Source organism: Bacillus sp. PDNC022 (assembly GCF_016919285.1).
Taxonomy (GTDB): Bacteria; Bacillota; Bacilli; order Bacillales; family Bacillaceae; genus Bacillus; species Bacillus safensis.
The window spans coordinates 1,267,562-1,325,232 of sequence record NZ_CP070345.1 but is presented as its reverse complement, the minus strand read 5'-3'; the positions used below and the strand labels follow the sequence as shown (position 1 = coordinate 1,325,232).

Sequence of the window (57,671 nt, the reverse complement as noted above, 5' to 3'; positions counted from 1 at the left end):
AAGCGCTTGTGGCTCATGCAAAGGAAGGGAACGTTGTCGTTCGGCTGAAAGGCGGCGACCCCTTTGTCTTTGGCCGCGGCGGTGAAGAAATCGAATGCTTAGCTGAGCACGGAATTCCGTATGAGGTCGTCCCGGGAATTACTTCTGGTATTGCAGCGGCTGCTTATGCGGGCATCCCTGTGACACATCGTGAATTCAGCTCAAATGTTGCTTTTGTCACGGGTCACTATCAAAAGGATGAACATTTTGAAGAAAAGTGGGAGGCGCTGGCTACAGGGATTGATACTCTTGTGATTTACATGGGTGTCAAAAACGTGGAAAGAGTGCAGCGCCTGCTTTTAAAAAATGGACGGGACCCTGAAACACCCGCTGCATTTATACACTGGGGAACCACAACGAGGCAAAAGACAACTTGCTGTACGGTGGCGACACTGTCTGAAACCGTTGAAAAAGAAGGGATCGAGCATCCAAGTTTAATTGTTGTTGGAGATGTCGTTCATTTTCACCAAAAGCTGAACTGGTTTGAACCCGCATTAATCGAGAAATGAGAATGATAGAGAAAAGACACGTGCATACATCGTGTCTTTTCGTCTGATGAAAACAAGTGAGAGGGAGGAGCCGCATGAAACAAGCTGTCCTTTATGTTGGGCATGGAAGCAGGGTGAAAGAAGCACAAGATAAGGCCATTTCTTTTATGAAAAGCTGTATGCCGTTAGTGAAAGCAGATATACAAGAAATTTGTTTTTTAGAGCTGACGGACCCTTCTATAGAAGAAGGATTTGAGGCCTGTGTGAACAAAGGAGCGACACACATTGCCATCGTCCCGCTCCTCCTTTTAACTGCCATGCATGCCAAATCGGATATACCGGTCGAAATTGAGAAAGTGCGCGCGCGATTCCCGCAAGTGAAGGTCACATATGGAAAGCCAATCGGCGTGAATCAAGAAGTAACAAAAGCAGTTGCCGCAAGAATTGAAGAAGCAGGATATCAAGGCGAGCGCGCGCGGATTCTTTTAATTGGCCGAGGGAGTTCTGATCCAGATGTGAAGCGAGATGTGTTTGGCATTGCAGACGATGTCCGAAGCCTGCTTCCTCATGCAGAGGTTCTTCCGTGTTTTATTACAGCATGTGAGCCAAATTACCGAGATGTTCTCGCGCAGTTATCAGCAGATGACGATGGGCCTGTCTATCTTGTTCCTTACTTGCTGTTTACGGGGATTTTAATGAAAGAAATTGAAAGTGAAGCCGCTCAGGCGAGAAAGCGGCTGAAAGATGTCCGGGTATGCCGATATATTGGCTTTCATCCGCATGTCAAAGCGGCTTATATTGAACGCGTGCAAGAAACCATTTTAAACAAAGACGATGTGTTTCGTTTCCAAGGAGAAAGCCATGCTTCCAGTCCATCTTGATTTAATCAATAAACAAGTGGTCATCGCCGGCGGAGGATCTGTCGCGTTAAGAAGAGCAAAGGCATTGTGTACGGAATCTTGCCATATAACTGTTGTGAGTCCTGATCTTTCTGAAGAGATGGCGTGCCTCATTGATACATACGCATTGAATTGGAAGGAAAAGAAGGTGGGCGCTGAAGATTTGAAGGATGCATTTTTCATTGTAGCTGCTACAAACGATCCTTCGGTAAATGAATGGATTGCACAAACAGCGCAGCCTCACCAGCTCGTGAATTGTGTGAGCCAATCTGAGCTCGGCAATGTCATTATGCCGAAGGTTGTCAAAGCAGGAAAAGTGACGATTTCAGTCTCTACAAGCGGTGCTAGCCCCGCCCGGACAAAACAGCTGGCTGCGGCAATTGAATCCTTGCTTGAAGAAGAGGATATTGACGCACTTGATGCCCTTTACATCGAAAGAAAAAAACGACAAAGAAAAAGCCGATAAAATCCTTACAGGAGATTTTATCGGCATTTTTTATTTATTTATTTTCTCAGCTTGAGCACAAGATCTTCGTCAGGCGTGACAAATAATGTTTGCTGCTGATCATACGTGACAAAGCCAGGCTTTGCTCCGTTTGGTTTTTTCACATGACGGATTTTCGTATAATCGACAGGAACGGAGCCGGACTCTTTTGCCTTCGAGAAGTAGGCGGCAATTTGAGCCGCTTCAAGCAGCGTTTGTTCATCAGGTGCTTGGTGACGGATGACGACATGTGACCCAGGAATATCCTTTGTATGCAGCCAAATATCATCACGAGCAGCTGCCTTTGTAGTCAAATATTCGTTTTGTTTGTTGTTTTTTCCAACTAAAATTGGAATGCCTTGGGACGACTCATACGTTTCGAGCTGAATGGCCGCCGGTTTTTTCTTTTTGGCGTGACGCTTTTGTTTGGCGCGCAAATATTTTCCTTCAACAAGCTCTTCTCTCATTTCCTCTAAATCCTTCGGTGAAGCAGAGGACAGCTGCTGAATCAGCTCTTCAAAATAAGCAATCTCTTCATATGTCCGCTTAATTTGTTCATTTACAGCTTCTACAGCATTTTTTGCCTTTTGATATTTTGTAAAGTATGCTTGTGCATTTTCAGAAGGGGTTTTGTTTGTTTTGAGCGGAATCGTGATTTCTCCGCCGTCTTCATCGTAATAATTGATGACAGTCGCTTCTTTATCCCCTTTTTTAATCGCATATAAATTGGCTGTTAACAGCTCACCATAGAGCTGATATTTGTGTGCATCTTGAGATTCTTCAAGGGTTCTTTTCAGCTTTTTAAGCTTGTTTTCATTTTTCTTTTTTTCATTTACGACAAACCGTTCAAGGTCCGCTGCCTGCTGTTTGACTCTGTCTCTCTCAGCTTTTCCAAAATAAAAGCGGTCAAGCAGCTGGCTGAGTGAGTCGAATGTCTTCATTTCGCCATGGACATGCTGAAGCTCTAATAAATAGAAATACTCTTTCCCGTCTTTTCTTGTGAGCTGCGGCGTAAAAGAATGCATGCGAATGAGCTGGAACATGTCGAGCAGTGTATTTGGAATCGTTTCTTGATTGGCAAGACCAGCCCGGTGTACTGCTTCCTTTGCAAACAGCGGGGAAACCCCGGAGAAGGTATCGACAATTTGATTCGCGATCTTTCCTTCTTGAAAGCGTAAATGCTTCAAAATATCATCCTTTGTCACGTCAAAAGGATTCAATTTTTGCTGCGCAGGCGGCAGTAGGTATTCATGACCAGGGAGCACCGTTCGATAGCTGTTCACAGATGGAGAAAGATGTTTCAAACCATCAATAATCTGTTGCGTTCCATCCTCTACAAGAATGAAGTTACTATGACGTCCCATGATTTCAATGTAAAGCTTTCGCGTCTGCTCATCGCCGATTTCGTTTCGGCTTCGCACGTGAAGCACAATGACCCGGTCAAATCCAATCTGTTCAAAACGTTCAATGAAGCCGCCCTCAAGATGCTTTCTGAGGAGCATACAAAACATTGGCGGCTCGCTTGGATTGTCGTATTGATGCTCTGTGAGCTGCACTCTCGCATAGCTCGGATGAGCCGATAAAAGGAGCTTATGATTTTTCCCGTTTGATCGAATATGAAAAATCAACTCGTGCTTATATGGCTGATGGATTTTTGAAATTCTCCCGCCAGTTAATGTCTCTTGCAATTCATTTGTCATACCATATGTAAAAATGCCGTCAAATGACATGTTGGATACACCCTCTTCTTTCACACAAATCTACTGAAAGAACCTTCCATTTTCTCGTTCTTTAGGCAGTCTTATTATTATAGCATGATTTAGGACGAGTCTGAATAAACTGGCTTATAGAACACTGCATATGAGAGAGAACAAAAGAGGAGTGGACGAGGTCAAATGAATTGGCATGAACTGAACCAAACCGATTTATTAAAAACAATGAATACATCGATAGGTGACGGACTGTCAGAAAAAGATGTACAAAAGCGGCTTGAAAAACACGGGCCTAATGAATTACAGGAAGGAAAAAAGGCGTCGGCTCTGATCATTTTTTTAGCACAGTTTAAAGATTTTATGGTGTTAATCTTGCTTGCAGCAACAATCATTTCTGCCTTTTTAGGAGAATACATTGATGCTGTTGCGATTGTAGCCATTGTTTTGATTAATGGTGTACTCGGCTTTTATCAAGAACGCCGGGCAGAGAAATCCCTTCAAGCATTAAAAGAATTATCAACTCCGCACGTGTATGCAAGGAGAAATAATGAATGGATCAAGATCCCGTCTAAACATCTCGTGCCAGGGGATATTGTGAAGTTTTCAAGCGGAGACCGGATTGGGGCAGATATTAGATTACTAGAAACTAAGGGCTTAGAAATTGAGGAGTCTGCTCTCACTGGTGAGTCCATCCCCGCGGTCAAACACGCAAGTCCGATTTCAAGCAGCCATGTCTCGCTTGGAGATTTGACGAACATGGCCTTTATGGGGACGCTTGTTACTAGAGGCAGCGGCGTAGGGGTTGTCATTGGTACAGGGATGAATACGGCGATGGGACAAATTGCCGGTATGCTGGATGCAGCAGGTAATATGGAAACGCCGCTGCAAAGGCGTCTCGAGCAGCTTGGGAAAATTCTGATTGTGGCTGCTTTATTTTTAACAGTGCTCGTTGTGGTTCTCGGTGTTGTGCAAGGACATGAATTGTATCATATGTTCCTAGCGGGAGTATCTCTTGCTGTTGCGGCGATTCCAGAAGGACTGCCGGCGATTGTCACTGTCGCACTTTCCTTAGGGGTGCAGCGGATGATCAAACAAAAATCGATTGTCAGAAAGCTCCCGGCGGTGGAAACTCTCGGCTGCGCGTCAATCATTTGCTCAGATAAAACAGGAACAATGACGCAAAATAAAATGACCGTGACCCATGTATGGGCAGAGGGAAAAACGTGGAATATTTCTGGCACAGGCTACGAGCCATCCGGTGACTTTACCTTAAACGGAGAAATCGTCCATGCTGACAAGCACCCAAGCCTGCAAAAGGTGTTATTATACGGGGCGCTTTGTAATACATCGACCATCGTTGAAAAAGACGGGGAAATGAGGCTTGATGGCGATCCGACAGAGGGGGCGCTCCTTACCGCAGCACGTAAAGCGGGTTTTACAGAGCAATTCATTGAAGCTGGATTTCATGTCATTGAGGAGTTTCCTTTTGACTCAGAAAGAAAGATGATGTCGGTCGTCGTTGAAACGAATCAAAAAGAGCGGTATGTCATTGCAAAAGGTGCGCCGGATGTACTAATGAACCGTTCAAGTCATATCATGCACGGCGGGCGCACAGCTTCTTTTTCAGCCACTCACAGGCAAGAAACAGAAGCTGCGATTCAAGGCTTAGCAAGACAGGCGCTTAGAACCATTGCCATTGCGTATAAAAAAGTCGGTCTGACAGACAAAATCACCTCTGTACAGCAGGCTGAAACCGATTTAACATTTATCGGGTTAGAGGGCATGATCGATCCACCGCGTCCTGAAGTCAGACGAGCAATTAAAGAGTGCCGGGATGCCGGGATTAAAACGGTCATGATTACAGGCGACCACGTGGAAACGGCCAAAGCGATCGCAAAAGACTTAAGCCTTTTACCGAAGCAAGGACAGGTGCTCGACGGAAAAGCACTTGATCAGATGAGCGACAAAGAGCTTGAGCAAACGGCTGAAAATGTATACGTCTTTGCCCGGGTTTCCCCTGAGCATAAACTGAGAATTGTCAAAGCCTATCAAAAAAATGGTCATGTTGTGGCGATGACAGGTGACGGGGTCAATGATGCGCCTGCCATTAAACAAGCAGATATCGGCATCTCCATGGGCATCACTGGTACCGACGTAGCCAAAGAAGCGTCTTCTCTTATTTTACTTGACGACAACTTTGCGACCATTAAATCCGCCATTAAAGAAGGCCGGAATATTTATGAAAACATTCGTAAGTTTGTCCGCTATTTACTGGCATCAAATGTCGGGGAAATTTTGGTCATGCTGTTTGCGATGCTCCTCGCGCTGCCGCTGCCGCTCGTTCCTATACAAATCTTATGGGTAAACCTTGTCACAGATGGTCTCCCGGCTATGGCACTTGGCATGGATAAGCCAGAAGGCGATGTCATGAAGAGAAAGCCGCGGAATATGAAAGAGGGCATTTTTGCAAGAGGGCTTGGCTGGAAGGTCATCTCAAGAGGATTCCTCATCGGGCTTGCAACCCTTTTGGCGTTTATATTTGTGTATCACCGCGATCCAAACAACCTGCAATATGCACAGACTGTCGCATTTAGTACGCTTGTTTTGGCGCAGCTCATTCATGTATTTGACTGCCGCAGTGAACGGTCCATTTTTGAACGTAATCCATTTGGAAACCTTTATTTGATCGGTGCGGTTTTGTCATCACTTTTACTCATGTTTGTGGTCATTTATTACCCGCCGCTTCAGCCGATTTTCAAAACGGTCGCGATTTCACCAATTGATTGGCTGCTGATCATTGGGATGTCTGCACTGCCAACTTTTTTACTGGCAGGATCACTTTTGACAAGAAAAAAATAATTGATTATGGTATAATTTTGAGGTAATAGTGTCTGCTATTACCTTTTTCATTTTATTAATATGAAAGAATTGGGTGTTTTGACATGATACGCAGTATGACGGGATTCGGCCAAGCGAGTAAAACGGATGGAGAACTGACAGTGTCAGTTGAGCTAAAATCGGTCAATCACCGTTTTAAAGAGGTTCATGCCCGTTTGCCGAGGCCGCTTTTATATTTCGAAGATACATTAAAAAAAATCATTCTTCGTCACGTGCAGCGCGGTAGAATTGAGCTGTTTGTCACGATTGAAGGCGGTAAACTAGCAAGCCGGTCCTTACAGATCGACTGGCCGCTGCTTGATGAATACATGAAAGCCGCAAAAGACCTCGAGGAACGCTATCACATTTCAGGCATTCAGCATGCACATGACTTACTGGGGCTGGAGCTTGCCGTTCAGGTGGAAGAGTCATCCAGCCGAAATGAACAGTTAGAGCAGCTGCTGATGGACGCTTGCGAGGCTGCTGTCAAGGAGCTTTGCTTCATGAGAGAGCAAGAGGGAGCATCACTTCAAAAAGACTGTGAACTGAGGCTTTCTGAACTAGAGGCCTATACAGAAGAAATCAAAGTCTTTGCCCCAGAGGTTGTGAATCAGTACAAAGAACGATTGAACCAGCGATTGCAAGAATGGATCGGAGAGGCGCTTGACGAAAGCAGACTGACAACTGAGGCTGCTATCTTTGCTGACCGGTGTGACATTACAGAAGAGATTACGAGATTAAAAAGTCATTTTCAGCAGTTCCAGCAAATCTTGCTGCAAGGCGGTGCTGCCGGACGAAAACTTGACTTCCTTGTACAGGAGCTCAACCGTGAAGTGAACACTATTGGATCAAAAGCGAACCATCACCATTTAACAAAGCTGGTGGTTGAAATGAAAAGTGCTATTGAAAAAATAAAAGAACAAGTGCAAAATATAGAATAGTCATTGTGTATGCTGTTTACAGTGCGTCTCTTTCGGCGAGACTAGAGACGTTTATATTACAGGGGGACGAAAGAAGATGACCATAAAGTTGATCAATATCGGATTTGGAAACATCATTTCAGCGAATCGGATGATTTCTATCGTCAGTCCGGAATCAGCACCGATTAAACGAATGATACAAGACGCAAGAGATCGAGGCATGCTCATAGATGCTACATACGGAAGAAGAACCCGTGCTGTTGTCATTATGGACAGTGACCATGTCATCTTATCTGCCGTTCAGCCTGAGACTGTCGCGCAAAGACTTTCTGTAAAAGAAGAAATCATAGATGAAGGGCAGGGGTAATACGCCATTATGAAAGAAAGAGGACTTTTAATCGTTCTCTCTGGACCTTCGGGAGTTGGAAAAGGAACGGTCAGACAAGCCATTTTCTCCCAGGAAGATACGAAATTTGAATACTCTATTTCTGTGACAACGCGCAAACCGCGTGAAGGTGAAAGAAATGGTGTCGATTATTTCTTTAAAACCAGGGAAGAATTTGAACATATGATTGAAAACAAAAAACTGTTAGAATGGGCAGAGTACGTCGGGAATTACTACGGCACGCCTGTTGACTATGTAGAACAGACATTGAGCGAAGGAAAAGATGTTTTCCTTGAAATTGAAGTGCAAGGCGCACTTCAAGTAAGAGAAGCATTCCCAGAAGGTCTTTTTATTTTCCTTGCACCGCCTAGTCTTTCAGAACTTCAAAACCGCATCATTACTCGCGGTACAGAATCTGAGGAGCTCATTCGAAACCGAATGGCCGCTGCGAAAGAAGAAATTGAAATGATGGATGCTTACGACTATGTCGTTGAAAACGATGATGTCGAGCTTGCTTGTGAAAGAATCAAAGCGATCGTCCTTGCAGAACACCTGCGCAGAGACAGAGTCGCACCAAGATATAAAAAAATGCTGGGGGTAGAATAAACCATGTTAGATCCTTCAATTGACTCATTGATGAACAAACTTGATTCAAAATATACACTTGTAACAGTGTCTGCACGCCGTGCACGTGAAATGCAGATCCATCAAGATCAGCAGATTGAAAACACAAAGTCTTACAAATTCGTAGGCAAAGCACTAGAAGAAATCGACGCTGGTCTTTTGACATTTGAAAAAGAGGATCAAGAATAACACATCGCTTCTGCTATGCAGATACGATACGTTCAAAAAAGTCAAAACTATGATTGGTTTTGACTTTTTTGAATTGTAGACGAATTTGTGAAAAAGGCCGTTAAGGGGGACAAACAAATGTTACAGTCAAAAAATATTTTGCTCGGTGTCAGCGGAGGAATCGCCGTATATAAAGCAGCAGCACTTACTAGTAAACTCGTACAAGCAGGCGCAAACGTAAGAGTGATTATGACGGAATCTGCTCGTGAGTTTGTGTCTCCGCTTACCTTCCAAGCACTGTCTCGGCATGAGGTATATGTAGATACATTCAAAGAAAACAATCCAAGAGTCATTGCACATATTGACGTAGCTGACTGGGCCGATCTCATTCTTGTTGCCCCTGCAACAGCACATACGATTGGTAAAATGGCCGCTGGACTTGCAGATGATATGCTCACGACGACGTTGCTTGCTTCTACAGCGCCTGTCTGGGTCGCACCAGCGATGAATGTGCATATGTATGATCACCCGGCTGTGAAACGGAACATCCGCACATTATATGAAGACGGCTACCGGTTTATTGAGCCAAGTGAAGGTTATTTAGCCTGCGGGTACATTGGAAAAGGGCGATTAGAGGAACCAGAAAAAATTGTTGAACACATCCGTGCTTTTTTTGAAGAGCCAAAAAGCTTGCCGCTCTCAGGTAAAAAAGTCGTGGTGACAGCAGGTCCTACACGTGAAGTGATCGATCCTGTCCGGTTCTTTTCAAACCGTTCTAGTGGAAAAATGGGCTATGCGATTGCAGAGGCTGCTCAGCAAATGGGGGCTGATGTTACGCTGATTTCTGGACCTGTTTCTTTAACGGCACCTGACAATGTACATGTAGTGCACGTTGAATCAGCTGAAGAGATGTATCAAGCTGCGCTAGATGTATACGGGGAAGCTGACCTTGTTATAAAATCAGCAGCTGTCGCCGATTACACCCCTGTCACGACATATGCTCATAAAATGAAAAAACAGGACGGCGCTTTGGACATTGAATTCACCCGGACAAAAGATATTTTAAAAGAGCTGGGACAAAGAAAAGAGCATCAAGTGCTGGTCGGTTTTGCAGCTGAAACGCAGGATGTAGAATATTATGCGCAAAAGAAAATTGAATCCAAGCATCTAGATATGATTGTGGCCAATAACGTCACCAAAGAGGGTGCAGGCTTTGGCACAGATACAAATGTGGCAGAGATCATCAAAGCAGATGGAACGAAAAAAGAGCTGCCGATGATGAGCAAAAAAGACCTCGCTTTTGAAATTTTAAAGGAGGCAATACAGCTGCTTCCAGAAGAGCGTGATCGAGCATGATTGCTGAAGTCATCGTAGATGTCACAACGAAAGCCATTGACCGGCCATTTGATTACCGTGTGCCAGATCGATTCAAAGATCTCGTCAAAGCGGGAATGAGGGTGGTCGTTCCCTTTGGCCCGCGGAAGATTCAAGGGTTTGTGACAAAAGTCAAAGAGGATACAGACATCAAGACAGGAAGCATCAAAGAGATTGTCGATTTATTTGATTTATCACCTGTTCTGACAGATGAGCTATTGGAGCTTTCCCACTGGCTGACGGAAAAAACATTGTCCTATCATATTACGGCACTTCAATCGATGCTGCCCGCAGCCATGAAGGCAAAGTATGAAAAAGAAATACAGGTGCTATCAGAGGAAGAACTTCCGCAGTCATTGAAAGAGCTTTTCGGTCAGCGAGAAAGCATTCTTTATGCGGACATCCCTGCTGAACAATTAAAACAGATTCAAAAGCATGTCCAAAAAGGTCATCTAGAGGTGAGATACCATGTCTCGCAAAAATCTGGAAAGAAAAAGGTCCGCATGCTTCAGGTGGCTGTATCGAAAGAAAAACTTGAAGAAAAACAGCAGCAGCTAAAGAAAAATGCGGTGAAACAAAAGGCACTGATCTCCTATTTGCTTCAAGCGGGAGAGACGACCTTTTTAGCGAAAGACTTGCAGCAGCAAACAGGCGCGAGTTCTCAAACGCTTAAAACCTTTATTCAAGAAGGGCTGTTAACAGAAAGCTATGAAGAGGTCTACCGGGATCCTTATCGTGACCGGGAGTTTACACCATCTGCTTCACTTGATCTCACGCCTGAGCAAAGAGAGGCGGCAAAACATATTCATCAAGCAGTCAGTGAGGACCAGCACGAAACCTTTCTGCTGCACGGAGTGACAGGAAGCGGCAAAACGGAGATTTACTTGCAGACAATTGATCATGTTCTTCAAAAAGGGAAAGAAGCGATCGTTTTAGTTCCTGAAATTTCGTTAACCCCTCAAATGGTGCAGCGATTTAAAGAACGATTTGGCTCAAATGTGGCCGTTCTTCACAGCGGCTTATCGACAGGAGAAAAATATGATGAATGGCGGAAGATTCATCGCAAGGAAGTCAAGCTTGTCGTTGGCGCAAGATCTGCTGTTTTCGCTCCATTTGAAAATTTAGGCATGATTATTATAGATGAAGAGCACGAATCCTCTTATAAACAAGAAGAAATGCCTCGTTACCATGCCAAGGATGTCGCCATTGAACGAGCAGTGCGACATCAATGTCCAGTCGTATTAGGCAGTGCAACACCTTCTCTTGAAACCTATGCACGAGCGAAAAAAGGCGTCTATACATTGCTGTCGCTCAAGCACCGCGTCAACCACCAGCAGCTGCCGCACGTTTCGTTAATTGATATGAGAGAAGAACTAAGAAATGGCAACCGCTCCATGTTCTCAGAAGAATTAATGCTCAGGTTAAAAGAGGTGCTTGAAAGAAAAGAACAAGCCGTTTTATTTCTGAACAAAAGAGGCTATTCATCCTTTGTGATGTGCCGTGATTGCGGATATGTTGAGCAATGTCCTCATTGCGAAATTTCTCTTACCTATCACCGCTATCAAAAAAGGCTGAAGTGCCATTATTGTGGTCACGAAGCACCAGTACCTGCTGAATGTCCAGAATGCCACAGCGAGCATATTCGCTATTTTGGAACTGGCACGCAGCGAGTAGAAGAGGAACTGACAAAGGTATTGCCTGAGGCGCGTGTCATTCGAATGGATGTGGATACAACGTCTCGAAAAGGTGCTCACGAAAAGCTTCTCACATCTTTTGGTAATAAAGAAGCGGACATTTTGCTCGGGACGCAGATGATTGCAAAGGGGCTGGATTTTCCAGATGTCACACTTGTTGGTGTTCTCAGTGCGGATACATCTCTTCACATCCCTGATTTTCGTTCAAGTGAAAAAACATTTCAGCTTCTCACGCAGGTCAGCGGCAGGGCAGGGCGCCATGAAAAAGCGGGCTCGGTTATTATTCAATCGTATACGCCTTCTCACTATAGTATTGAATTAACGAAGCAGCATGACTACGAAGCCTTTTATGAACAGGAGATGCTGCATCGCCGCCACCAGTCCTATCCGCCGTATTACTTTTTGGCGATGGTGACAGTGTCACACGAAGAAGTGACGAAGGCAGCGCATGTCACTGACCAAATTGTCCAGTTCCTAAAAATGAACTGTGCACCAAATACTCGAATCCTTGGTCCGGCTGCATCGCCAATCGCTAAGATCAAAGATAGATATCGCTATCAATGCGTGATAAAATACAAAAGGGAAAATGAACTGGCAAGTTTACTACGGAAAATACAAGACCATTATCAAAAGGAAATGGAACAAAAACAATTGATGATTTCAATAGATATGAATCCATATATGATGATGTAAAACGGAGGGCTATAAGTGGCAGTAAAACCAATAGTCATACATCCGGCAGAAGTGCTCGAACAAAAGACAGAGCGTGTCGATACGTTCGATAAAAAGCTTAAAAAACTGCTGGATGATATGTATGATACAATGCTTGAGCTGGATGGAGTTGGTCTAGCAGCACCACAAATCGGTATTTCAAAAAGAATTGCTGTTGTAGATATCGGAGAAGAATCTGGCAGAATTGATTTAGTGAACCCCGAGGTGCTTGAAGTAGAAGGAAGCCAGACAGATATTGAAGGCTGCCTGAGCTTTCCATCTTTATACGGCACTGTAGATAGACCGAACTATGTGAAGGTAAAAGCCTTTGATAAGAAAGGCAAACCATTTACAATAGAAGCAGACGGATTTTTAGCAAGAGCTTTATTGCACGAAATTGATCATTTAGACGGCATTTTATTTACGTCAAAAATCATTGAAACGTATACAGAAAAAGAACTTGCGGAAATGGAAGGGTGAAGAAAATGGCACGTATCGTATTTATGGGAACCCCTGATTTCTCAGTACCTGTGCTGCAAACACTGATAACAGAAGGATACGAAGTGGTAGGGGTTGTCACGCAGCCAGACCGCCCGAAAGGAAGAAAACGAGTGCTCACACCGCCTCCTGTGAAAGTGGAAGCCTTAAAGCACGGCATTCCTGTGTTGCAGCCTGAAAAGGTACGCCTTGATGAGGAAATTGATAAGGTGCTTGCATTACAGCCGGATTTAATTGTCACAGCGGCATTTGGACAAATTCTACCTAAACGGTTACTCGATGAACCTAAGTTTGGCTGTATCAATGTTCATGCCTCGCTGCTGCCAGAACTAAGAGGCGGCGCGCCGATCCATTATGCGATCCTTCAAGGCAAAAAGAAAACAGGCGTTACCATCATGTACATGGTAGAAAGACTTGATGCAGGTGACATGATCAGTAAAGTAGAAGTAGAAATCGATGAATTAGACAATGTCGGAACATTGCATGACAAATTAAGTGCAGCTGGTGCCGCGCTGCTAAAAGATACGGTGCCAAATGTTCTGAGCGGTTCTATTTCTCCGATTCCGCAAAATGAAGAAGCGGCCACATACGCACCAAATATTAAGCGGGAGCAAGAAAGATTAGACTGGACAAAAACCGGCGAAGAGCTTTACAACCAAGTTCGCGGGCTAAATCCTTGGCCAGTTGCCTATACTGAATGGAACGGCGCTCATCTAAAAGTATGGGAAGCAAAAAAGGTTCCGCTTCAAGCGCAAGAAGAACCTGGGAAAGTGATTGAGCTTCAAAAAGAAGGTCCGGTCATTGGAACGGGGAATGAGCAAGGCCTTTTATTAACCGGTGTGCAGCCAGCTGGTAAGAAAAAAATGAGCGGCGAAGACTTCTTAAGAGGCGCAAATATCGAAATTGGACAGAAATTAGGGTTAATGAATGAAGAAAAGTAATGTAAGAGAAGTAGCGCTGGACGCTTTAATCAAACTCGAACAAAACCAAGCTTACAGTAATTTGCTTTTGCAGTCAGTCATGAAAGATAAAGACTTAGCTGATCAGGACAAACCGCTGTTAACAGAGCTTGTGTATGGTACACTGCAAAATAAGCTGGCATTGGATTATATGCTGGCGCCCTTTGTGAAAAAACCGCAAAAGGTTGCTCCGTGGGTGATGCAGCTTTTACGGATGTCCCTTTATCAAATGGTGTACCTTGAAAAAATCCCAGATCGTGCAGCGATTCATGAAGCTGTCGAGCTGACGAAAAAACGCGGGCACAAAGGGATTTCTTCACTTGTAAACGGTGTTCTTCGTTCTGTGCAAAGAGAAGGTGTTCCGGCATTTGATGCGATCAAGGATCCCGTAAAACGGCTTTCCATTGAGACAAGCCACCCATTATGGCTTGTGCAGGAATGGGTTCAGGCGTACGGATTTGAAGCGGCAGAAAGCATGTGCCGCATTCATTTAGTACCGCCAAAGCAAACCCTTCGCGTCAATCGAATGAAAACTGACCGTACGGCACTGCAGCAAAAACTAATGGATGCAGGCATCGAAACGGAGCTTGGCGACTTATCTCAAGATGCACTCAAGCTGATGAAAGGGTCTATCGTCTCAACTCCATCTTTTCAAGAAGGCTATGTTACGATACAAGATGAAAGCTCCATGCTTGTCGCAAGAGCGCTCGACCCTCGGCCGGGAGAAACGGTGCTTGACGCCTGTGCGGCTCCTGGCGGAAAATCAACACATATTGCAGAACGTATGAATGATGAGGGCAAAATTGTTTCACTTGATTTACATGAACACAAAGTGAAACTCATCAAACAAGCAGCAAAACGTCTGAACCTTACTCACATTGAGGCAAAAGCACTTGATGCAAGGAAAGCGGCAGATTATTACAGCGAAGCTTCGTTTGACCGAATTCTCATTGATGCGCCGTGTTCCGGTTTTGGCGTCATTAGACGAAAACCAGATATGAAATATACAAAGTCACAAGAAGACTCAGCAAGGCTTGCAGCTATCCAGCAGGCCATTTTGAAGGAAGCGGCCCCGCTTTTAAAACCGGGCGGAACCCTTGTATACAGTACGTGTACAATGGACCCAACAGAAAATCAACAAGTGATTCATGCGTTTTTACAAGAACACCAAGACTTCGAACCCGATCTATCTCTTAATGAACGGCTGCCTGACCAGGTTGCTCCGTTTGTTCAAAACGGAAGTGTACAAATTCTTCCTCATTATTTCGGAACAGATGGTTTCTTTATTTGCAGCATGAGAAAGAAGGGATAAAAAATGACAGAACAAAAAGTAAGAAAAGAACTGAAGACAGAAATGCCGTCGATCTACTCATTTGAGCTTCACGAAATGAAAGAATGGTTAAAAGAACAAGGCGAAAAGCCTTTCCGCGCAGCTCAAATTTTCGAGTGGCTTTATGAGAAACGTGTAACATCTTTTGACGATATGTCTAACCTTTCAAAGGATTTAAGAGAGAAATTAAAAGATCAATTTGCGATCACCACATTAAAAACCGTGATCAAACAAACGTCTCAAGACGGAACGATCAAGTTTTTATTTGAATTACATGATGGATATACGATTGAAACAGTGCTGATGCGTCACGAATACGGCAACTCTGTCTGTGTCACAACTCAGGTTGGCTGCCGAATTGGCTGTACATTCTGTGCATCTACACTTGGCGGGTTAAAACGAAACCTTGAAGCAGGAGAAATCGTTGCTCAAGTATTGAAAGTGCAGCAGGCACTTGACGAAACAGATGAGAGAGTCAGTTCGGTTGTCATCATGGGAATCGGTGAACCGTTTGATAACTTTGACGAAATGCTTGCTTTCCTTAAAATCATCAACCATGACAACGGCTTAAATATTGGCGCGCGTCATATTACAGTGTCGACAAGCGGAATCATTCCAAAGATCTATCAATTCGCTGATGAGCAACTGCAAATCAATTTTGCTGTCTCCCTGCATGCACCAAACACAGAGATCAGAAGCCGTCTGATGCCGATCAATAAGGCATATAAGCTTCCAAAATTAATGGAAGCCATTGAATACTACATTCAAAAAACAGGAAGACGTGTCAGCTTTGAATACGGCCTGTTTGGCGGAGTAAATGATCAAGTGCATCATGCAGAAGAGCTTGCAGACTTATTAAAAGGAATCAAGTGCCACGTGAACCTCATTCCGGTGAACTATGTACCGGAAAGGGATTATGTAAGAACACCGAGAGAACAAATCTTCCTATTTGAAAAAACGCTGAAAGAACGCGGCGTAAACGTAACGATTAGACGAGAGCAAGGCCATGACATTGATGCTGCTTGCGGTCAGCTAAGAGCGAAGGAGCGTCAGGAAGAGACGAGGTGACGAATGTTGATAAGGGCAGCCTTTCTAACAGATACAGGAAAAGTCCGTCAGCATAATGAAGATGATGCAGGTATTTTTGAAGCAAAAGAAGACACCCTTCTAGCTGTTGTAGCAGATGGAATGGGAGGTCATCTTGCTGGTGATGTCGCCAGCAGGATGGCCGTCTCTTCTTTAAAAGAATACTGGGAAGAAACATCTTCAATTCCAGCAAAACCAGCAGAGCAAGAAAGCTGGTTAATCTCAAAAATTAGTGACATTAATGATCAAGTATATGAACATGCGAAAAACAATGAGGAGTGCCAAGGAATGGGGACAACCATTGTTTGTGCGCTCGTTCATTTGCAAACGGTCACAATTGCCCATATTGGAGACAGCCGCTGCTACTTGCTAAGAGAAGGAGCACTGACCCAGCTAACAGATGACCATTCACTTGTAAATGAGCTTGTGAAAACAGGTGAAATTTCTAAAGAGGATGCAGAATATCATCCAAGAAAAAATGTGCTTACGAAAGCATTAGGAACAGATAAACACGTTCAAATTGATGCACATACCTTTGAAGTGGACCCAGGAGATCAAATCCTGCTCTGCTCAGATGGTTTATCAAATAAAGTAGAAGAAGAGAATTTGATTCATATTTTAACGCAAACGACCGCACCAGATGAAAAAGTAACAGCGTTAATCCAAACAGCGAATGACAACGGCGGTGAAGATAACATTACAGCAGTATTGTTAGAAATCTCCTCCCAACCAGAGGAGGGTGACAGCAAGTGTTGATCGGAAAACGGATCAGCGGCCGTTATCAGATTCTTCGCGTCATAGGCGGAGGCGGAATGGCAAACGTTTATTTGGCGGAGGATATGATTTTAGATCGCGAAGTTGCGATTAAAATTTTGCGCTTTGACTTTGCAAGCGATGATGATTTTATTAGACGTTTCCGGCGCGAGGCGCAATCAGCCGCAAGCTTAGATCATTCAAATATTGTCAGCATCTACGATGTAGGGGAAGAAGATGACATTTATTATATTGTCATGGAGTATGTCGAGGGGATGACGCTGAAAGAATACATACACGCCAATGGCCCGCTTCATCCGAAAGAAGCCGTTCGCATTATGGAGCAAGTCGTTGCGGCGATGGAAGAAGCCCATGCGAAACAGCTCGTCCACCGGGACATTAAGCCTCACAATATATTAATAGACAACATGGGGAATATTAAAGTCACTGATTTTGGGATTGCTATAGCACTCAGCTCAGCGACCATCACCCACACAAATTCTGTCCTAGGATCCGTGCATTATTTGTCTCCAGAACAAGCACGCGGAGGTCTTGCGACGAAAAAGTCAGACATCTATTCACTTGGAATTGTGCTCTACGAACTCATTTCTGGACGCATGCCATTTGAAGGAGAATCAGCTGTCAGTGTTGCGCTGAAGCATTTGCAATCAGAGCCGCCATCTGTAAGAAGGTGGAATCCTTCTGTTCCACAAAGCGTGGAAAACATCATTTTAAAGGCGATGGCCAAAGATCCATTTTATCGATATGAAGATGCATCTGAAATGCAAAAAGATCTGCAAACTGCTTTCGACCCTTCAAGACTAAAAGAAAAACGCTTTGTCATTGAAGAGGATCATGAAGCAACGAAAGCGATCCCAATCATTCAAGATCATCAAGTCGATCAAGACAATGAAAAAACAGCCGTCCATCCGGTCCAAAAACCGAAGAAAAAAGAGAAACAAAAACCGAAAAAGAAACGAAAAAAATGGCCTTGGGTTGTGGCATCCATTCTGTTTATTCTGACTGCTGCGACCATTTTAGCCATCACTGTGTTTCCGGGACTGCTCTTTCCAAAAGATGTTGAGGTCACTGATGTATCTGGCATGACGATTGAAAAAGCAGAGGACACCTTGAAGAAAGCCGGCTTTACTGTCGCCTCTGAACCAATAGAGATCGCTGATGAAAAAATTGAAAAAGGGCTTGTCGTCAAAACAGACCCGAAAATCGGCACAAAGGTAAAAGAAGGAACCGAGATTCAGCTTTACCAAAGTTCGGGCAAGGAAAAGACCGAATTACCTGATGTAACAGGTGAAAAGGTCGATAAAGCAAAAGAAATATTAGAGAAAAAAGGGTTTAAGCAAGTTGTTGTGGAGGAAGTAAATGATAATGACACCGAATCTGGAATTGTCATGGAACAGAAACCTTCAGCGAGTACTGAGCTTGTGGCAGCAGATGAAGAAGTGACGTTGACGGTCAGCATAGGTCCTGCCGATATTACTTTGCGGGATTTAACGACATATAGTAAACAGGCTGCATCGAATTATTTAGAGGATAACGGATTAAAGCTTGATGAAAAAGAAGCGTATTCTGACGATGTACCAAAAGGTGAGGTGATGAAGCAGGAACCAGGAGCTGGTACTGCTGTTAAACCAGGTGATACGGTTAAGATCACCTTCTCACTTGGACCGAAGGAAAAACCGGCTAAAACGGTGACTGAGAAGATTGCCATCCCGTATGAACCAGTAACAGAAGGGCAAGAGATGACCGTTCAGATTTCTATTGACGATGCTGAGCATAGCATTTCTGATTCATATGAAACCTTTAAAATCACTGCACCAACTGAACGAACCATTAAATTTAAGATTGAACCAGGTCAAAAAGGATACTATCAAGTGACAGTTGATGATAAGGTCGTAAGCTCTAAAACGATCGAATACCCTGACGATGAATAAAGGAGGGACTTTATGCCTGAGGGCAAAATTATTAAAGCATTAAGCGGATTTTATTATGTGCTCGATGAGTCTCTAGAAAGTGGAAAAGTGATTCAGTGCAGAGCGAGAGGCATTTTTCGAAAAAACAAAATCACACCTCTTGTTGGAGATTATGTCGTATATCAAGCGGACAACGATAAAGAAGGCTACTTATTAGAAGTAAAAGAGCGGACAAACGAACTTGTTCGTCCGCCTATTAGTAACGTCGATCAAGCGGTACTCGTTTTCTCAGCGACAGAACCAACCTTTAGCACATCGCTTTTAGACAGATTTCTAGTGCTTGTGGAAGCCAATCATATTGAGCCAATTATCTGTATCACAAAAATAGACTTATTGAAAACAGATCAAGAGCGTGAAAGTATTCAAGGCTATGCAGAGGACTACCGGCGAATTGGGTATGATGTTCATTTAACATCCACGATTGAGGGAGACGGAATAGAAAAGCTGACCCCGCATTTTCACAATAAAATCACTGTATTTGCCGGTCAGTCTGGTGTAGGAAAATCCTCTCTTTTAAATGCGATGAGTCCTGATTTAGCGCTGAAAACCAATGATATCTCCTCCCATCTTGGAAGAGGGAAACATACGACAAGACATGTTGAACTCATTCGTACAGCAGAAGGGCTCATTGCAGATACACCTGGCTTTAGCTCACTCGAATTTACCGGCATCGAAGCGGAAGATTTAGGTCTTTACTTTTTAGAAATCAAAGAGCGGAGTGCTGATTGTAAGTTTAGAGGCTGCCTGCATGTGAAAGAGCCTGGCTGTGCAGTAAAAGGTGCGGTCGAACAAGAGCAAATCAGAGAGTATCGTTATCAGCATTATTTAGAGTTTTTAACTGAAATCAAAGACAGAAAGCCGAGGTACTAAATCATGGTTTATATTGCCCCTTCCATTTTATCAGCAGATTTCGCCAATTTGGAGAAAGATATCCGTGATGTGGAACAAGGCGGAGCGGATTACATTCATATCGATGTGATGGACGGCCATTTTGTACCGAATATCACATTTGGGCCGAATGTTGTGGAAGCGATCAGACCGCATACAAAGCTGCCGCTCGATGTTCACTTAATGATTGAGCAGCCAGACCGGTATATTCCTGCATTCGCAAAAGCAGGTGCTGACATTATTTCTGTCCATGTAGAAGCTTGTCCGCACTTGCACAGAACGATACAGCACATAAAAGAACAAGGTGTAAAAGCAGGCGTCGTCTTGAACCCGCACACACCTGTTTCTCAGATTGAGCATGTATTAGAGGATGTAGACCTTGTCTTATTCATGACGGTGAATCCCGGTTTTGGCGGACAGGCGTTTATTCCATCTGTCCTCACGAAGGTAAAAGAAGTGAAGACACTTAGTGAACAAAAGGGCTTATCAGACTTACTCATAGAAATAGACGGCGGTGTCAATGTAGAGACTGCAAAGAGCTGTAAAGAGGCGGGCGCTAACTTACTTGTGGCCGGCTCAGCGGTATATGGTAAAGACAACCGCGCAGCAGCCATTCTGGCCATTCGAGAAGCGTAAAAAAAGGAACCAAAGTCACTCTGATCTTTGGTTCTTTTTACATGGAGAGGAGCGTATATCATGCACATACATATCGTAGCCGGCGGTCCTTTTGAATACATTCCGCCCCTTGAACATGAAGCATTACAGGGTGATATTCTCTGGGTTGGTGTAGACCGGGGAACGCTCTTTTTATTAGAGCACGGCATCATGCCTGCTAAGGCTTTTGGTGATTTTGACAGTGTGACAGAAGAAGAGCTTCGCGAACTGAAAAAGAAATTGCCTGCCCTGAATGTATTTCAGGCTGAAAAGGATGAAACTGATTTAGAGCTTGCGCTGAACTGGGCCATGCGTCAGCACCCAGCGCATATTTACATCTACGGCATTACAGGAGGAAGGGCTGATCACTTTCTAGGAAATATTCACCTTCTATATAAAGGTGTTCAGCACAAGCAGAACATCACTCTTGTAGATAAGCAAAATATCATTCAAATGTTTGGACCTGGTACATACGAAATAAAAGAAGACCCGGATAAAAAATATGTGTCGTTTCTGCCCTTTGGTACATCGGTTGAAAAGCTGACATTAAAAGGTTTCAAATATCCTCTGAAAAATTGTCATATTGAGCCTGGTTCCACACTATGTATTAGTAACGAACTCATCCACTCAAATGGTACTTTTTCTTTTCATGAAGGCATATTAATAATGGTAAGAAGCAAAGATTGACCAACCTATCAATGTGGATGGCTGATTAAGCTCAATTGTGCTGCAAGCGGTACTTTTAGGAGGGGGACAAAATGAAATTTTATACAATCAAACTGCCTAGATTTCTTGGCGGCATTGTCCGTGCGATGCTTGGTTCATTTAAAAAAGATTAATGAGTAATCTCCTTTATTTCCACATAAAAACGCCTGCTACAGTTTATTGTAGCAGGCGTTTACTCTTGCTTATACACGCTCAACTTTACCAGATTTCAAAGCTCGAGCTGATACATATACTCTTTTAGGCTTACCGTCCACTAGAATACGAACTTTTTGAAGGTTCGCGCCCCATGTACGTTTTGTAGAGTTCATTGCGTGAGAACGGTTGTTCCCAGCTTTTGTTTTTCTGCCTGTAATAACGCATTTACGTGCCATTTGTTTCCCTCCTAACTGCGAAAACATCATCATATTCTTCATATACGTACTTAGAGATGCCTCAAGATACTTTAATAATTTACCACAGCTTCAAGGGGTTTGCAAGGATTGTTTACTCCTCTTTCAAGAAAAATACCTTGACATCTTGATAAAAAATCAAGGCTATAGTATAAGTAGGATTGGGTCGGATTGAATGATTTCTTTTAAAAAGAAGGGTCTTATAGTAAAATAGTGATAACTCAGGGCAATTTCTCAAAAAGGGGGAACCAATGTGTCCATTGAACTTAGAACGAAATACGGACAAATTGATATATCAAATGAAGTCATTGCAATGGTGGCAGGAGGCGCTGCGATCGATTGCTATGGTATTGTTGGCATGGCGTCCAAAAATCAAATTAAGGACGGCTTGACGGATATTCTCCGCAAAGAGAACTTCAGCCGGGGTGTTCTTGTGCGTCAAAAAGAAGACCGAATTCATATTGATATGTACATCATCGTCAGCTACGGTACAAAAATATCAGAAGTCGCACATAATGTTCAAACGAAAGTCAAATACACGATTTCTCACACAATTGGACTTTCTGTTGACTCGGTCAACATCTATGTACAAGGAGTAAAAGTTACGAACCCGTAGTAAGGAGGAAATATATTGTCTATTAGAAATCTTGATGGCCGCTCATTTGCAAAAATGATTCTTGCAGGTGCTCACCATCTTTCTCAAAACGCACAAATTGTTGATGCGTTAAATGTTTTTCCAGTGCCAGACGGAGACACGGGGACAAATATGAATTTGTCGATGACTTCAGGGGCCAAAGCAGTTGAAGAAACAAACACCGATCATATTGGGAAGGTCGGCGTGGCCCTGTCAAAAGGGTTATTGATGGGCGCAAGAGGAAACTCAGGCGTGATCCTGTCACAGCTCTTCAGAGGTTTCAGTAAACATATTGAACAAAAAGAAACGATTGATGCAAAAGAATTTGCTCTTGCCTTACAGGCGGGTGTTGATACAGCATATAAAGCCGTGATGAAACCGATTGAAGGAACGATCTTAACAGTTGCAAAGGATGCAGCAAAGAAAGCGGTTGCTGTTTCAGCAGCAGAAGATCAAATTGACCGCGTACTTGAGTTAACGATTGAGGAAGCAAGAGCATCACTTGATCGAACGCCAGATCTGCTTCCTGTCTTAAAAGAAGTGGGTGTTGTCGATAGTGGAGGTAAAGGACTTCTATGTGTATATGAAGGTTTCCTTGCTTCATTAAGAGGAGAAGAGCTTCCTCCTAAATCGGCTTCTTTACCTACGCTAAAAGAACTCGTTAGTGCTGAGCATCATAAAAGTGCGCAAAGCCATATGAACACAGAAGATATCGAATTTGGCTACTGTACTGAATTTATGGTGAAATTTGAAGATGACAAACAGTCCTTTGATGAGAATGCCTTCAGAGAAGACTTAAGTGAATTCGGAGATTCACTTCTTGTGGTGTCTGACGATACACTGGCGAAAGTTCATATTCATGCAGAGCAGCCAGGAGATGTCTTATCCTATGCACAGCGCTACGGCAGCTTAATTAATATGAAAATTGAAAACATGAGAGAGCAGCATAGCTCAATCGTGAACGAAGAAAGAGAGCACGCACCTGCTGCACCAAAAGCACCTGCTGATGAAAAACAGCGCTTTGGCGTCGTCAGTGTCGCAATGGGAGAAGGAATTGCTGACTTGTTCAAAAGTATTGGAGCTTCTGTCGTCATTGAAGGCGGGCAGACGATGAATCCGAGCACAGAAGACATTGTCACAGCAATAGAAAGCGTACATGCCGAAACCGTCTTTATATTACCTAATAATTCTAATATTGTCATGGCAGCTAAACAGGCGGCAACTGTCTCAAGTCGTGAGGTCGTTGTCATTCCGACGAAGACCGTTCCCCAAGGAATGTCGGCTCTTCTTTCTCTCAATGAAGCAGCTTCAAATGAAGACAATGAAAGAGCGATGCTAGAAGCGATTGACCATGTGAAAAGCGGACAAATCACCTTTGCAGTGAGAGATACTCAAATCGATGGAATCGACATTGCGAAAGGTGACTATATGGGTCTGTTCAACGGGAAAATCACCTTAACAGCGAAAAATCAATTAGATGCAGCAAAAGAACTTCTTACCAAAATGGTGACAGAAGATGATGAGATTGTCACCATCATTAAAGGGGAAGATGCATCATCTGATGAGCTGGATGCACTGCAAGCCTTTATTGAAGAAACATTTGAAGATGTAGAAGTTGAAGTCCACGATGGAAAACAGCCGCTTTATTCATATATTTTGGCGGTTGAATAACGAAAGAAGGGCAAATAAAGCCCTTCTTCTTCTTTTGCAATTTTTTACTAGCCTTTCAACGGTGAAATGAGTTGCGGGAAACGATTGAATCCATTAGTCTAAAGAAAGAACCAAACCATACGCGAGTGGTTATGAGAGGGGAAGACCTATGAAATTTAGAAGTGTGTTTGATATTATTGGACCCGTCATGATTGGTCCATCAAGTTCGCACACAGCGGGTGCGGCTCGTATCGGGAGAGTAGCTCGCAGCTTATTTGGAAGAGAACCGAAACGAATTGTCGTTTCATTTTATGGTTCCTTTAAAGATACGTATAAAGGACACGGTACAGATGTCGCCATTATCGGCGGTGTTCTTGACTTTGATACATTTGATGAACGAATCAAAACAGCGATCGATATTGCAAAAAGCAAAGCGATCGATATTGAATTTAAAGAAGAAGAGGCAGTACCGGCACATCCGAATACAGCAAAAGTAGAGATTTCAGATGCGAACGGAAGCCTTGAATTAATCGGGATTTCCATCGGCGGAGGTAAAATTGAAATCACAGAATTAAATGGTTTTGAGCTCAGGCTTTCAGGGAATCATCCAGCCATTCTTGTGGTTCATAACGATCGCTACGGGACAATTGCGGCAGTTGCTAATGTCCTAGCGAAATTCGCCATCAACATCGGTCATATGGAAGTGGCGCGTAAAGATGTCGGGCAAGAGGCACTGATGACCATTGAAGTGGATCAAAATATTGACCCAGCTGTCCTATCAGAGCTTGAAACGCTGCCAAACATTATTCAAGTCACACAAATTGCAGAGTAACAACAAGGAGGTTATGAATGATGTTTAAAAACGTCAAAGAACTCGTGCAGCTAACAGAAGAACGAAATACCTCCATTTCAGAAATTATGATTGTGCAAGAAATGGAAGTGACAGGGAAGTCACGTGAAGATATTTTCTCTCAGATGTACCGCAACCTTGAAGTGATGGAGCAGGCCGTTGAAAACGGGCTGAAGGGTGTGAAATCATTATCAGGCTTAACAGGCGGAGATGCAGTCAAACTTCAAGCCTATATCGCATCAGGCAAAACGCTGTCTGGTCATACGATATTAGATGCTGTCAGTAAAGCAGTTGCAACAAATGAAGTCAATGCTGCAATGGGAACCATTTGTGCCACGCCTACAGCAGGCTCAGCAGGTGTTGTACCAGGTACGTTATTTGCAGTAAAAGAAACATTAAAGCCAACAAAGGAACAAATGGTCAGATTCCTATTTACTTCTGGCGCATTTGGTTTTGTTGTGGCGAATAACGCCAGCATTTCCGGTGCAGCAGGCGGCTGTCAGGCAGAGGTAGGTTCTGCATCAGGTATGGCGGCAGCAGCTATTGTCGAAATGGCAGGCGGGACACCGCAGCAATCTGCAGAAGCGATGGCGATTACACTGAAAAATATGCTTGGACTAGTTTGTGATCCAGTAGCGGGACTTGTCGAGGTACCTTGCGTGAAACGAAATGCAATGGGTGCATCAAACGCCATGATTGCAGCAGACATGGCTCTGGCCGGCATCACAAGCCGCATTCCATGTGATGAAGTCATTGATGCGATGTACAAAATCGGTCAAACGATGCCAACGGCTCTTCGCGAAACAGCACAAGGCGGACTCGCTGCGACACCGACAGCAAGAGAGCTTGAAAAGAAGATTTTCGGAGGTGTGACCTCATCTCGTGATACAGAAACTGCAAGATAATATCTCTGTCCTCAAGGGGATTGGAGAGGAAACCGAAAAAACACTCAATGAACTTGGAATCTACACAGTAGCCGATTTACTCGGCTACTTTCCTTATCGATATGACGACTATGAGCTTCGTAACTTAGAAGAAGTCAAGCATGACGAACGTGTTACAGTTGAAGGGAAAGTACATAGTGAGCCCGTTCTCACCTACTATGGAAAAAAACGAAGCAGGCTGACATTCAGGCTGCTTGTCGGGCGTTTTCTCATTACAGCGATTTGTTTCAATCGCCCGTATTTAAAACGAAGCCTTGTGTTAGGTGATACGGTTTCCGTTACAGGAAAATGGGATAAAAACCGTCAATCTATCATGGTGCAGGAATTCAAAAAAGGGACGCACGAGCAAGATGGCAGTATTGAGCCCGTTTATTCAGTAAAAGAAAATGTAACTGTAAAGATGATGAGGCGTTTTGTAAAACAAGCCTTGTCACTTTATGTAGACAAAGCTGAAGATCCATTGCCAACGCAGCTTGTCTCTGCCTATAAACTTATGTCCTATCAGGAAGCATTAAAAACCATTCATCTCCCAGAAACAAGAGACTCGCTCAAGCAAGCAAGACGCCGTTTTGTGTACGAGGAATTTCTCGTCTTTCAACTGAAGATGCAGGCGATTAGAAAGAAAGAACGAGAAAAAACATCAGGCATCCAGCATCCGTTTTCCAAAGAGGCAGTTTTTGAGTTTGTTAACAGCCTGCCATTTCCGCTGACAAAGGCACAATCAAGAGTACTTGATGAAATCATGTCGGACATGGCGTCTCCATATCGAATGAACCGGCTGCTTCAAGGAGATGTAGGTTCAGGGAAAACAGCTGTTGCAGCCATTGCGCTTTATGCCGCTCATTTATCAGGTTTTCAAGGTGCATTAATGGTCCCAACAGAAATTTTGGCAGAACAGCATGCCGATTCACTTTACCAGCTGTTTGAAAAATGGGGGCTGAATATCGCCCTTTTGACGAGCTCTGTGAAAGGAAAGCGACGCAAAGAATTGCTTGAACGTTTAAAAGAAGGCGAGATTGACATATTAGTCGGCACGCACGCACTCATACAAGACGAAGTCGAATTTCAGCAGCTCGGTCTTGTCATCACAGATGAGCAGCACCGGTTTGGCGTAGAGCAGCGGAAAAAACTGCGAAGTAAAGGGCAGGACCCAGATGTCTTGTTTATGACCGCTACACCTATTCCACGAACACTTGCAATCACTGTCTTTGGAGAAATGGACGTCTCTGTCATTGATGAATTGCCAGCCGGCAGAAAACAAATCGAAACGTATTGGGTGAAGCATGACATGCTTGAAAGAATTCTTGCTTTTGTGGATAAAGAGCTGAGAAAAGGAAGACAGGCATATATCATTTGTCCGCTCATTGAAGAATCAGACAAGCTTGATGTTCAAAATGCGCTTGATGTCCATAGCATGCTCACTGAGGCATACCGCGGCAAGTGGTCGATCGGCTTAATGCATGGGAAGCTGGCGAGTGATGAAAAGGATCAGGTCATGAGAGCCTTTACCGCAAATGAAGTACAAATTCTCGTTTCAACCACAGTTGTTGAAGTCGGGGTCAACGTACCGAATGCAACTATCATGGTCATTTATGATGCAGACCGTTTCGGACTGTCTCAGCTTCATCAGCTAAGAGGCCGGGTCGGGCGAGGAGAGCATCAATCATTTTGTATTTTAATGGCTGATCCAAAATCCGAAACGGGGAAAGAGCGGATGCGGATCATGTCCGAAACAACTGATGGCTTTGAGCTGTCTGAAAAGGACCTAGAACTAAGAGGACCCGGCGACTTCTTCGGTAAAAAACAAAGCGGGATGCCTGAATTTAAGGTAGCAGATATGGTTCATGACTATAGAGCACTGGAAACGGCTAGAAAAGATGCGGCAGAACTTGTCCAATCTGACGCCTTTTGGACTGATCCCGAATACAAAGAACTTCGGCAAACGCTGGTAGACAGCGGTGTGTTGGGCGGAGATAAATTAAGCTGATCAAACGCTGGAGGAATTTTCTTGTCTTTTTGAAACAAGGATTGATTTATCATCTATGAGATTATATACTACTATTAGTACCTAGTCATAAATGTACGGATGGTGTCTGCATATGAAACTAAATAAAAAAGAACGTCAAAAGCTTCTCCAGCAAACGATCAGCTCGACTCCATTCATTACTGATGAAGAATTGGCAAGTAAATTCGGTGTCAGCATACAAACGGTTCGTCTTGATCGTTTAGAGCTGTCGATCCCTGAATTACGCGAAAGAATTAAGCATGTGGCCGAAAAGACATTAGAGGATGAAGTAAAGTCACTTCCACTGGATGAAGTGATTGGAGAAATGATTGATGTAGAGCTTGATGATCAAGCCATTTCCATTTTAGAAGTGAGAAAAGAGCATGTATTCAGCCGAAACCAAATTGCCAGGGGACATCATCTCTTCGCCCAGGCAAATTCGCTGGCAGTTGCCGTCATTGACGATGAACTGGCTTTGACAGCAAAAGCGAATATCAGGTTTACAAGGCAGGTGAAACAAGGCGAAAGAGTCGTCTCTAAAGCCAAAGTAGCCTCACATGATAAAGAAAAAGGAAGAACCGTAGTTGAAGTAAACAGCTATGTTGGTGAGGAAGTTGTCTTCTCAGGTGACTTCGTCATGTATCGCTCAAAACAAAAGTAAAAGGTGGCACGTAATATGAGAATTGCAGTCGATGCAATGGGGGGAGATCATGCCCCTAAAGCCATTATTGACGGTGTGCAAAAAAGCTTAACAGCATTTTCAGATATCGAGATTACACTTGTCGGCGATGAAAACAAAATCAAACCATACATAACAAACAACGATCGCATCACGATTTTAGATGCAAAAGAAGTCATCGAACCGACGGATGAACCAGTGCGTGCAGTTAGACGTAAAAAGGATTCATCTATGGTGAAAATGGCGCAGGAAGTATCCGAGGGACGAGCAGATGCCTGCATCTCAGCAGGAAATACTGGAGCCCTCATGACAGCGGGGCTGTTTATCGTAGGCAGAATTGACGGTATTGACAGACCGGCACTTGCCCCTACTTTGCCAACACTGGATGGCAGCGGCTTCTTATTACTAGATGTTGGTGCCAACGTTGATGCTAAACCAGAACACCTCGTGCAATATGCCATGATGGGATCAATCTACGCGGAGCGTGTCTTCCCAAAGAGCAATCCGCGTGTTGGACTGTTAAATGTAGGGACAGAAGATAAAAAAGGCAACGATTTAACGAAAAAAACCTTCGAATTATTAAAAGCATCAGACTTGAATTTCGTAGGAAATGTAGAGTCCCGTGACTTATTAGAAGGTGTTGCTGATGTTGTTGTCACAGATGGTTTCACAGGGAATATTGCGCTTAAAACAATTGAAGGCACAGCCCTTTCTGTCTTTAAAATGCTGAAAGAAACATTAACATCCAGTTTTACTGCAAAAATAGCAGCAGGCATGATGAAGCCGAAATTAATGCAGATGAAATCTAAAATGGATTACTCAGAATATGGCGGTGCCGCTTTATTTGGTTTAAAGGCTCCTGTCATTAAAGCACACGGCTCCTCTGATGAAAATGCCATTTTCCATGCAATTCGTCAGGCACGTGATATTGTAGAAAAAGACGTTTCAGCCATCATTCATCAAGAAGTCCAAAAAGAAACGACGAATGAGTCTTAATGGAGGTAAATCAGCATGACTAAAATTGCATTTTTATTCCCTGGCCAAGGCTCTCAAAAAATTGGCATGGGAAAAGATTTATTTGATCAAGAAGCAGTATCTAAAGCTGTTTTTGAAGAAGCAGACAATACCCTCGGGTTTGACTTATCTTCTATGATTTTTGAAGGGGATGCAGAAGAACTGACGCTCACTTATAACGCGCAGCCAGCTCTTTTAACGACAAGTATCGCCATCTTAAAGAAATTTGAAGAGAGCGGAATCAAAGCAGATTATGCAGCAGGACACAGTCTTGGTGAATACACGGCCCTCGTTGCAGCAGGCGCACTTTCGTTTAAAGATGCTGTTTATGCAGTCAGAAAGCGCGGAGAGTTAATGAATGAAGCTGTTCCAGCAGGAGAAGGCGCAATGGCAGCGATTCTCGGCTTAGACAAAGCGGCACTTGTAGAAGTGACAAAAGAAGTGACAGAAAGCGGTCATCTTGTAGAACTCGCTAACTTAAACTGTCCTGGTCAAATCGTGATCTCTGGTACAGCAAAAGGGGTAGAACTTGCTTCAGAGAAAGCAAAAGAAAAAGGCGCAAAACGTGCAATTGCTCTTGAAGTGAGTGGACCTTTCCATTCTGCCTTAATGAAACCAGCCGCTGAAAAATTTACAGATGTTCTGTCAAAGCTGGACATTGCAGATGCGAAAACACCGGTCATCTCAAATGTAACAGCAGACATCGTGACATCTCGTGATGAAATTGAGACTAAGCTCATTGAACAACTGTATTCTCCAGTTCGTTTTGAAGAAAGTGTGGAGCGCCTCATTGATTTAGGTGTGACAACATTTATTGAAATTGGTCCTGGCAAAGTGCTTTCAGGTCTTGTGAAAAAAGTGAATCGCCGCTTGACGACGATTTCTGTTTCAGATCAAGAAACAATTGAAGCAGCCATCCAAACATTGAAGGGGGATTCTTGATGCTTACAAATAAAACAGCCGTTGTAACAGGAGCATCACGCGGGATTGGCCGTTCCATCGCGATTGATTTAGCGAAAAGTGGTGCAAATGTTGTCGTGAACTATTCTGGAAACGAAGCAAAAGCAAATGAAGTCGTCGATGAAATCAAAGCACTCGGCCAGCAGGCATTTGCTGTGAAAGCTGATGTCTCAAATGCTGAAGAAGTACAAGCCATGATGAAACAAGCGATTGATACCTTTGGTTCAATTGACATTCTTGTGAATAATGCAGGAATCACAAAGGACAACCTGCTCATGAGAATGAAAGAGAATGAATGGGATGATGTTATTAACATAAACTTAAAAGGTGTCTTTAACTGTACAAAAGCCGTGACACGTCAAATGATGAAGCAGCGAAACGGAAGAATCATCAATTTGGCTTCAGTCGTTGGTGTGTGTGGTAACCCTGGGCAAGCAAACTATGTGGCAGCAAAAGCTGGCGTCATCGGATTAACGAAAACAACAGCAAAAGAGCTGGCAACTCGTCATATTACAGTTAATGCAGTAGCGCCAGGCTTTATTTCAACAGATATGACAGACAAGCTTGATGAAAATGTACAGACCGAAATGCTCAAGCAAATTCCGCTCGCACGCTTTGGTGCACCTGAAGATATTAGCAACGTCGTTGTCTTTTTAGCTTCAGAAGGAGCAGGTTATATTACAGGCCAAACCATCCAAGTAGATGGCGGAATGGTTATGTCCTAAGAAATATCAAAATTTCATTAGGTTTTCTCTAGTTTTTTAAAAACAATTCAACTATAATACTTTGAGGGGAGGTGAAAGGCAATGGCAGACGTATTAGAGCGTGTATCAAAAATTATTGTAGACCGCCTTGGCGTTGATGAGGCTGACGTGAAAATGGAAGCTTCATTTAAAGAAGATTTAGGCGCTGATTCCCTTGATGTAGTTGAGCTAGTTATGGAACTTGAAGATGAGTTCGATATGGAAATTTCTGACGAAGATGCTGAAAAAATTGCAACAGTCGGTGACGCTGTGAACTACATAAATAACCAGCAATAAGTGTAACAAAGTCCCGTCTACTTTTGACGGGACTTTGAAAATTTATGTTAGTTTCAACACATTCAGCTGATCAATTGTCAGCCTTTTTCAGATGCTGGGAGCACTGTTTCCCTGCATGTAGAAAGAGAGACTCCATATAATCAGTATCCTTAAAGGCGATTACGCCTACCTGGAGGTTGCTATGCCAAAACAATATAAAGACAAACAGAAACAGAGCAAAAAACTAGAGCAATTTAGAGAATTCCAGCAGCGCATTTCTGTACACTTCAAAAATGAGAAGCTTCTATATCAAGCCTTTACCCATTCCTCTTATGTGAATGAACACCGGAAAAAGCCATACGAGGATAATGAAAGACTTGAATTTTTAGGAGATGCTGTTTTAGAATTGACCATCTCTCAATTCTTATTTGCGAAATATCCAGCGATGAGCGAGGGAGATTTAACGAAACTAAGAGCGGCGATCGTATGTGAACCGTCACTTGTATCACTAGCACATGAGCTGTCCTTCGGAGACCTTGTTCTTTTAGGAAAAGGCGAAGAAATGACAGGCGGCAGAAAACGTCCAGCACTCTTAGCGGACGTATTCGAGGCGTTTATCGGCGCACTTTATTTAGATCAGGGGCTTGAGCCGGTTGAACGCTTCCTAGAAGCGTACGTCTATCCGAAAATTAACGATGGAGCATTCTCGCACGTCATGGACTTTAAAAGCCAGCTGCAAGAATTTGTACAGCGCGATGGAAAAGGTGTGCTTGAATACCGCATCCTGCATGAAAAAGGACCTGCACATAACCGGGAATTTGAAGCAAATGTATCCCTTCGAGGTGAAGTACTCGGAATTGGAAACGGACGCTCTAAAAAAGAAGCAGAACAGCACGCTGCACAGGAAGCACTTGCTAAATTGCAGAAACATCATATGAACCAATAAAATCCCCCTCGTTATTCAGGGGGATTTCACTCTGTTTTCCATCATCTTTTTTCACTTCATATGGTAAGATGATAGTACTTTAAATACATAAGGAGGATCACTCTCATGTTCCTCAAACGTTTAGACGTGATAGGATTCAAATCATTTGCACAGCGAGTGACCGTGGACTTTGTTAAAGGGGTCACAGCTGTTGTTGGACCAAACGGAAGCGGCAAAAGTAATATTACTGATGCCATCCGCTGGGTACTTGGAGAACAATCAGCGAAAAGCCTCCGCGGAGGAAAAATGGAAGATATCATTTTTGCAGGAAGTGACTCAAGAAAAAGAGTCAATCTAGCAGAGGTGACTTTAACGTTAGATAACGAAGATCACTTTTTACCGATCGATTTTCACGAAGTCAGTGTGACAAGAAGGGTCTATCGCTCAGGAGAAAGTGAATTTCTCATAAACAATCAATCTGTCCGCTTAAAGGATATTATTGATCTTTTCATGGATTCAGGTCTTGGAAAGGAAGCTTTTTCAATCATCAGCCAAGGAAAGGTAGAGGAAATTCTATCAAGCAAGGCAGAAGAGAGAAGAAGCATCTTTGAAGAAGCGGCTGGCGTTTTGAAATATAAAACAAGAAAGAAAAAAGCCGAGAATAAACTGTTTGAAACGCAGGACAACTTAAACCGAGTAGAAGATATTCTGCATGAACTAGAAGATCAAGTAGAACCATTAAGAATGCAAGCGTCCATTGCAAAAGACTATTTGCAAAAAAAAGAAGAGCTTGAGAATGTCGAAATTGCCTTAACTGTCCATGACATCGAAGCACTTCATGAAAAATGGACAACACTTGGTGAAGCAGTCGAGCGCTTCAAACAAGATGAAATGAAGCAGTCTACAGATATCCAAGCAAAAGAAGCCAAAATTGAAGAGTCGAGAGACCGCATTCAAGCGCTTGACGAATCAATTAATGACCTGCAAGAAGTTCTTCTTTTCACAAGTGAGGAATTAGAAAAGCTTGAAGGAAAAAAAGAAGTGCTAAAAGAGCGAAAGAAAAATGCGGCTGCCAACCAAGGACAGCTTGAAGAAACGCTCGTTCGCTTAACTGAAAAGCAGGCGCTGTTAACCGAAAAGATTGAGCAGCAGAAAATCACGCGTGACAGCCTGCAAAAAGAAGTGCAGCAGCTAAAAGATGAAGTGAAAACAAAGCAGCATCAACTGTCGCTTCATAGCGAAGATGTGGAAGGTCAAATTGAACAGCTGAAAAGCGATTATTTTGATTTGCTCAATGAACAGGCTTCCATCCGAAATGAACGTAAATTATTAGAAGAACAGCAGCGCCAAGCGGCGATGCAGCTAGAGCGGCTGACGCAAAATAACCAAAAACATATCGAAGAACGAGTGTCTGTTAAAGACAAGAAAACAGAAGCTGAGCAGCAGCTTTCAGCACTGGAAGAAGACATTCTGGCTCAAGTAAAACGCTTTAGAGAAGCAGAACAAAAGCTTGAGCAAATGAAACGTCAATACGAGAAAAAAGAAACGGCTCTTTATCAAGCCTATCAATACGTACAGCAGGCAAAATCAAAAAAAGAGATGCTTGAATCCATGCAGGAAGACTTCTCAGGCTTTTTCCAAGGAGTCAAAGAAGTCTTAAAGGCAAAAGAACGGTTAGGCGGTATTCACGGTGCCATTGCAGAGCTGATTCAAACGGATCAGCAGCATGAGACTGCGATTGAAATTGCGCTAGGTGCAGCCACGCAGCATGTCGTCACAGAAAATGAAGCAGCTGCGAGACAAGCGATTGGATACTTAAAGCAGCACTCCTTTGGACGTGCAACCTTCCTGCCAATGAACGTGATCAAAGAAAGAACCATTCAGCTCAGAGATGTTCAAACAGCAGAGCAGCACGCTGCCTTTATCGGCGTCGCGAGTCACCTCGTTTCCTTTGATGAAAAGTATCAAAAGGTGATTCAGAATTTGCTTGGAACTGTGCTGATCGTTAGAGACTTAAAAGGCGCCAATGAACTGGCGAAAATGCTTGGACATCGTTACCGCATCGTGACCCTTGATGGAGATGTCGTAAACCCCGGCGGTTCAATGACTGGTGGCGGCGTAAAGAAAAAGAACAACTCTCTTCTTTCAAGAAACCGGGAGATCGAAACGTTAACAAAGCAGCTCGTTGAAATGGAAGAGAAAACAACGATCCTTGAAAAAGAAACAAAAGAAACGAAGCAATTGATCGGAGTTAACGAAAACCAATTAAACGAACTGCGTCAGCGCGGCGAAACACTTCGTGAAAAGCAGCAAGAACTCAAAGGGAAGCTATACGAACTGCAAGTCGCAGAAAAAAATATCAATGCTCATCTTGAACTCTATGATCAAGAAAAAGAAGAATTGCAGCAGCGTTCTACTGAACTCGCGGATAAGGACAAAAAGCAGGTTGCTCTAGAAGCCTCTATCGGTGAGAAACTGACGGCTCTTGATCAAGAGATCAATACATTAACAAAGCGTAAGCAGACGCAAAGCTCAACGAAGGAAACCATTTCTGCTGAATTAACTGAGCTGAAAATCTCGCTTGCCAAAAAAGAGCAGTCCTTAGCGAATGAACAAGAAAAGCTTTCGAACTTAATGGCTGAATTAGAAGAGGCTGAACAGACGCTGATGGAAACAAAAGAAGATCTGTCACTCTTAACAAGTGAAATGTCATCTAGTTCAAGCGGTGCAGAACAACTGGAAGAAGCGGCGAAAGAAAAACTCGAAAACAAAAACAAAACAACCGCACTCATTTCAGAGCGTCGTAAGCAGCGTCTCGCTCTTTCTGAAACATTAGAATTCGCTGAACGTGAGCTTAAAGAACAAAAGCGTTTGTATAAGCAGCTCACCACAGGCTTAAAAGATGAAGAGATTAAGCTTGGCCGTATGGAAGTCGAGCTCGACAACCTGATCGCTTATTTGAACGAAGAATATGCCCTTTCGTTTGAAGGAGCAAAAGAGATGTATCAGTTGACGTTATCGCCAGATGAAGCAAGAAAACGAGTGAAGCTGATCAAACTAGCGATTGAAGAGCTTGGAACAGTGAACTTAGGCAGCATTGACGAGTATGAACGTGTGAATGAACGCTATCTCTTCTTAACAGAACAGCGAAATGATCTGACAGAAGCGAAAAATACATTATTCCAAGTCATCGAAGAAATGGATCAAGAGATGACAAAGCGTTTCTCTGAGACATTCTCTCAAATCCGCGGGCACTTTGAATCTGTTTTCCAAGCATTATTTGGCGGCGGAAGAGCAGATCTGAAGCTGACAGACCCAAATGATTTACTCAATTCAGGCGTTGATATTGTCGCGCAGCCGCCAGGGAAAAAACTGCAAAACTTAAGCCTGCTTTCAGGCGGAGAGAGAGCCTTAACAGCGATCGCTTTATTATTCTCTATTTTAAAAGTGAGACCAGTTCCATTCTGCGTATTAGATGAGGTAGAAGCGGCGCTTGATGAAGCAAATGTTTTCCGTTTTGCGCAATATTTAAAAAAATACAGTGAGGAAACACAATTCATTGTCATTACGCACCGCAAAGGAACAATGGAAGAAGCAGATGTGCTCTACGGCGTGACGATGCAGGAATCAGGTGTTTCTAAGCTTGTATCTGTCAAACTAGAAGAAACGAAAGAGCTTGTCCAGTAATTAAAGGAGGTTTTTGAACCAATGAGCTTTTTTAAGAAGTTAAAAGAAAAATTTACGCAGCAAACCGATTCAGTATCAGAAAAGTTTAAAGATGGACTCGAAAAAACGAGAAACTCCTTCCAAGGAAAAGTAAATGAACTGATTTCCCGCTACCGCAAAGTCGATGAAGACTTTTTTGAAGAGCTGGAAGAGGTTCTGATCGGCGCTGATGTCGGTTTCACAACTGTGATGGAACTGATTGATGAGCTGAAAAAAGAAGTGAAATTAAGAAACATTCAAGACCCAAGTGAAGTACAAGCGGTAATTTCTGAAAAACTGGTTGACATCTACAATAGCGGAGAGGAACAAATCTCTGCGCTGAACATTGAAGATGGGCGTTTGAATATCATTTTATTTGTAGGCGTCAACGGTGTTGGGAAAACAACGACGATCGGCAAGCTTGCAAACAAGCTGAAAAATGAAGGGAAATCCGTCATTTTAGCAGCAGGTGATACGTTCCGTGCCGGTGCCATTGAGCAGCTTGAAGTGTGGGGAGAGCGTGCAGGTGTTCCTGTCGTCAAACAAACAGCAGGCTCTGATCCAGCAGCGGTGATCTATGATGCCGTTCAATCAGCAAAAGCGAAAAATGCGGATGTTCTCATCTGCGATACAGCAGGAAGACTTCAAAACAAAGTCAACTTGATGAAAGAGCTGGAGAAAGTTAAGAGAGTCATTGAGCGCGAGATTCCAGATGCACCTCATGAAGTATTGCTCGCCCTTGATGCGACAACGGGTCAAAACGCGATGGCACAAGCCAAGGAATTTTCTAAAGCGACAAATGTTACAGGGATTGCTTTAACAAAACTTGACGGTACTGCAAAAGGCGGGATCGTTCTTGCGATTCGAAATGAGCTGAACATTCCCGTGAAGCTTGTTGGTTTAGGTGAAAAGGTGGACGATCTGCAAGAGTTTGATGCAGAATCGTATGTGTATGGATTATTCTCAGACGTAATTGATCAACAAGACTAACAAAAAAATGCCGGCAAAACTGCTGGCATTTTTATTTATACGCCGCTTCATGAAGTGACAAGATAAAAACTTGACACATAGAAGAGAACCGTGTAAACTTAGTTGATGTAAAGGGAATGAACTTAACAAAGGGGAGAGAGCCCATGACGCTTGAAAAAACAACGAGAATGAACTACTTGTTTGACTTCTATCAATCGTTGTTGACCGCAAAGCAAAAGAGCTACATGTCGCTTTACTACCTAGACGATTTTTCCCTCGGTGAAATTGCGGATGAATATGAAGTATCAAGGCAGGCTGTTTATGATAATATTAAACGGACTGAAGCGATGCTTGAACAATATGAAGAAAAGCTGCTCTTGTTTAAGAAATTTAAAGAGCGTAAAGAACTTCTCAAAAAAATGAGAGAGCTTGTAGCTGATTCTGCGCAAACGGAAGAAGCAGAAGCTTTAATTGAATCGCTTGAGAAATTAGATTAGGAGGCGGCACAGTATGGCATTTGAAGGATTAGCCGACCGACTGCAGCAGACGATTTCAAAAATCCGCGGCAAAGGAAAAGTGTCAGAGCAAGATGTAAAAGAAATGATGCGCGAGGTACGCCTTGCCCTTCTTGAAGCTGACGTCAATTTTAAAGTAGTCAAAGACTTTGTGAAAAAAGTAAGTGAGCGGGCAGTTGGACAAGAGGTCATGAAAAGCCTTACCCCTGGACAACAGGTCATTAAAGTTGTAAAAGAAGAACTCACTGAATTAATGGGCGGAGAAGAGAGTAAGATCGCTGTAGCGAAAAAATCTCCAACAGTCATTATGATGGTTGGTCTTCAAGGGGCAGGTAAAACAACCACAACTGGGAAGCTTGCCAATTTACTTCGCAAAAAACATAATCGCAAGCCGATGATGGTAGCTGCAGATATTTACAGACCAGCAGCGATCCAGCAGCTTCAAACGCTTGGGAAACAGCTTGATATGCCGGTGTTTTCATTAGGTGATCAAGTCAGCCCTGTGGAAATTGCCAAACAGGCAATTGAAAAAGCGAAAGAAGAACACCATGATTATGTCATTTTAGATACAGCAGGACGTCTTCATATCGATGAAGAATTGATGGATGAACTTCAGAAAGTAAAAGAAGTAGCAAATCCAGAAGAGATTTTCCTGGTTGTTGACTCTATGACAGGTCAAGATGCTGTCAATGTCGCAAAAAGCTTTAATGAACAGCTTGGTTTAACGGGTGTCGTTCTAACAAAACTAGACGGTGATACAAGAGGCGGTGCAGCACTTTCTATTCGAGCTGTCACCAATACGCCGATTAAGTTCGCTGCACTAGGAGAAAAGCTTGATGCGATTGAACCATTCCATCCGGAGCGGATGGCGTCAAGAATTCTTGGCATGGGAGATGTGCTCACGCTGATTGAAAAAGCACAGGCAAACGTCGACCAAGATAAAGCGAAAGAACTTGAGCAAAAAATGCGGACAATGAGCTTCACGCTCGATGATTTCCTCGAGCAGCTTGGCCAAGTTCGGAATATGGGTCCACTTGATGAACTGATCCAAATGATGCCGGGAGCCGGTAAAATGAAAGGGCTCAAAAACGTCCAAGTAGACGAAAAGCAGCTCAATCATATCGAAGCGATCATTAAATCAATGACGACCGAGGAAAAAGAACAGCCAGAGGTCATCAATGCAAGCCGAAGAAAACGGATTGCAAAGGGAAGCGGAACATCTGTACAGGAAGTCAATCGCCTTTTAAAGCAATTTGATGAAATGAAAAAGATGATGAAGCAAATGACTAACATGTCCAAAGGAAAGAAAAAGGGCTTTAAATTACCATTTATGTAATTGGTTATACATGATAAAACCGTTGTTAAGAAAAAACACTTTACAAACCCTTTTATCATTGTTAATATACTATCTTGTTGAAATATTTTCGGAGGTGCTAGTAAAATGGCAGTAAAAATTCGTTTAAAACGTATGGGAGCAAAAAAATCTCCTTTCTATCGTATTGTTGTAGCAGATTCTCGTTCACCACGTGACGGTCGTTTCATCGAAACAGTTGGAACTTACAACCCAGTGGTATCACCAGCTGAGGTGAAAATCAACGAAGAATTAGCGCTTAAATGGCTTCAAAATGGTGCGAAACCATCTGATACAGTTCGCAACCTTTTCTCAAGCCAAGGAATTCTTGAAAAATTTCATAATGCGAAAAACAGCAAATAATGAATGAGCTGTCCTTGGAAGAATTGATTGTGTCCATCGTCGAGCCACTTGTTGATTTCCCTGAAGATATTCACGTATCTTCATTAGAAAAAGATGAGCAGGTGATTTACACACTGTCTGTCAATGCTGAAGATACCGGAAAAGTGATCGGAAAGCAGGGACGTACAGCAAAAGCGATACGAACAGTCATTTTTGCAGCAAGTGCAGAGTCTTCTAAGAAAGTTCAACTTGAGATTGCTGACTAAAAAGGGAGAGGGCTTAGGACCTCCCCTTTTTTTACACGTTTAAATCTATTTTTCGTTATACTGTAGAGGACAAATGCCTTCGGATAGGGGGACAAAAAGGAAGATGCAGATCATTCAACATGTCACCGTGATGCAAGTATTAACTGAAAGCAGTAAGGACAAACTGTTAACGACTTTTTTAGAGAAAAAAGAAAGACTAGAACGTGAATGCAATCAACTATATTTTCAACTAAAAAAACATGAAAAAGAACCACATCAGCAAGAAGCCATCCCTCAATTTCAAAAAGCGATCGATAAAAGGCAGGAGAAGATCCGGCAAATTGATTTTCAAGTAGAGCAGCTGCATATTTTGCCGCTTGGAAGTGAAATGAAAGAAACAGAAGTGGATGCACTGGTTGAAGTAAAAATAGGTGATAAATGGGATGACAAGATGCAAGATAATGTCATCGTCGTGAAAGACGGCATCATTGTGGAAATACGTCAGGGGTGATTGAGAACATGGAGCTAGAATGGTTGAATGTTGGAAAGATCGTCAATACACACGGAGTACGCGGAGAAGTACGCGTCGTGTCAAAGACGGATTTTCCAGAAGAGCGCTACAAAAAGGGAAGCGTCCTCTATATTTTTAAGCAAGGTCAAAGCGAGCCGCTGAAAGTGACTGTCGCATCACATCGTCAGCACAAACAGTTTGATTTGCTCACATTTGAAGAAATAAACTCATTAAATGAAGCAGAGCATTTGAAAGAATCAATCTTAAAGGTAGAAAAAGAAAATCTCGGGTCATTAGACGAAGGAGAATTTTATTTCCACCAGATCATTGGCTGTGATGTATACGATGAAGAGGACAAGCTGATCGGCCAAATCAAAGAAATCCTTACGCCAGGTGCAAATGATGTGTGGGTGATTGGAAGAAAAGGCAAAAAAGATGCCTTGATTCCTTATATTCCATCTGTCGTCAAAAACATCGATATCTCATCCAAAACTGTTCACATTGAAGTAATGGAAGGACTCATTGACGAATGAAAATCGACTTTTTAACCCTTTTTCCTGAAATGTTCGAAGGTGTGCTTCACTCATCGATCTTAAAAAAAGCACAGGAGAAAGAAGCTGTCTCATTTCAAGTTGTCAATTTTAGAGAGTATTCGGATCATAAGCATAAAACAGTGGATGACTATCCGTATGGCGGCGGTGCTGGTATGGTACTGAAAGCACAGCCCGTATTTGATGCGGTAGAAGATTTAAAGAACAAAGCAAGCACGAAGCCCCGAGTTATTCTTGTCTGTCCTCAAGGAGAAAGATATACACAAAAGAAGGCAGAAGAACTTGCAAAAGAAGAGCATCTTATGTTCATTTGCGGCCACTATGAAGGCTACGATGAGCGCATCAGGGAGCATCTTGTCACAGATGAGATCTCAATCGGAGATTTCGTTCTCACAGGCGGAGAGCTGCCAGCGATGATGATTGCAGACAGTGTGGTCAGGCTTTTGCCTCATGTGCTTGGAAAAGAAGCGTCTCACATCGAAGATTCATTCAGTACAGGTCTGCTTGAACACCCGCACTATACAAGGCCAGCGGATTATAAAGGACTAAAAGTGCCGGATGTGCTCCTCTCTGGAAATCACGCCAAAATTGAAGAGTGGCGGCGCAAAGAATCCTTGAAGCGAACCTATACAAGACGGCCAGATTTGATCGATTCGTGCAAAACGTTAACGGATGAAGAAAAAAGATGGCTTTGGCAGCTTCATAATGACTAGATTGTATTGCACACGGCATAGAGGTATGGTATGATACTACTTGTGACTTGGACGGCTTGCCGATTCAAGTTTGAAAACGATGTTCCGCTGCAATGAAGAAAGAGGACATGAGCATCTGTTGGAAGGAGTTGAAAACGATGCAACAATTGATTGAAGAAATCACAAAAGAACAATTACGCACTGATCTTCCTGCGTTCCGTCCTGGTGACACTTTACGTGTACACGTTAAAGTTGTCGAGGGTACTCGTGAGCGTATCCAGATCTTTGAAGGTGTTGTAATTAAGCGTCGTGGTGGTGGAATCAGCGAAACTTTCACAGTTCGTAAGATCTCTTACGGTGTAGGCGTTGAGCGTACATTCCCTGTACACACACCAAAAATCGCTAAGATCGAAGTTGTACGTCACGGTAAGGTACGTCGTGCGAAACTTTACTACCTACGTGAACTTCGCGGTAAAGCGGCTCGTATCAAAGAAATCAGACGATAATGATATCAAAGGAAAGAGCTTGTTACCTGTAACAGGCTCTTTTTTTGTACAATGTATAGAGATAATAGGTAAAAGAGAGAAGGTGCACATATGACGATTCAATGGTTTCCAGGCCATATGGCAAAAGCAAGACGTGAAGTCACAGAAAAATTAAAGCTCATCGACATCGTATTTGAATTAACCGATGCAAGAATTCCGATGTCCTCTAGAAACCCAATGATCGAAGAAATCCTTCAAAACAAACCCAAAATCATGCTCTTAAACAAAGCAGATAAAGCAGATCCACGTATGACAAAGGAGTGGCAGGCGCATTTTGAGCAGCAAGGCGTTCGGTCACTTGCCATTAACTCTGTCGACGGACAAGGGTTAAATCAGATCATCACGACTTCAAAAGAAATTTTAAAAGAAAAATTCGACCGCATGAAAGCAAAAGGCGTCAAACCACGTGCAATTCGAGCACTGATTATCGGGATTCCCAATGTCGGAAAATCAACCTTAATCAATCGTTTAGCGAAAAGGAACATTGCCAAAACAGGAGATCGGCCTGGTATTACGACATCACAGCAATGGGTGAAGGTAGGGAAAGAACTAGAACTGCTCGATACCCCTGGAATCCTCTGGCCGAAGTTTGAAGATGAGCAAGTAGGACTCAGGCTTGCGGTGACTGGAGCGATCAAAGATTCGATCATCAATTTACAGGATGTCGCTGTGTATGCACTTCGTTTTCTAGAAGAGAACTACCCAGAGCGATTAAAAAAACGCTATGACCTAGCGGAGATACCTGAAGATACGGTTGAGCTGTTTGATGCAATTGGCACTAAACGCGGCTGTCTAATGAGCGGGGGATTCATAAACTATGACAAAACCACCGAAATCATTATTCGGGATATTCGAACAGAAAAATTTGGTCCCCTCACTTTTGAGAAGCCTGAAAGCTAAAAGACACGCAGCTCATGCGGGTCTTTATTTTTTGCGAAAAACTGCCGATATAAAGAAGGAGGCTGCGAAAAAGCCTATGTACACGGTGAAACAAATAAAAGAACTAATAGAAAAGCATGCAGGCGATGAGTCATACATTCGCGAGCTTGTGAAAGATGATACGAGAAAAAGTGTCCAAAAACTGATAGAAAAGTGGCACAAAGAGAGAGAAAAGCAGCAAGCACTTCGCGCAGCATGGCATGACATGCTGCAATTTGAAAACAAAGCAAAGGCGCAGGGATACACATGTATTGCTGGAATAGATGAAGCAGGAAGAGGACCGCTTGCCGGCCCAGTTGTGGCAGCAGCCGTTATATTAAAGGAAGATACAGTCCTGCTCGGCTTAAACGACTCAAAGCAATTATCTGAGAAAAAAAGATTGGCATATTATGATTTAATTCAAAAAGAAGCACTTGATATCGGAATCGGCATTGTTGATGCGGCTACGATTGATGAAATCAATATTTATGAAGCATCAAGACTGGCGATGGTGAGAGCTGTGGAGCAGTTAACTCATACACCTGATTATCTACTCATAGATGCCATGACACTTCCACTTTCTACTCACCAAGAGAATATCATCAAAGGAGATGCAAAAAGTGCATCCATTGCAGCAGGTGCATGTATTGCGAAGGTAACAAGGGATCAGATGATGGAAGAGTACGGTCGTAAGTATCCTGAGTATCAATTTGAAAAACATAAAGGGTACGGAACGAAAGAGCACCTGACTGCGATTCAAACACATGGTGCTACCCCAATCCACAGATTATCGTTTGCGCCGGTGAAATCTGTTATATCATAAATTTTAATTTAAGGAGGCTGCCTGTGATGACAAGAGTTGAGGACATACATACAGCACTGAATAGCCGGCTGAATACAGCCGAATCGGTTCCATTAAACACCGAAGGGAAGGATAATGTTCATCGGCTGATTCTCGGCAAAGTACTAAAAATGCTTGGAGATGATACAGCCCTTGTTCAAATAGGCTCAACGAAAATAAAAGCGCAGCTGGCGGCTCAGCTTAAAGCAGACGCATTTTATTGGTTCCAATTTGAACAAGAGGGTGGAGGCAGCCTCAATAAACTAAGACCCGTTCAGCAATTTGATCAAGATCCTAAGACATTAAAGGATGCAGCAGTCAAACTATTAGAAGGTCTCTCACTGAAAAATGGGCTTGAAAACATGCTGACAGCTACAGCTTTTTTAAAGGAAAAGTCCGTCATCAACGAAGGAGAGTTAAAAACGGCAGTGAAGTGGATCGAACAGCTTCAAGGAGCTGATGTGAAGAAAGGGCTCCAGTCACTTCTCTTTGCTTTAAAGAAAGATTTACCGATCCAGCAAGGGGTGCTTCAATCTATTTTAGCCATAAAATCATCCTCTGCCCTTCATCAAGATATAACAGCGCTATTAAATCAATTAACACAGCTTCCGAAGCACACAGACGCCACACAGACCCTAACACAAGCCGTTCGGTCAGTTGTAGATGCAGAGACAGCCGTCCATGCAGAAAAGCTCTTATCGGTCCTTCTAGCAGCGAGAGAAGGCGAGGCGAAGCAAGGCGGCAATTCATCAGTAACGACACAGCTCAATCCGTCTCAGCAAAAAGAAAATAGCCATGCCGCAATCGTTCAAGAGCGTCAGCCGTCCCAAGTTCCTCAGACAAACGTGCAGCAGTCAACAAGTCCAAAAGAAGAGCTGCAAATCCCGCTTCAGCAAATTGAGCGGATACTGGCAAGTTTGTTGAAACAAGGTGCAGACGGGCAGCAAGAACCCAACTTAAAACAGGTCACAGCATTGCTGCAAGGGCTCCAGCAGGCAGGATCTCAGCCTGACGCAAAAGCAGCTGTGCTTCAAAAAGAGTTTCCCTTCCTGTCAAAAGCAGAGGCAAAAGCTTTGGCCCAGGTAGTGCAGCAGACTGAACCAACATTAAGCAATAAAACTGATGTGCTCGATTTACTTATGACGATGAAAAAGGCAATAGGTGTACGTGATGAAATCGGTATGCTGAAACTGCTCGAAAAAGGCAGCCAGGATGTCAAAAGTCAGGAGCTGCACCAATTAAAGCTCACCTTAAATGATGTGAGGCAGGCGGATTTACCAGAGCACGTTAAAAAAGAAGTGGATCAATTGTTTCATAGATTGAATGGACAGTTATTTGTGCAGCAGGAGAACCAAACCGTCAGTCAAATGATGATTTCCTATCCTCTTTTCTCAAAACATAGTGTTCAAGATTTAACCTTTATTCTAAAGGGACATAAGAAAAAGGATGGCTCCATTGATATTTCTCAGTGCCGTCTCATGTTTTACTTAAATATGGAAAACCTTGAAGAAACCTTAATAGACTGTACGATTCAGCAAAAGGTCATGTCAATTACTGTCGAGACAGCCCATGAACTGCAAGGAACCATTAATCCGATGATTCCGGCTGTTCGGGAGAATTTAAATGCTCTAGGATACAGTTTAACGGGAATTACAGCAAAAAAGAGACTAGAGCCAGTAGATCCGTCTCAATTTCTAGATGAACACTTTCATAAAATCAGCGAGAAAGGGCTGGACTTACGAGTATGAAGGATTCAAAACCGCTTAGAAGAGCGGTCGCTCTGCACTACGATGAAGAAAAACAAAAGGCGCCAAAAGTCGTTGCAACAGGCAGCGGCTATGTGGCAGATCATATTATTGAAGAAGCAAAAAAGTCGGGAGTCCCTATCCAGGAAGACCGTAATTTAGTCGAACTCATGCGCCACTTAACACTAGATGAGGAGATCCCTGAAGCATTATACGATACTGTAGCAGAAATTTTTTCGTTTATCTACAAGTTAGATCAAAAAATGAAAAAATAAGGTAAAATAAGTGATTTGGCTGAAAAATTTATATTTTTAATAAAATAAAAGTTTGAATGTTTAGAAGGATTTTACGATTTTACATAGAACCCTAGACATTCTCTTTTTTATTCTTTAAAATGAAAGCGCAGTCTATTTTATAATTTTTGTTTCTACATATGTTGGGAGGATGGGAAATGAATATCCATGAGTACCAAGGAAAAGAAATCCTAAGAAAATATGGGGTTTCAGTTCCAAATGGTAAAGTAGCATTTACACCTGATGAAGCAGTGAAAGCATCAGAAGAGCTAGGGAGCTCTGTATATGTCGTAAAAGCACAGATTCATGCAGGCGGCCGTGGTAAAGCAGGCGGGGTAAAAATTGCAAAAACGAAAGATGAAGTGAAAGGGTTTGCAGAGGAATTGCTCGGCAAGACACTTGTCACACATCAAACAGGGCCTGAAGGGCGCGAAATAAAACGCTTACTTATTGAAGAAGGCTGCGATATTAAAAAGGAATACTATGTTGGACTAGTTTTGGACAGAGCGACATCAAGAATTGTATTGATGGCATCTGAAGAAGGCGGTACTGAAATTGAAGAAGTAGCAGAAAAAACGCCAGAAAAAATCGTCAAAGTGGTCATCGACCCAGCGATTGGTCTGCAAGGCTATCAGGCGAGAGAAGTAGCATTCAAAATTAATATTCCAACAAAATTAGTTGGCCAAGCTGTTAAGTTTATGACAAGCCTTTACAATGCGTTTATTGAAAAAGATTGTTCAATTGCTGAGATTAATCCACTTGTTGTAACAGGCGATGGAAAAGTCATGGCACTTGATGCAAAATTAAACTTTGATAGCAATGCCTTATATAGACAAAAAGATATATTAGAATACCGTGACCTTGATGAAGAGGATCCAAAAGAAATTGAAGCATCTAAATATGACTTAAGCTACATTTCTCTAGATGGAAATATTGGCTGTATGGTCAATGGAGCAGGTCTTGCAATGTCTACAATGGATATCATCAAGCATTACGGCGGGGATCCTGCAAACTTCCTAGATGTTGGCGGCGGTGCAACAGCTGAAAAAGTAACGGAAGCATTTAAAATCATCTTATCTGATCAAAATGTTAAAGGGATTTTCGTGAACATTTTTGGCGGCATCATGAAATGTGATGTGATTGCAGAAGGTGTTGTTGAAGCGACGAAACAAGTCGGCTTAACATTACCGCTCGTTGTACGTCTTGAAGGAACAAACGTTGAATTAGGGAAGAAAATCCTGAGTGATTCAGGCTTAAATATCACTTCTGCTGAGTCTATGGCTGACGGGGCAGAAAAGATTGTATCTTTAGTCAAGTAGAGCAGAAAGGCAGGGAACCTAAATGAGTGTATTTATTAATAAAAATACGAGAGTAATTGTTCAGGGGATTACCGGTTCAACCGCATTGTTCCATACAAAACAAATGATTGAGTACGGGACAAATATTGTTGGTGGTGTCACACCTGGAAAAGGTGGAACTGAAGTAGAAGGAGTTCCTGTATTTAATACTGTATCTGAAGCAGTGCAGACAACTGGAGCGAACGCTTCTGTCATCTATGTACCAGCACCATTTGCGGCAGATGCCATTTTAGAGGCTGTTGACGCAGAAGTTGATCTCGTCATTTGTATCACAGAACATATTCCAGTGCTTGACATGGTCAAAGTGAAACGGTATATGGAAGGGAAAAAGACAAGACTAGTTGGACCAAACTGCCCAGGTGTCATTACACCTGAAGAATGTAAAATTGGTATCATGCCTGGTTACATTCATAAAAAAGGTCATGTGGGTGTTGTTTCTCGTTCTGGAACGCTTACATATGAAGCGGTACATCAGCTTTCAGAAGCTGGCGTTGGACAATCGACAGCTGTAGGAATCGGGGGAGACCCGGTAAATGGGACAAACTTTATTGATGTTTTAAAAGCATTCAATGAAGACCCTGAAACGCATGCTGTGATTATGATCGGTGAAATCGGCGGTACGGCTGAAGAAGAAGCAGCTGAATGGGTAAAAGCAAATATGACTAAACCAGTCGTTGGCTTTATTGGCGGTAAAACGGCGCCTCCAGGAAAACGTATGGGACATGCTGGTGCCATTATTTCTGGTGGTAAAGGGACAGCTGATGAAAAGGTAAAAACAATGCGTGAATGTGGAATTGAAGTGGCAGAAACTCCATCTGTCATGGGAGAAACGTTGATTAAAGTATTAAAAGAGAAGAATCTCTTCGAAGCTTGTAAAACGCATTAATGACACAAGAAGACTTGTTCTTTGACAAGTCTTCTTCTTTCTATCTTAAACTGGAGGAATGGTATGTACAACGTGTCCGAAAGAATGATTTTTCACCGCTTAAAAGGCCTCATCTCACCCTCATTATTAACAAAATGGTGGAAAGTCGATCCTGAGCTATATATAAATGAAGAAACACATCATTTTAAACAGGATCGAGCATTACAAACGATCGACTTTACCCGCTTAAAACAAGCTGAAGAAAATGAATTCCCCATTTTTCAACACATCGTTCAAGCCTATTTAAAGCAAAATATTCACATGCTTCCCATCACATCACCCTTATATCCCAGCACACTAAAAAATATTTATGATCCTCCCCCTGTGTTATTCCTAAAAGGAAACGTATCATATTTAAATGAAGAAAAAAGTTTAGGTGTAGTCGGCACAAGAGTTCCGTCAGCTTATGGAGAAGCATGTGTGAAGAAAATTGTTGGTGAGCTTGTAAAGGAAGATTGGATGGTTGTCAGTGGTTTAGCGAAAGGAATCGATGGACTTGCACATAAAGAGTGCATCAGGAAAAAAGGAAAAACGATCGGCATTATAGCAGGCGGCTTTCAGCATTTATATCCAAAAGAGCATGCGCAAATGGCTCAATACATGGGAGAGCATCATTTGCTTTTGTCAGAGCATCCGCCTTATGTTAAACCAGAAAAGTGGCATTTTCCAATGAGAAATCGTTTAATTAGTGCATTGACGAAAGGGACGATCGTGATTCAGTGCAAAGAAAAGAGCGGTTCTCTTATTACAGCCTATCAAGCACTTGAGCAAGGAAAAGAGGTATTTGCAGTTGCGGGATCCATCTTTGATCCTAATTCCACAGGTCCGGCAAGACTCATTCAGCAGGGAGCAAAGCTTGTTCATTCCACAAAGGATATTTTAGAGGAATTCTCCTTCCGCAGCGTTCAATATACTGAACTCTCATAAAATATCGTTTGACAAAAGACATCGGAATATTTAATAATAGTGAGGATTTAAGTTTACACTTTGTTTTTCGTGTTTATAATGATGTTCATCATAAAGAATTTTTAATGATTGCCTGTTAGATAGGTGCAATTAACATAAATATGAATTGTGAAATGTATAAAGAGAGAACACCTCTTAAGGGGGATTTTGAGTATGGCTGATTATTTAGTCATCGTTGAGTCGCCAGCAAAGGCGAAAACGATTGAACGTTATTTAGGAAAAAAGTTTAAAGTAAAAGCTTCAATGGGGCACGTAAGGGATTTACCGAAAAGTCAGCTCGGTGTTGATACAGAGCATGACTTCGAACCGAGGTATATTACGATTCGCGGGAAAGGCCCGGTTTTAAAAGAATTAAAAACAGCGGCGAAAAAAGCAAAAAAAGTCTATCTCGCAGCTGACCCCGATAGAGAAGGGGAAGCGATTGCTTGGCATTTAGCACACAGCCTAGACCTTGACCTCTCTTCAGACTGCCGCGTTGTTTTTAACGAGATTACAAAGGATGCGATTAAGGATTCCTTTAAGCATCCACGTATGATCGATATGGACTTAGTTGATGCGCAGCAGGCAAGACGGATCTTAGATCGTCTCGTTGGGTATAAAATCAGTCCGATTTTATGGAAGAAAGTGAAAAAGGGCTTAAGTGCCGGACGTGTTCAATCAGTCGCACTCCGCCTGATTATTGATCGCGAGAATGAAATTAATGAATTTAAACCAGAAGAATACTGGACAATTGACGGTACATTCCTTAAAGGAAAAGAAAGCTTCGAAGCGAGTTTCTTTGGACTCAATGGCAAAAAACATCCATTGAAAACAAAAGATGATGTAAAAGAAATCCTTTCGAAATTAAAAGGAAGCAAATTCTCTGTAGAGAAAGTGACGAAAAAAGAGCGGAAACGTAATCCAGCCGTTCCGTTTACGACTTCTACTTTACAGCAGGAAGCTGCAAGAAAATTAAACTTCCGTGCGAAAAAGACAATGATGATTGCACAGCAATTATATGAAGGAATTGATCTTGGTAAAGAAGGTACAGTCGGTCTCATTACATATATGAGAACGGACTCAACACGTATTTCAAATACGGCGATTGAAGAAGTATCTGCTTTCATTGATCAGACGTACGGCAAAAATTTCTTAAACACAACAAAACGACCAGCAAAAAAGAATGAAAAAGCACAAGATGCTCACGAAGCCATCCGCCCGACTTCTACGTTAAGAAAACCGGCAGATGTCAAGCATGTGCTAAGCCGCGATCAGCTTCGCCTGTACAAATTGATTTGGGAACGATTCGTGGCAAGCCAAATGGCGCCGGCTGTTCTTGATACAATGAGTGTGGATCTTGATCATAACGGTCTTACTTTCCGTGCTAATGGCAGTAAAGTGAAGTTCCCTGGGTTTATGAAGGTTTATGTGGAAGGAAAGGACGACCAGCTAGAGGAAAAGGACAAAATGCTTCCTGATCTGAAAGAAGGGGATACAGTTCTTTCAAAAGATATCGAACCTGAACAGCACTTCACACAGCCGCCTCCGCGTTACACTGAGGCAAGATTGGTCAAAACACTTGAAGAGCTCGGTATAGGCCGTCCTTCTACGTATGCACCAACATTAGATACGATTCAAAAGCGCGGCTATGTCGCCCTTGATAATAAACGATTTACTCCGACAGAGCTTGGAGAGATTGTACTCAACTTAATCATTGAATTCTTCCCTGAAATCATTAACGTTGAATTTACAGCGAAAATGGAAAAGGAACTTGATAGTGTTGAAGAAGGTACGATCGAATGGGTTCGTATTATCGACAGCTTCTATCAAGACTTTGCAAAACGGGTAGAAAAAGCTGAAGCAGAGATGCAAGAAGTTGAGATTGAGCCGGAATACGCCGGAGTTGATTGTGAAGAGTGCGGACATCCGATGGTGTACAAAATGGGTAGATACGGTAAGTTCATGGCGTGCTCTAACTTTCCTGACTGCCGTAACACAAAACCAATTGTCAAAGATATCGGTGTCAAATGCCCGTCATGTCATGAAGGAAACATCGTTGAACGAAAATCGAAGAAACGCCGCATTTTTTACGGTTGTGATCGTTTTCCAGAGTGTGAATTCGTCTCTTGGGACAAACCAATTGAAAGAAAGTGTCCAAAATGCGAAAATATGCTTGTAGAGAAAAAGCTGAAAAAAGGCGTTCAAGTTCAATGTGTGAACTGTGATTATAAAGAGGAACAACAAAAATAGCGGTGAGCAGCCTTGTTCACCTGCTTTTTTATGTCATCAAACAGACCTTACGAAATAGGAGAGTTGTACAATGAGTCAATTTGTAAATGTGATCGGAGCCGGTTTAGCTGGAAGTGAAGCAGCATGGCAAATCGCTAAACGAGGAATTAAAGTCAATTTATATGAAATGAGACCTGTGAAACAAACGCCGGCTCACCACACAGATAAATTTGCGGAGCTTGTATGCAGCAACTCACTGCGTGCGAATGCTTTGACGAATGCAGTAGGTGTATTAAAGGAAGAAATGCGTCATTTAGATTCAGCGATTATCGCAGCAGCAGATGAAAGCTCAGTTCCTGCCGGCGGTGCGCTTGCAGTAGACCGTCATGAATTTGCAGCAAACGTGACTGACCGCGTGAAAAATCATCCGAATGTTACTGTCTTTCAAGAAGAGGTGCAGAGCATTCCAGAAGGTCCGACAATTATCGCGACTGGTCCGCTGACATCAGAAGCACTTTCAAAAGAATTAAAATCGTTAACAGGAGAAGAATATCTCTATTTCTACGATGCAGCAGCACCTATTCTAGAGAAAGACAGCATTGATATGGATAAGGTGTACTTGAAATCACGCTATGACAAAGGCGAAGCTGCTTATTTAAACTGTCCAATGACAGAAGAGGAATTCGATCGTTTTTATGAGGCGCTCATTTCTGCTGAAACTGTGCCATTAAAAGAATTTGAAAAAGAAATCTTCTTTGAAGGCTGTATGCCAATTGAAGTCATGGCGAAAAGAGGAAAGAAAACAATGCTGTTTGGTCCGATGAAGCCAGTAGGACTTGAAGATCCGAAAACAGGAAAAAGACCTTACGCTGTTGTTCAATTAAGACAGGATGATGCAGCAGGTACTTTATATAACATCGTTGGCTTCCAGACACATCTGAAGTGGGGCGATCAAAAGGAAGTATTCCGTTTGATTCCAGGTCTTGAAGAAGCGGAGATTGTTCGTTACGGCGTAATGCATCGTAATACATTTATTAACTCGCCAAGCCTTTTAAGACCGACTTATCAGTTTAAAAATAGAGATGACCTGTTCTTTGCCGGACAAATGACAGGCGTTGAAGGGTATGTTGAGTCCGCAGCGTCCGGACTTGTGGCTGGCATTAATGCTGCTCGTTTTGTCAAAGGCGAAGAGCTTGTGACACTTCCCGAGGAAACGGCGATTGGCAGTATGGCTTACTACATCACTTCGACAAACAAGAAAAGCTTCCAGCCGATGAATGCGAATTTTGGTTTGCTGAAAGATCTAGGAGTTCGAATTAAAAACAAACAAGAACGTTATGCAGAGTACGCTAAGCGCGCAATCGAAACTATTCAAACTATTTCGAAATCTCTGTAGTAAAACATTGCAAGGAAAGCAAGATATGTGATACCATTTAAAAGCCTTAAAGAGGTGTAAAAATGACGAATAAACAGCGTCTTGTCCACTTATTCATTGAATATCTGCAAATTGAAAAAAACTATTCAGCTTTAACGATCTCAGGATATACAGAAGCCATTGAAGAGTTTGTCAGATTTATGAACATTCAAGGAATAGACGGTTTTGAAGAGGTATCCTATCAAGATACGAGAATTTATTTAACAGAAGCTTATGAAAAAGGCCTGACAAGAAGAACGATTAGTAAGAAAGTCTCTGCGCTTCGCAGCTTTTATAAATTTTTATTAAGAGAACAGCTTGTGAAAGAAAATCCTTTTTTACTCGTTAGCTTACCAAAACAGGATAAGCGGATTCCTTCATTTTTGTATGAAGAGGAACTAAAAGAGCTTTTTACAGTTTCCGATGTCAGCACACCGCTTGGGCAAAGAAATCAAGCCATTTTAGAACTTCTTTATGCAACAGGTATGAGGGTCAGTGAGTTATGTTCATTAAAAGAATCTGATCTTGATTTATCGATGGATACAGTGCTTGTTCATGGGAAAGGCAGCAAGCAGAGGTATGTTCCTTTCGGGTCATATGCTCATGAAGCGCTCATTACTTATTTAGAGGATGGAAGGCAGAAGCTGAAAACTAAGGGGAAAGACCGCGCTGATGCACATGTGTTTTTGAATCAGCGCGGGACGCCTCTTACAGACCGAGGTGTTCGATTCATTCTCACTGAATTAATGAAAAAGGCGTCAGGTACATTACATATCCATCCTCACATGTTGAGGCACACCTTTGCCACGCATCTCTTAAACGAGGGAGCGGATTTGAGAAGTGTTCAAGAACTTCTCGGTCATTCAAATTTATCATCTACACAGGTGTACACGCATGTATCAAAAGATTCTTTAAGAAACACGTACATGTCTCATCACCCAAGGGCTTTTAAACGATCCTAAAAGGAGGTTTTTTCATGTCATCATTTCATGCAACAACCATCTTTGCCGTTCAACATAAAGGAAAAAGTGCTATGGCTGGCGACGGTCAAGTCACTTTCGGGCAGGCTGTCGTGATGAAACACACAGCAAAAAAAGTGCGCCGTCTTTTCGGAGGCAAGGTGCTTGCAGGTTTTGCAGGTTCAGTAGCAGATGCTTTTACACTATTTGAAAAGTTTGAAACAAAGCTTGAAGAATATGGTGGTAACCTAAAGCGGGCAGCCGTAGAACTAGCGAAGGAATGGCGAAGTGACAAGATGCTAAGGCAGCTTGAGGCTATGCTCATTGTCATGAATAAAGAAAGCATTCTGCTCGTCTCTGGAACTGGAGAGGTCATTGAACCAGATGATGGGATTTTGGCAATTGGCTCAGGCGGCAACTATGCGCTTAGCGCCGGGAGAGCACTCAAAACCCATGCAGGTGATCATCTCTCAGCGAGAGAAATTGCAAGGGCCGCTCTTGAAACGGCCGGAGAAATCTGTGTCTACACGAACGATCAAATCACTTTAGAAGAGCTTGAATAGAAAGGACATGAGACGTATGGAGAAAAAGCCGTTCACCCCAAGAGAGATAGTTGAAAAGCTTGATCAATACATCATTGGTCAGCTTGATGCGAAAAAAGCAGTGGCGGTGGCTTTAAGAAACCGTTACAGAAGAAGTCTTTTACATGATAAGCTAAAGGATGAAGTCGTTCCTAAAAACATTTTAATGATCGGCCCAACAGGTGTGGGGAAAACAGAAATTGCCCGCAGAATTGCTCGAATTTCTGGTGCGCCTTTTATTAAAGTGGAAGCGACGAAGTTTACTGAAGTGGGTTATGTCGGCCGTGACGTAGAGTCCATGGTGAGAGATTTAGTTGAAACAGCGATTAGACTTGTCAAAGAAGAAAAGATGAAAGATGTTCAAGAAGAAGCAGAAAAACAAGCAAATAAACGTCTTGTTCATTTACTTGTTCCTGGTAAGAAAAAAAGCCAGTCTGTGAAAAATCCTTTTGAGATGCTGTTTGGCGGTTCTGATGAAGATGACCGTGATCGAGATCATTCAAATGAAGAAGTGGAACTCGAATCGACAAGAAAGCGAATCGCTCATCAGCTGGCTATGGGAGAACTTGAAGATCATTACGTCACGATCGAAGTAGAAGAACAGCAGCCTTCCATGTTTGATATGCTTCAAGGCTCGGGTATGGAGCAAATGGGTATGAACATGCAGGATGCGCTTGGCAATCTCATGCCTAAAAAGAAAAAACGCAGAAAGCTGATTGTCAGAGAAGCTAGAAAGGCGTTAACGGCTGAGGAAGCTTCAAAACTGATTGATATGGATGAAGTCAGTCAGGAAGCGGTTTACAAAGCAGAGCAGCAAGGAATTATTTTTATCGATGAAATCGACAAAATCGCCAAAAGCGGTGGTGCATCATCTGCAGATGTTTCTCGTGAAGGGGTTCAGCGTGATATTTTACCGATTGTAGAAGGTTCAACTGTGATGACGAAATATGGTGCCGTTAAAACAGATCATGTGCTTTTTGTTGCAGCAGGTGCATTCCATATGGCAAAGCCATCAGATTTGATTCCAGAGCTTCAGGGACGTTTCCCAATCCGTGTAGAATTAGATAAATTAAGTATAGAAGACTTTGTGAAAATCTTAACGGAACCAGATAATGCATTATTAAAGCAATATAAAGCTTTACTTGAAACAGAAGGTATATCTCTTGAATTTTCTGACGATGCTATTCATAAGATTGCCGAAGTGGCTTATCATGTCAATCAGGAGACAGATAACATCGGTGCAAGAAGGCTTCATACCATACTTGAGAAGCTGCTTGAAGAGCTTTCATTTGAGGCGCCTGATATTACACTGGAGACAGTGACCATTACCCCTCAGTATGTTGAAGAGAAGCTAGGAAAGATTGCAAATAACAAAGATTTAAGTCAATTTATACTTTAACAAATGAATAAAGTAATCTAGGAGGATCATTATTATGGCGTTACTACAAAAAACAAGGATTATTAACTCAATGCTGCAAGATGCAGCGGGGAAACCAGTTAATTTCAAAGAAATGGCAGAAACACTCAGAGATGTCATTGATTCAAACATTTTCGTATTAAGCAGAAGGGGAAAGCTTCTTGGCTATTCCATTAATCAACAGATCGAAAATGCACGTATGAAAAAAATGCTTGAAGATCGTCAGTTCCCTGAAGAATATACAAAGAGTCTATTCAATGTCCCTGAAACGTCTTCAAACCTTGATATTAACAGTGAATATACAGCTTTCCCGATTGAAAACCGTGACTTATTCCAATCAGGTTTAACAACAATTGTTCCAATTATCGGCGGAGGAGATCGTTTAGGTACGTTAATCCTGTCCCGTTTGCAAGATACATTCACAGATGATGATTTAATTCTTGCTGAATACGGAGCAACAGTTGTTGGAATGGAGATTCTTCGCGAGAAAGCAGAAGAAATTGAAGAAGAAGCAAGAAGTAAAGCGGTTGTCCAAATGGCCATTAGCTCTCTTTCATACAGTGAGCTTGAAGCGATTGAGCACATTTTTGAAGAGCTGGATGGAAACGAAGGTCTTCTCGTTGCAAGTAAAATTGCAGACCGTGTAGGGATCACTCGTTCAGTGATCGTAAACGCCTTACGTAAGTTAGAAAGTGCAGGCGTAATCGAATCTCGTTCTCTTGGAATGAAGGGAACGTACATCAAAGTGTTAAACAACAAATTTTTAATTGAACTCGAAAATTTAAAATCTCATTAATCAAAAACCCTTTTTGGCCGAAATAAATGCTGAAAAGGGTTTTTTTATGTGAAAAAATGAGGATTTGTCCGAAAAATGTCACTCTTTTTTCCAAGAAACCCCTTACAATTCTGTAGTGCTTTGAATCTAGGCCTTTATACCTATTCGTAAAATAGATATATATTACGAGTTTTTTTTACATATACATCATAGACTTTAATCCTATTATTTCTTACAATGAACATATGGTTTTACAAATCTCGACATGATTAAATGGAATGAAATACATATGATTGGAGGTATATGGTTTTGGATATATTTTCTGGAACGATAAGCAACCTAGAGAATGCCTTGGGCAGAGCGAACGTTAAGCAAAAAGTCATAAGCAATAATATCGCAAATATAGACACACCGAACTACAAGTCGAAAAACGTCGCATTCCATGACATGCTAAATGATGCGTCAAACAAATTAGATGCTAAAAAAACATACCAAGGTCACATTGATTTTTCAAAAACAGGGTCTAATTATTCAGTTGTTTCGAGCAACCGTACTTCATATCAAGAAAACGGAAATAATGTCGATATTGATCAAGAGATGAGTGAACTCGCTAAAAACCAAATTCAGTATAATGCGCTGGTGGAAAGAATGAGCGGGAAATTCAATTCTCTTAAAACAGTTTTGACAGGAGGTAAGTGATGTCGATCTTTTCAGGAGTGAACGCTTCGGCCTCAGCATTAACGGCACAGAGGCTCAGAATGGACGTTGTATCCTCAAACCTTGCAAATATGGATACAACAAGAGCTAAACAGGTTGATGGCAACTGGGAGCCTTATAGACGTAAGCTTGTCACATTACAGCCGTCAGGTGAATCATTTTCATCTATATTGAACTCAAGTATGAATTCGAGCGGCAAATTAGGAAACGGCGTCAAAGTAACAAAGATTACTGAAGACGAAACTCCATTCAACCTTCAATATGATCCTACAAATCCCGATGCCAATGAAAATGGATATGTTCAAACACCAAATGTCGATCCATTAAAAGAAATGGTTGACCTCATCAGCAGCTCAAGATCATATGAAGCAAACGTGACTGCTCTAAATGCGAACAAAAGCATGCTGATGAAAGCTTTAGAAATAGGAAAGTAAGGTGAAAACAATTGGTTAATGCAATATCTCCTTTCCAGCTTCAAACTGCTCAGCAAGCAAGTGAATTGACGAATGCATCGTCCGTTCAGGCGGCTGCACCTAAAAGTCAAACGAATTTCTCTGATGTGCTGAAGAATTCCATTGAGGCATTGAATCAATCACAGCTGAAATCAGACCAGTATACAAATGCGCTTGCACAAGGAAAAGATGTCAATCTTGATGAAGTCATGATTGCTTCACAAAAAGCGAGTGTCACACTCACAGCTGCAACAGAGTTTCGAAATAAAGCAGTCGAAGCGTACCAAGAGATTATGAGAATGCAGATGTAGGAGGTGCTGGTGGACAAAAAAAGACTGAATGGAATG

59 protein-coding genes (1 of these 59 cut by a window edge) are annotated in these 57,671 nt (G+C 42.5%); 57 read left to right on the top strand and 2 right to left on the bottom strand.

Going from position 1 to position 57,671, the window contains the following annotated elements; translation table 11 throughout:
- From cobA to JVX94_RS06895, 3 genes are all read left to right on the top strand, one after another.
- A protein-coding gene (cobA, locus tag JVX94_RS06905; RefSeq protein ID WP_041108928.1) for a uroporphyrinogen-III C-methyltransferase crosses the window boundary here: on the top strand, window positions 1-548 show its 3' portion. The gene continues 208 nt to the left of window position 1, outside the view; 548 of the gene's 756 nt are visible here — the last part of the coding sequence; its start codon lies off the left edge, out of view; its stop codon occupies window positions 546-548.
- Window positions 549-622: 74 nt separating this feature from the next.
- Window positions 623-1,408 carry a sirohydrochlorin chelatase gene (locus JVX94_RS06900; RefSeq protein WP_144485155.1) on the top strand — a complete coding sequence of 262 codons (786 nt, stop codon included), beginning with the start codon at window positions 623-625 and terminating at the stop codon, window positions 1,406-1,408.
- The gene (locus tag JVX94_RS06895) at window positions 1,389-1,892 is read left to right on the top strand and encodes a precorrin-2 dehydrogenase/sirohydrochlorin ferrochelatase family protein (RefSeq protein WP_205185041.1); all 504 of its coding nucleotides are present in this window, start codon (window positions 1,389-1,391) and stop codon (window positions 1,890-1,892) included. The genes JVX94_RS06900 and JVX94_RS06895 overlap by 20 nt, the downstream gene beginning before the upstream one ends.
- 38 nt (window positions 1,893-1,930) lie before the next feature.
- Here the strand turns inward: JVX94_RS06895 and JVX94_RS06890 are convergent, their stop codons facing one another.
- The gene (locus JVX94_RS06890; RefSeq protein WP_144470444.1) at window positions 1,931-3,640 is read right to left on the bottom strand and encodes an Rqc2 family fibronectin-binding protein; all 1,710 of its coding nucleotides are present in this window, start codon (window positions 3,638-3,640) and stop codon (window positions 1,931-1,933) included.
- A 165-nt stretch (window positions 3,641-3,805) separates the two neighbouring features.
- Between JVX94_RS06890 and JVX94_RS06885 the strand changes: the two genes are divergently transcribed.
- From JVX94_RS06885 to spoVM, 17 genes are all read left to right on the top strand, one after another.
- Complete coding sequence (locus tag JVX94_RS06885) at window positions 3,806-6,481, top strand: calcium-translocating P-type ATPase, SERCA-type (RefSeq protein ID WP_205185039.1); 2,676 nt, start codon at window positions 3,806-3,808, stop codon at window positions 6,479-6,481.
- An 83-nt stretch (window positions 6,482-6,564) separates the two neighbouring features.
- Window positions 6,565-7,440 carry a YicC/YloC family endoribonuclease gene (locus tag JVX94_RS06880; protein ID WP_197197832.1) on the top strand — a complete coding sequence of 292 codons (876 nt, stop codon included), beginning with the start codon at window positions 6,565-6,567 and terminating at the stop codon, window positions 7,438-7,440.
- A 76-nt stretch (window positions 7,441-7,516) separates the two neighbouring features.
- Complete coding sequence (gene remA, locus JVX94_RS06875) at window positions 7,517-7,786, top strand: extracellular matrix/biofilm regulator RemA (protein ID WP_008344898.1); 270 nt, start codon at window positions 7,517-7,519, stop codon at window positions 7,784-7,786.
- 9 nt (window positions 7,787-7,795) lie between these two features.
- A complete protein-coding gene (gene gmk / locus JVX94_RS06870) occupies window positions 7,796-8,410 on the top strand; it encodes a guanylate kinase (protein ID WP_024424214.1) in 615 nt (204 codons plus the stop codon).
- 3 nt (window positions 8,411-8,413) lie between these two features.
- Window positions 8,414-8,617 carry a DNA-directed RNA polymerase subunit omega gene (rpoZ, locus tag JVX94_RS06865; protein WP_003211647.1) on the top strand — a complete coding sequence of 68 codons (204 nt, stop codon included), beginning with the start codon at window positions 8,414-8,416 and terminating at the stop codon, window positions 8,615-8,617.
- 117 nt (window positions 8,618-8,734) lie between these two features.
- On the top strand, window positions 8,735-9,952 hold the full coding sequence (gene coaBC, locus JVX94_RS06860; protein ID WP_111290869.1) for a bifunctional phosphopantothenoylcysteine decarboxylase/phosphopantothenate--cysteine ligase CoaBC: 1,218 nt from the start codon (window positions 8,735-8,737) through the stop codon (window positions 9,950-9,952).
- The gene (gene priA / locus JVX94_RS06855) at window positions 9,949-12,357 is read left to right on the top strand and encodes a primosomal protein N' (protein WP_205185037.1); all 2,409 of its coding nucleotides are present in this window, start codon (window positions 9,949-9,951) and stop codon (window positions 12,355-12,357) included. The genes coaBC and priA overlap by 4 nt, the downstream gene beginning before the upstream one ends.
- Window positions 12,358-12,372: 15 nt before the next feature.
- Window positions 12,373-12,855: a peptide deformylase gene (gene def / locus JVX94_RS06850; protein ID WP_095408453.1), complete on the top strand. Its 483-nt coding sequence runs from the start codon at window positions 12,373-12,375 to the stop codon at window positions 12,853-12,855.
- A gap of 5 nt (window positions 12,856-12,860) precedes the next feature.
- On the top strand, window positions 12,861-13,814 hold the full coding sequence (gene fmt / locus JVX94_RS06845; RefSeq protein ID WP_095408454.1) for a methionyl-tRNA formyltransferase: 954 nt from the start codon (window positions 12,861-12,863) through the stop codon (window positions 13,812-13,814).
- Window positions 13,801-15,144, top strand: coding sequence for a 16S rRNA (cytosine(967)-C(5))-methyltransferase RsmB (rsmB, locus tag JVX94_RS06840; protein WP_205185035.1), 1,344 nt, complete (start codon window positions 13,801-13,803; stop codon window positions 15,142-15,144). Before fmt ends, rsmB begins: the two co-directional genes overlap by 14 nt.
- 3 nt (window positions 15,145-15,147) lie before the next feature.
- A complete protein-coding gene (gene rlmN, locus JVX94_RS06835) occupies window positions 15,148-16,230 on the top strand; it encodes a dual-specificity RNA methyltransferase RlmN (RefSeq protein ID WP_095408456.1) in 1,083 nt (360 codons plus the stop codon).
- Between the two features lie 3 nt (window positions 16,231-16,233).
- Entirely contained in the window at window positions 16,234-17,004 is a 771-nt protein-coding gene (locus JVX94_RS06830) for a Stp1/IreP family PP2C-type Ser/Thr phosphatase (protein WP_144470454.1), read from the top strand.
- On the top strand, window positions 16,998-18,953 hold the full coding sequence (pknB, locus tag JVX94_RS06825; protein WP_144485165.1) for a Stk1 family PASTA domain-containing Ser/Thr kinase: 1,956 nt from the start codon (window positions 16,998-17,000) through the stop codon (window positions 18,951-18,953). The genes JVX94_RS06830 and pknB overlap by 7 nt, the downstream gene beginning before the upstream one ends.
- Window positions 18,954-18,965: 12 nt before the next feature.
- Window positions 18,966-19,862 (top strand): ribosome small subunit-dependent GTPase A, encoded by an 897-nt coding sequence (rsgA, locus tag JVX94_RS06820; RefSeq protein ID WP_144485167.1) that lies wholly within the window; start codon window positions 18,966-18,968, stop codon window positions 19,860-19,862.
- Window positions 19,863-19,865: 3 nt separating this feature from the next.
- Window positions 19,866-20,516, top strand: coding sequence for a ribulose-phosphate 3-epimerase (gene rpe, locus JVX94_RS06815; RefSeq protein ID WP_095408460.1), 651 nt, complete (start codon window positions 19,866-19,868; stop codon window positions 20,514-20,516).
- 60 nt (window positions 20,517-20,576) lie between these two features.
- Window positions 20,577-21,221 carry a thiamine diphosphokinase gene (locus JVX94_RS06810; RefSeq protein WP_205185033.1) on the top strand — a complete coding sequence of 215 codons (645 nt, stop codon included), beginning with the start codon at window positions 20,577-20,579 and terminating at the stop codon, window positions 21,219-21,221.
- 71 nt (window positions 21,222-21,292) lie between these two features.
- The gene (gene spoVM / locus JVX94_RS06805) at window positions 21,293-21,373 is read left to right on the top strand and encodes a stage V sporulation protein SpoVM (protein WP_008354550.1); all 81 of its coding nucleotides are present in this window, start codon (window positions 21,293-21,295) and stop codon (window positions 21,371-21,373) included.
- Window positions 21,374-21,442: 69 nt separating this feature from the next.
- On the opposite strand, the gene rpmB is transcribed toward spoVM, so the two are convergent.
- The gene (rpmB, locus tag JVX94_RS06800) at window positions 21,443-21,631 is read right to left on the bottom strand and encodes a 50S ribosomal protein L28 (RefSeq protein WP_003212514.1); all 189 of its coding nucleotides are present in this window, start codon (window positions 21,629-21,631) and stop codon (window positions 21,443-21,445) included.
- A 271-nt stretch (window positions 21,632-21,902) separates the two neighbouring features.
- On the opposite strand from rpmB, the gene JVX94_RS06795 reads away from it, so the two are divergent.
- The 37 genes from JVX94_RS06795 (at window position 21,903) to fliE (ending at window position 57,635) form a co-directional block, all read left to right on the top strand.
- A complete protein-coding gene (locus JVX94_RS06795) occupies window positions 21,903-22,265 on the top strand; it encodes an Asp23/Gls24 family envelope stress response protein (RefSeq protein WP_048239670.1) in 363 nt (120 codons plus the stop codon).
- 15 nt (window positions 22,266-22,280) lie between these two features.
- The gene (locus JVX94_RS06790; RefSeq protein WP_205185032.1) at window positions 22,281-23,954 is read left to right on the top strand and encodes a DAK2 domain-containing protein; all 1,674 of its coding nucleotides are present in this window, start codon (window positions 22,281-22,283) and stop codon (window positions 23,952-23,954) included.
- Window positions 23,955-24,102: 148 nt separating this feature from the next.
- Window positions 24,103-24,765: an L-serine ammonia-lyase, iron-sulfur-dependent subunit beta gene (gene sdaAB, locus JVX94_RS06785; RefSeq protein WP_047202147.1), complete on the top strand. Its 663-nt coding sequence runs from the start codon at window positions 24,103-24,105 to the stop codon at window positions 24,763-24,765.
- A gap of 20 nt (window positions 24,766-24,785) precedes the next feature.
- A complete protein-coding gene (sdaAA, locus tag JVX94_RS06780; protein ID WP_095408686.1) occupies window positions 24,786-25,688 on the top strand; it encodes an L-serine ammonia-lyase, iron-sulfur-dependent, subunit alpha in 903 nt (300 codons plus the stop codon).
- A complete protein-coding gene (gene recG, locus JVX94_RS06775) occupies window positions 25,666-27,714 on the top strand; it encodes an ATP-dependent DNA helicase RecG (RefSeq protein ID WP_205185030.1) in 2,049 nt (682 codons plus the stop codon). The genes sdaAA and recG overlap by 23 nt, the downstream gene beginning before the upstream one ends.
- A 112-nt stretch (window positions 27,715-27,826) precedes the next feature.
- The gene (fapR, locus tag JVX94_RS06770; protein WP_024424199.1) at window positions 27,827-28,393 is read left to right on the top strand and encodes a transcription factor FapR; all 567 of its coding nucleotides are present in this window, start codon (window positions 27,827-27,829) and stop codon (window positions 28,391-28,393) included.
- 15 nt (window positions 28,394-28,408) lie between these two features.
- The gene (gene plsX / locus JVX94_RS06765; RefSeq protein WP_034281756.1) at window positions 28,409-29,407 is read left to right on the top strand and encodes a phosphate acyltransferase PlsX; all 999 of its coding nucleotides are present in this window, start codon (window positions 28,409-28,411) and stop codon (window positions 29,405-29,407) included.
- Between the two features lie 15 nt (window positions 29,408-29,422).
- The gene (fabD, locus tag JVX94_RS06760) at window positions 29,423-30,367 is read left to right on the top strand and encodes an ACP S-malonyltransferase (protein WP_111290897.1); all 945 of its coding nucleotides are present in this window, start codon (window positions 29,423-29,425) and stop codon (window positions 30,365-30,367) included.
- Window positions 30,367-31,110, top strand: coding sequence for a 3-oxoacyl-[acyl-carrier-protein] reductase (gene fabG / locus JVX94_RS06755; RefSeq protein ID WP_048239680.1), 744 nt, complete (start codon window positions 30,367-30,369; stop codon window positions 31,108-31,110). The genes fabD and fabG overlap by 1 nt, the downstream gene beginning before the upstream one ends.
- A gap of 81 nt (window positions 31,111-31,191) precedes the next feature.
- The gene (gene acpP, locus JVX94_RS06750; protein ID WP_008344853.1) at window positions 31,192-31,425 is read left to right on the top strand and encodes an acyl carrier protein; all 234 of its coding nucleotides are present in this window, start codon (window positions 31,192-31,194) and stop codon (window positions 31,423-31,425) included.
- Between the two features lie 181 nt (window positions 31,426-31,606).
- Window positions 31,607-32,350: a ribonuclease III gene (rnc, locus tag JVX94_RS06745; protein WP_008344850.1), complete on the top strand. Its 744-nt coding sequence runs from the start codon at window positions 31,607-31,609 to the stop codon at window positions 32,348-32,350.
- Window positions 32,351-32,455: 105 nt separating this feature from the next.
- Complete coding sequence (smc, locus tag JVX94_RS06740; RefSeq protein ID WP_205185028.1) at window positions 32,456-36,016, top strand: chromosome segregation protein SMC; 3,561 nt, start codon at window positions 32,456-32,458, stop codon at window positions 36,014-36,016.
- A 21-nt stretch (window positions 36,017-36,037) separates the two neighbouring features.
- Window positions 36,038-37,024: a signal recognition particle-docking protein FtsY gene (gene ftsY / locus JVX94_RS06735; RefSeq protein WP_205185026.1), complete on the top strand. Its 987-nt coding sequence runs from the start codon at window positions 36,038-36,040 to the stop codon at window positions 37,022-37,024.
- Window positions 37,025-37,167: 143 nt separating this feature from the next.
- Window positions 37,168-37,500, top strand: coding sequence for a putative DNA-binding protein (locus tag JVX94_RS06730; RefSeq protein WP_012009935.1), 333 nt, complete (start codon window positions 37,168-37,170; stop codon window positions 37,498-37,500).
- Between the two features lie 13 nt (window positions 37,501-37,513).
- Entirely contained in the window at window positions 37,514-38,854 is a 1,341-nt protein-coding gene (gene ffh, locus JVX94_RS06725; RefSeq protein WP_041117374.1) for a signal recognition particle protein, read from the top strand.
- A 105-nt stretch (window positions 38,855-38,959) separates the two neighbouring features.
- On the top strand, window positions 38,960-39,232 hold the full coding sequence (gene rpsP / locus JVX94_RS06720) for a 30S ribosomal protein S16 (protein ID WP_008344841.1): 273 nt from the start codon (window positions 38,960-38,962) through the stop codon (window positions 39,230-39,232).
- Window positions 39,232-39,477 (top strand): KH domain-containing protein, encoded by a 246-nt coding sequence (locus tag JVX94_RS06715; protein WP_024424192.1) that lies wholly within the window; start codon window positions 39,232-39,234, stop codon window positions 39,475-39,477. Before rpsP ends, JVX94_RS06715 begins: the two co-directional genes overlap by 1 nt.
- A gap of 103 nt (window positions 39,478-39,580) precedes the next feature.
- A complete protein-coding gene (locus JVX94_RS06710) occupies window positions 39,581-39,967 on the top strand; it encodes a YlqD family protein (protein WP_197197840.1) in 387 nt (128 codons plus the stop codon).
- A gap of 8 nt (window positions 39,968-39,975) precedes the next feature.
- On the top strand, window positions 39,976-40,500 hold the full coding sequence (rimM, locus tag JVX94_RS06705; RefSeq protein ID WP_205185024.1) for a ribosome maturation factor RimM: 525 nt from the start codon (window positions 39,976-39,978) through the stop codon (window positions 40,498-40,500).
- Window positions 40,497-41,231: a tRNA (guanosine(37)-N1)-methyltransferase TrmD gene (gene trmD / locus JVX94_RS06700; protein ID WP_095408469.1), complete on the top strand. Its 735-nt coding sequence runs from the start codon at window positions 40,497-40,499 to the stop codon at window positions 41,229-41,231. The genes rimM and trmD overlap by 4 nt, the downstream gene beginning before the upstream one ends.
- A 137-nt stretch (window positions 41,232-41,368) precedes the next feature.
- On the top strand, window positions 41,369-41,716 hold the full coding sequence (gene rplS / locus JVX94_RS06695) for a 50S ribosomal protein L19 (RefSeq protein ID WP_008344834.1): 348 nt from the start codon (window positions 41,369-41,371) through the stop codon (window positions 41,714-41,716).
- Between the two features lie 90 nt (window positions 41,717-41,806).
- The gene (gene ylqF, locus JVX94_RS06690) at window positions 41,807-42,655 is read left to right on the top strand and encodes a ribosome biogenesis GTPase YlqF (protein WP_046310915.1); all 849 of its coding nucleotides are present in this window, start codon (window positions 41,807-41,809) and stop codon (window positions 42,653-42,655) included.
- A gap of 76 nt (window positions 42,656-42,731) precedes the next feature.
- A complete protein-coding gene (locus tag JVX94_RS06685; RefSeq protein ID WP_205185023.1) occupies window positions 42,732-43,496 on the top strand; it encodes a ribonuclease HII in 765 nt (254 codons plus the stop codon).
- A gap of 26 nt (window positions 43,497-43,522) precedes the next feature.
- The gene (locus JVX94_RS06680) at window positions 43,523-45,262 is read left to right on the top strand and encodes a glycosyltransferase (protein ID WP_144485181.1); all 1,740 of its coding nucleotides are present in this window, start codon (window positions 43,523-43,525) and stop codon (window positions 45,260-45,262) included.
- Window positions 45,259-45,534, top strand: coding sequence for a FlhB-like flagellar biosynthesis protein (locus tag JVX94_RS06675; protein ID WP_047202155.1), 276 nt, complete (start codon window positions 45,259-45,261; stop codon window positions 45,532-45,534). Before JVX94_RS06680 ends, JVX94_RS06675 begins: the two co-directional genes overlap by 4 nt.
- A 176-nt stretch (window positions 45,535-45,710) precedes the next feature.
- Window positions 45,711-46,871, top strand: coding sequence for an ADP-forming succinate--CoA ligase subunit beta (sucC, locus tag JVX94_RS06670; protein WP_205185020.1), 1,161 nt, complete (start codon window positions 45,711-45,713; stop codon window positions 46,869-46,871).
- A 22-nt stretch (window positions 46,872-46,893) separates the two neighbouring features.
- The gene (gene sucD / locus JVX94_RS06665; protein ID WP_007499624.1) at window positions 46,894-47,796 is read left to right on the top strand and encodes a succinate--CoA ligase subunit alpha; all 903 of its coding nucleotides are present in this window, start codon (window positions 46,894-46,896) and stop codon (window positions 47,794-47,796) included.
- A gap of 63 nt (window positions 47,797-47,859) precedes the next feature.
- Window positions 47,860-48,762: a DNA-processing protein DprA gene (dprA, locus tag JVX94_RS06660; RefSeq protein ID WP_205185017.1), complete on the top strand. Its 903-nt coding sequence runs from the start codon at window positions 47,860-47,862 to the stop codon at window positions 48,760-48,762.
- Between the two features lie 192 nt (window positions 48,763-48,954).
- Entirely contained in the window at window positions 48,955-51,030 is a 2,076-nt protein-coding gene (gene topA / locus JVX94_RS06655) for a type I DNA topoisomerase (RefSeq protein ID WP_205185015.1), read from the top strand.
- Window positions 51,031-51,100: 70 nt separating this feature from the next.
- Window positions 51,101-52,405 (top strand): FADH(2)-oxidizing methylenetetrahydrofolate--tRNA-(uracil(54)-C(5))-methyltransferase TrmFO, encoded by a 1,305-nt coding sequence (gene trmFO, locus JVX94_RS06650; RefSeq protein WP_034317774.1) that lies wholly within the window; start codon window positions 51,101-51,103, stop codon window positions 52,403-52,405.
- Between the two features lie 62 nt (window positions 52,406-52,467).
- Window positions 52,468-53,385: a tyrosine recombinase XerC gene (xerC, locus tag JVX94_RS06645; protein ID WP_205185012.1), complete on the top strand. Its 918-nt coding sequence runs from the start codon at window positions 52,468-52,470 to the stop codon at window positions 53,383-53,385.
- Window positions 53,386-53,399: 14 nt separating this feature from the next.
- Window positions 53,400-53,945, top strand: a complete 546-nt coding sequence (gene hslV, locus JVX94_RS06640) for an ATP-dependent protease subunit HslV (RefSeq protein ID WP_095408474.1) — start codon at window positions 53,400-53,402, stop codon at window positions 53,943-53,945.
- Between the two features lie 16 nt (window positions 53,946-53,961).
- Window positions 53,962-55,362, top strand: coding sequence for an ATP-dependent protease ATPase subunit HslU (gene hslU / locus JVX94_RS06635; RefSeq protein WP_144485184.1), 1,401 nt, complete (start codon window positions 53,962-53,964; stop codon window positions 55,360-55,362).
- Between the two features lie 34 nt (window positions 55,363-55,396).
- Window positions 55,397-56,176 (top strand): GTP-sensing pleiotropic transcriptional regulator CodY, encoded by a 780-nt coding sequence (codY, locus tag JVX94_RS06630; protein WP_007499612.1) that lies wholly within the window; start codon window positions 55,397-55,399, stop codon window positions 56,174-56,176.
- A gap of 288 nt (window positions 56,177-56,464) precedes the next feature.
- On the top strand, window positions 56,465-56,854 hold the full coding sequence (gene flgB, locus JVX94_RS06625) for a flagellar basal body rod protein FlgB (protein WP_039178512.1): 390 nt from the start codon (window positions 56,465-56,467) through the stop codon (window positions 56,852-56,854).
- Window positions 56,854-57,306 (top strand): flagellar basal body rod protein FlgC, encoded by a 453-nt coding sequence (gene flgC / locus JVX94_RS06620; protein ID WP_024424179.1) that lies wholly within the window; start codon window positions 56,854-56,856, stop codon window positions 57,304-57,306. The genes flgB and flgC overlap by 1 nt, the downstream gene beginning before the upstream one ends.
- An 11-nt stretch (window positions 57,307-57,317) precedes the next feature.
- Window positions 57,318-57,635, top strand: coding sequence for a flagellar hook-basal body complex protein FliE (gene fliE / locus JVX94_RS06615; protein ID WP_007499609.1), 318 nt, complete (start codon window positions 57,318-57,320; stop codon window positions 57,633-57,635).
- The last annotated feature ends 36 nt before the right edge of the window (window positions 57,636-57,671 follow it).

Coding starts and splice junctions, on each gene's coding strand:
- sdaAA (WP_095408686.1), top strand. CDS start 24,786: ATGTTTAAAAACGTCAAAGAACTCGTGCAGCTAACAGAAGAACGAAAT.
- JVX94_RS06680 (WP_144485181.1), top strand. CDS start 43,523: ATGACAAGAGTTGAGGACATACATACAGCACTGAATAGCCGGCTGAAT.
- rpoZ (WP_003211647.1), top strand. CDS start 8,414: ATGTTAGATCCTTCAATTGACTCATTGATGAACAAACTTGATTCAAAA.
- JVX94_RS06715 (WP_024424192.1), top strand. CDS start 39,232: ATGAATGAGCTGTCCTTGGAAGAATTGATTGTGTCCATCGTCGAGCCA.
- rsmB (WP_205185035.1), top strand. CDS start 13,801: ATGAAGAAAAGTAATGTAAGAGAAGTAGCGCTGGACGCTTTAATCAAA.
- sdaAB (WP_047202147.1), top strand. CDS start 24,103: ATGAAATTTAGAAGTGTGTTTGATATTATTGGACCCGTCATGATTGGT.
- JVX94_RS06890 (WP_144470444.1), bottom strand. CDS start 3,640: ATGTCATTTGACGGCATTTTTACATATGGTATGACAAATGAATTGCAA.
- smc (WP_205185028.1), top strand. CDS start 32,456: ATGTTCCTCAAACGTTTAGACGTGATAGGATTCAAATCATTTGCACAG.
- JVX94_RS06900 (WP_144485155.1), top strand. CDS start 623: ATGAAACAAGCTGTCCTTTATGTTGGGCATGGAAGCAGGGTGAAAGAA.
- rpe (WP_095408460.1), top strand. CDS start 19,866: ATGGTTTATATTGCCCCTTCCATTTTATCAGCAGATTTCGCCAATTTG.
- acpP (WP_008344853.1), top strand. CDS start 31,192: ATGGCAGACGTATTAGAGCGTGTATCAAAAATTATTGTAGACCGCCTT.
- gmk (WP_024424214.1), top strand. CDS start 7,796: ATGAAAGAAAGAGGACTTTTAATCGTTCTCTCTGGACCTTCGGGAGTT.
- ylqF (WP_046310915.1), top strand. CDS start 41,807: ATGACGATTCAATGGTTTCCAGGCCATATGGCAAAAGCAAGACGTGAA.
- topA (WP_205185015.1), top strand. CDS start 48,955: ATGGCTGATTATTTAGTCATCGTTGAGTCGCCAGCAAAGGCGAAAACG.
- rlmN (WP_095408456.1), top strand. CDS start 15,148: ATGACAGAACAAAAAGTAAGAAAAGAACTGAAGACAGAAATGCCGTCG.
- JVX94_RS06730 (WP_012009935.1), top strand. CDS start 37,168: ATGACGCTTGAAAAAACAACGAGAATGAACTACTTGTTTGACTTCTAT.
- sucD (WP_007499624.1), top strand. CDS start 46,894: ATGAGTGTATTTATTAATAAAAATACGAGAGTAATTGTTCAGGGGATT.
- fabD (WP_111290897.1), top strand. CDS start 29,423: ATGACTAAAATTGCATTTTTATTCCCTGGCCAAGGCTCTCAAAAAATT.
- fmt (WP_095408454.1), top strand. CDS start 12,861: ATGGCACGTATCGTATTTATGGGAACCCCTGATTTCTCAGTACCTGTG.
- JVX94_RS06810 (WP_205185033.1), top strand. CDS start 20,577: ATGCACATACATATCGTAGCCGGCGGTCCTTTTGAATACATTCCGCCC.
- priA (WP_205185037.1), top strand. CDS start 9,949: ATGATTGCTGAAGTCATCGTAGATGTCACAACGAAAGCCATTGACCGG.
- codY (WP_007499612.1), top strand. CDS start 55,397: ATGGCGTTACTACAAAAAACAAGGATTATTAACTCAATGCTGCAAGAT.
- rpmB (WP_003212514.1), bottom strand. CDS start 21,631: ATGGCACGTAAATGCGTTATTACAGGCAGAAAAACAAAAGCTGGGAAC.
- ftsY (WP_205185026.1), top strand. CDS start 36,038: ATGAGCTTTTTTAAGAAGTTAAAAGAAAAATTTACGCAGCAAACCGAT.
- trmD (WP_095408469.1), top strand. CDS start 40,497: ATGAAAATCGACTTTTTAACCCTTTTTCCTGAAATGTTCGAAGGTGTG.
- sucC (WP_205185020.1), top strand. CDS start 45,711: ATGAATATCCATGAGTACCAAGGAAAAGAAATCCTAAGAAAATATGGG.
- dprA (WP_205185017.1), top strand. CDS start 47,860: ATGTACAACGTGTCCGAAAGAATGATTTTTCACCGCTTAAAAGGCCTC.
- fabG (WP_048239680.1), top strand. CDS start 30,367: ATGCTTACAAATAAAACAGCCGTTGTAACAGGAGCATCACGCGGGATT.
- JVX94_RS06885 (WP_205185039.1), top strand. CDS start 3,806: ATGAATTGGCATGAACTGAACCAAACCGATTTATTAAAAACAATGAAT.
- hslV (WP_095408474.1), top strand. CDS start 53,400: ATGTCATCATTTCATGCAACAACCATCTTTGCCGTTCAACATAAAGGA.
- hslU (WP_144485184.1), top strand. CDS start 53,962: ATGGAGAAAAAGCCGTTCACCCCAAGAGAGATAGTTGAAAAGCTTGAT.
- rsgA (WP_144485167.1), top strand. CDS start 18,966: ATGCCTGAGGGCAAAATTATTAAAGCATTAAGCGGATTTTATTATGTG.
- rplS (WP_008344834.1), top strand. CDS start 41,369: ATGCAACAATTGATTGAAGAAATCACAAAAGAACAATTACGCACTGAT.
- spoVM (WP_008354550.1), top strand. CDS start 21,293: ATGAAATTTTATACAATCAAACTGCCTAGATTTCTTGGCGGCATTGTC.
- JVX94_RS06675 (WP_047202155.1), top strand. CDS start 45,259: ATGAAGGATTCAAAACCGCTTAGAAGAGCGGTCGCTCTGCACTACGAT.
- coaBC (WP_111290869.1), top strand. CDS start 8,735: ATGTTACAGTCAAAAAATATTTTGCTCGGTGTCAGCGGAGGAATCGCC.
- JVX94_RS06880 (WP_197197832.1), top strand. CDS start 6,565: ATGATACGCAGTATGACGGGATTCGGCCAAGCGAGTAAAACGGATGGA.
- ffh (WP_041117374.1), top strand. CDS start 37,514: ATGGCATTTGAAGGATTAGCCGACCGACTGCAGCAGACGATTTCAAAA.
- flgC (WP_024424179.1), top strand. CDS start 56,854: ATGTCGATCTTTTCAGGAGTGAACGCTTCGGCCTCAGCATTAACGGCA.
- plsX (WP_034281756.1), top strand. CDS start 28,409: ATGAGAATTGCAGTCGATGCAATGGGGGGAGATCATGCCCCTAAAGCC.
- JVX94_RS06830 (WP_144470454.1), top strand. CDS start 16,234: ATGTTGATAAGGGCAGCCTTTCTAACAGATACAGGAAAAGTCCGTCAG.
- JVX94_RS06895 (WP_205185041.1), top strand. CDS start 1,389: ATGCTTCCAGTCCATCTTGATTTAATCAATAAACAAGTGGTCATCGCC.
- rnc (WP_008344850.1), top strand. CDS start 31,607: ATGCCAAAACAATATAAAGACAAACAGAAACAGAGCAAAAAACTAGAG.
- xerC (WP_205185012.1), top strand. CDS start 52,468: ATGACGAATAAACAGCGTCTTGTCCACTTATTCATTGAATATCTGCAA.
- JVX94_RS06685 (WP_205185023.1), top strand. CDS start 42,732: ATGTACACGGTGAAACAAATAAAAGAACTAATAGAAAAGCATGCAGGC.
- remA (WP_008344898.1), top strand. CDS start 7,517: ATGACCATAAAGTTGATCAATATCGGATTTGGAAACATCATTTCAGCG.
- trmFO (WP_034317774.1), top strand. CDS start 51,101: ATGAGTCAATTTGTAAATGTGATCGGAGCCGGTTTAGCTGGAAGTGAA.
- JVX94_RS06710 (WP_197197840.1), top strand. CDS start 39,581: ATGCAGATCATTCAACATGTCACCGTGATGCAAGTATTAACTGAAAGC.
- fapR (WP_024424199.1), top strand. CDS start 27,827: ATGAAACTAAATAAAAAAGAACGTCAAAAGCTTCTCCAGCAAACGATC.
- rpsP (WP_008344841.1), top strand. CDS start 38,960: ATGGCAGTAAAAATTCGTTTAAAACGTATGGGAGCAAAAAAATCTCCT.
- rimM (WP_205185024.1), top strand. CDS start 39,976: ATGGAGCTAGAATGGTTGAATGTTGGAAAGATCGTCAATACACACGGA.